The following is a 54,447-nucleotide window of genomic DNA, read 5'->3' as shown; positions in this document are numbered from 1 at the left end:
GCACCGCGGCGCGCCGCTGGTTCCGGGCCGCCGCCGAACAGGGCGATCCGACGGCGCAGCTCGCTTTGGCGCGGTCCCTCAGCCGTTATCAGCTGAGGGCGCCGCCGGACTACGCCGAAGCGGCTCGCTGGTATCGGGCCGCGGCCGAGCAGGGCAACCCTGAAGCCCAGATGGCACTCGGCCACGCCTATCGGGACGGCAAGGGGGTGAGGGCGAACGCGTCCGAGACACATCGCTGGTATGCGGCGGCCAGGAGGGCCCGGGCGGGCGTGGATCGGCTCGCCGGATTCTCCTGCGCCTCCGCTGCGGACTCGAAGACGCTCGCGCCCGTCTATGCCGCCTGCCGTCAGGGCGACTCTCGAACGGCGCTGAAGGCCCTGAAGACCCTGGCGCGTCGGGGCGACGCCGCGGCGCAGGCATGGCTGGGCTTCGCCCATTACACGGGTTGGGAGATTCCCGCGGAAAGGAATTTCCACGAAGGCGCCGCCTTGTATCGCGCGGCGGCGGACCGCGGTAACGCGACCGCCCTCTACAATCTCGGCGTCATTTACGAACATGGCATGGGCGTGGCCCCGAGCCGGGATACGGCGCGCCGATGGTATCAGGCCGCGGCCGGCCGGGGCGATCCCCGAGCCGCCGCCATGAGCTTGCTCCTCGCCGATCCATCGGGCTTCGCCGACCCGGAGGTTCGCGCCGCGCTTGCCGCCCTGGACAACGGCAATGTGGAGAAGGGGACCGCCGAACTGGCCGCTCTGGCCAATCAGGGCAACTCCGAGGCTCTGACCGTGATCGGGGCGATGTCCATGGCCGGCCGGTATGTTCCGCAGGACTTCGGTCGGGCGGCAGCCGCCTTCCGCGTCGCCGCCGAGCAGGGGCATGTCGAGGCCCAGTATTTCCTCGGTCTCATGAACGAGCAGGGCCTCGACGTCGAGCGGAATCCGACGGAGGCGCTCCGCTGGTACGAAGCCGCCGCCGATCAGGGATATGACGAGGCCGCCATCGCGCTCGAGCGGCTGGAGGAGTAGAGCGGCGCTCGGCTCACAAGTAGCGGTCGATAGACGGCCCTTTGACCGGGCAGACGCATTAACCCTCGGTGGTACCGGATTCTCAGGAAGAAATTCTATCGTTAAGCTTTACCGTCGGAATGGAGCAGGCGACGGTATCTCGACAGGTGGAACGCCGGAACTTCCAAGCCGGGATAGGGAGGTGCGGCGCCGGTGGCCGATCAGTGGATGCTGTCCGCCGTCCCCGGATAGGGCTTCTGCCAGTCGAGCAGGACGGTCACGACCTCGACCCAGAACGAGGCGGTGTCATCTTCCTTGTGAAGTCGCGTCCCGAGCTGTTGTCCAGGCACGAACGGTCGCCCCGGCTCCGTATCGCGCGACAAGGACCTTCGCGACATGCAGGGCCTCCGGTGTGATCTGATCCATAAAGCTTCACGGCCGGACGACCGCCGCTGCTTGGCCCGACGGAAGAAGATGACGGCGCCCAACGATGCGAACCGGTTTTCTCCGGTTCCTCGACGGGAGCGAAACCGTATGAGGCCCAGCCTATGCCGCCCGCGCCGCCGAGCGCCGTTTCTCGGAGTCCCTTCCGAGATCTCTGTGATTTTATTAACCGGAGTCTAGAGGGTTTTCAAGAGTATTTTATAGAATAAGGCAATCGTCGGGAATGACTGGCGATTGTTTCCCCGCCTGCAAAGTAAATTTCCCCATGATGTGATTTTATACTTATAGGGGGCGCAAAACAGGCGCGGTCGGTCGCCAGTAACGGAAGGTCGATCATGGAATGCCGTACCTTCGGCGTCGTACTGCGAAGGTGAATGCATCCTGTCGAAAAAATGCAGGAGCTGGAAAGCGTGCAATACAACGTACAGTTACTGTGCGCATGGATAAGGCAACTTATGGTAACGACGCTTGTTCTAGGCCCATGCGGTTTGCGACACCGTCTAAGGGAAACTGCCGATTGCCGCCGTCCGAACGATGTGCCGATTTTGTCACAAGCAATCGTAAATGATCATTAACTCTTCGCGTCATAGGTTCCGGGTGATTGGCGTCGAGGGAGGAGTGCCACGCAACGGCCTCGCCGGAGACGCGACAGTCCGGAGTTTCTCATACCGATGTCGCTGAAGATACGCGTCGTCCTAATCATGGCGGCGACGATCACGATCATGCTCGGGTTGAACGCCCTGGTCCTCCACCTGCTGGTGGCCCGCGGCTTCGAGGATCTCGAGCGGGCGGAAGCGCTGCGCAATGCCGATCGTGTCGTGGGCGCGCTCAAGAGCGAGATCGCGCATCTCGGAAACAGCGCGGAGGATTGGGCGAAATGGGATGACGCCTATGCCTTCGCCGCCGGCGAGAGTCCGAGTTTCGTCGAGCGGAACCTCGTCTTCGATACGTTGAGGGCGCTGGACGTCAACATGATGATCTTCACTGACAACTCCGGGCGGATTCTGTGGGGGAAGAGCTTCGATCTCGCGACGGGCGACGAGATCCGGCTCGACCAGTTCGCCGGCGAAGCGCTGGATCCCGACGCTCCGCTCCTTGCCGGCGCGCGCGACGAGGCGGCATTTGGCGGGCTGCGGCTCACCGAGCATGGCCCCCTGTTGGTGACGGCCCGTACCATCCAAAAGACGGGCGCCGTCGGCCGGCCCAACGGCACGCTCATTCTCGGCCGGTTCCTCGATCCGGCGAAGATCGAAAGCTTGCGCAGGCAGGTCAATGTCGCCTTCGACCTGCGTCCCCTCGGTAACGGTCCGGCGCCGGAGGCCCGTTCCGACATCGCCGTCCGCCCGGGGCCCGACATCCTGATAGCTTCCGTCATCCTGCCGGACATCGACGGCGCGGGCGGTCTCGCGATCGAGGCGCACACACCGCGCGATATTACCCGATTCGGCGATAAGACGGTCGATCTGTCGCTTTTCTCGCTCCTGGCGATCGGGCTGGTCGACATGACGCTGATGTGGTTCCTGCTTCAGCGTCTGGTTCTGAAGCCTATCTGGGAGCTGAATCGGCACATCGTGAAGATCGGCAGCACCGGTGCGCTTGACGACCGTGTGCCCGACACGCAGCGCGGCGAGTTCGGCGTGCTCGCGAAGCGTTTCAACGGCATGCTGAGGTCCCTGGCCGATCGCACGGCCGAACTGGCTGAAGCCAAGCTCGCCGCGGAACGCGCCAACAAGATGAAGTCGCGGTTCCTCGCCAATATGAGCCACGAGCTGCGCACGCCGTTGAACGCCGTCATTGGCTTCTCCGACCTCATGCTGAGTCTCGGCCACAAGGTGGATGAGGACCGGAGGCAGAGTTACCTGGCCGCCATCCGCGACAGCGGCACGCACCTGCTCGACCTCATCAATTCGATCCTCGACCTGTCGAAGGCGGAAGCCGGCAAGATGCAGCTGATCGAGCGGCCCTTCGATCCGGTGGGTGCCATCGACGCCGCCCTGCGCCTCGTTACGCCCCAGGCCGAGGCCGGGAGCGTCCGACTCCTTCGGGAGCTCCCGGACGCGCTTCCGCCGATGCTCGGCGACGAACTCAAGGTCCGGCAGATTCTGATCAACCTGCTGTCGAATGCGGTCAAGTTCACGGCCTGTGGCGGCGAGGTCGGCATCGCCGCAGCGATCGGCCCCGACGGCGGCCTGCGCATCGAGGTGAGCGACACCGGGGTCGGCATGCATCCCGAGGAGCTCGAGAAGGTCCTCGAGCCCTTCTATCAGGTCGTCGACGCCGACGGCAGGCGGCGGCCGGGGACGGGGCTCGGGCTTCCGCTCACCGCCTCGCTTGTGCAGTTGCATGGCGGACGACTCATGCTGGACAGCGTGCTCGGCCAGGGCACCAAGGCGACGATTCTGTTCCCGAGGGAGCGGATCATCTTCGACCAGGAGCCCTTGCGCATCGCCGGCTGACGGGGGCGCTCCGGACGATAAAGTTATCGCTGCGAAACCGCGCTCGGGACGCTTGGCCCCCGTGCGAGGGCGACTCCCCCCACGCACAGCGCGAAGCCGGCGACCGCCGCCAGCGCGAGCGGTTCCCCGAACATCGCCCACGCCCACAACATGGTGACGGGCGGCGTCAGATAGATCAGACTTCCGACGCGGGTGGCCGTGCTCCGTCTCAGGCACAGCCAGTAGAGGCCATAGCCGCCGACCGTGGAGAACAGAATGAACCAGGCGACGGCGGCAAGAAAATGCGCATCCGCTGGCGGCATGATGCCGCCCTCCAGCAGCGCAAGCGGCGCAAAGAGGAGGGCGGTGACCGCGCTCTGAATGCCGAGCGCGGGCAGCAGCTTCATCATGGGTGCTGCTGCCTTTGCCAGCAGCGTCGCGACGACGAGGCTCGCCATCCCGACGAAGCAGAGCCCGTAAGCCCAGAGCGGCGCATCGCCCAGGGCTCCTCCGACGGCGACGAGGACGCCGGCGAAGCCGACGCCCAGCCCGAGCCACTGTCGAGGTCGCACGATCTCGCCCAGCCACGGGCCGACAAGCGCCGCCGTCGCGAGCGGCTGCAACGCGGAGATCAGCGCGGCGGTTCCGGCCGGAACACCGAGATCGATCGCTTTGATGCCCGTGGCCAGATAAGCGAACATCGCGAGCGCACCGAGAAGCGCCTGCAAGGCGATCTGTTTCCGCCCAAACCCCTGTCGGCAGGCCTGCAACACAAACGGGGCAAGCAGCGCCGCCACGATCACGAAGCGCCAGAAGAGCACGAGGAAGACAGAGGGCGTGTCGGCGGCGAGCTTGGCCCCGATGAAGCCCGAGCTCCAGGCGACAACGAGGCCGGCTTCGAGCAGGAGAACCGGTATCGGCGACCGCGTCATGACTTCGGGCGATCCGCCCGAAGCAGCAACGCCGCGATTTCCCGCGCTTCGGTGATCGCGGCCTCGTCACCGAGCGTGAACGCGGCCGCCACCGCGCCTTCGAGAAGAAGGAATAGGGCCGGCGCAAGCCGCGTCGCCTGCGCCTCGTTCCACCCGCCATCCCTGAGCCGCCGCCGCACGAGCGCGAGATAGGCCTTCTTGTGAGCCAGGGCCGCCGTGCGCATTGCGGCATCCTGCGGGTGATCGGACACGGCGCGCAGGAAGAAGCATCCGTTTCCGCCCTTCTCCGTACTCCATGCCCCCAGCGCATCGAACAGCCCGAGCACGCAGTCCGGCCCACCGCGCCCGCCGGTCGCCTGCTCGAGCGCCGCCAGGAACGCGGCGTGGCGGTGCTCCATGGCGCCGACCACGACCTCCGACCGGCCCTTGAAGTGGCGATAAAGGGTTCCGAGCGCGACCGCCGCCTCGTCGACCACCCGGTCGATGCCGACCTCCGCGAAGCCCTCGCGATAGAAGAGCCGATCCGCCGCCGCCGCGATGTCCTGCCGCTTGTCCCTCATGACCCGCAAAATAGAGCGATCGTTCTATTTTGCAAGTGGCTTTCTATCTATGTCCTGTTGGCGCCGGGGTGGGGGCCTAATCGTTGCCGCCGATGCTCGACTGCGAACACATGGCTGTAGAGGGTCGCGATCCACTGCTTGCCCTCCACGGTCCTCTCCAGGTGGCAAAGCCCATCGCCGATATAGGGCTCGACCCGGCTCCAGAAGAAGCGCGGATAGGCGTCGACCAGGTCGGCCGGGCTGGCGAGGCCAAGGGCCGCTGCAGTTCCGGTTTCCGTAAATTCGTGGAACAGGGCGTTCAACCTACGGAGATAGAACGGATCGCCGAGTTGACCGATCAGATCCGCGGCGCGCACGAGGCCCGCCTCGGTATCGGTTTCGGCATAGTCCCCGTCGTCGGGGACCGGAAATCGGGTTAGTTCGATGGCCCGCGCAACCCGGTCCGCATCGATGAAAGGAACCTCGGCGAAGCGCTGCAGCACCACCAGTTTCGACCGTTCGACGTGATGGGGCGCGAGATAGGCGTCGGACGCGCCGCGCGGCCAAGGCAAGCGCGTGCCGGCGGCGTCGATGACGAAGCTGTCCGACCGATCCTCCCGGCAGATGCCGCGCACATAGCCGATATCGTGGGCCAGCAGGGCGATCAGGAAGTGAAGCCAATCCTCCGGGCTGACGACTTCGGTCAGGCGTCTGCCGCGGAGGATGTCCTGGCCGACGAGCGTGACCAGGGCCGTGTGATCGGCGTCGTGATAGAGGGCGTCGCTATTGGCGATGCACTCGATGACAAGCCGCGCCGCACCGTCGAGAACGGCTGCATATTGCGGCTCGCGCTCAGCGAAGGTGCGCCGATAGGTATCCGCCAGATTGCGTCCCAGAGCGTCCGCAAGAAGACTTGTCGAGGTGAGCAGGAGAACCCTCCCGCGACGGGATCTGCCGTCGTCTCCTCAGTTCGCCTCTCCGGTTTCCGACGCCCGATCCGATCTTACCGCAAAGTGCCGCGAAAGAGCGACTCCGATGCAGGATCACCTGGCGCCGGGTACAGGAGCAGCCGTTGATCGGACGCGCTACAACGCGACGGGCTCGAACGCCCCTTCGGACCCGAGCCGCATCAGGTTTCCCGTTTCCAGGTCGAAGTGCCAGCCATGGAGGGAAAGATCGCCGCGCTCGACGCGCTCGCGGATCCAGGGGAAGGTCATCAGGTTGCCGAGCGAGACCTTGATCGTCTCGTGCTCGCAGGTGCGCTGGGCGTCTTCCGGCCGGTCTTGCGTGGCGGCCAGTGCCCGCTCCCGTGCCGGCTGGGCGATGGACATCCAATTGGAAATGAAATCGCTGCCCGGGGTTTCCGACTGCTTCAGCAACGCGTTGACGCCGCCGCAATGGGTGTGGCCCATCACGATGATATGCTCGACCGAGAGCGCGCGGACGGCGAACTCGAGGGCGGCGCTCGTGCCGTGATAGTCGGCATTGGGGGCGTAGGGCGGAACCAGGTTCGCGACGTTGCGCACGACGAAGATCTCGCCCGGCGGCGAGCCGAAGATCAGTTGCGGGTCGGCGCGCGAGTCGGAGCAGGCGATCACCAAGGCCCTGGGCGATTGCCCGTTCGAGGCCAGGGCGTCGAACACCTCGCGATGATCCTGGTAGTAGGTCCTGTGAAATCGACGGAACCCGTTGATCAAGCGTTCCATTGTCTAATCCATCAACTCCTCTGGCTATCTCGGCCTTCCGGTTGCACTCCTGATTCTCGCGGTCCGGCGTGGCAGGTTGCGAAACGTGTAATGGGCGAGGATGGTTAAAAAGCTCGTAAAGCCCTTTATACACCGAGATCCATGAACATGCGTGCCCCTGGTGGCTGTAGCGGGCGAGTCGCATCGTCGGCTCCGTGCGCCGGTCCTGCCGGCACCGCTTTACTGGGGCAGCAGCATACGTCATTGTATACAATCATGAATGCGACGGCCGGCTGCTGAAAGGCCGTCGAGGCGCGAAGAACAGGAGGCGAGGATGAAGTTTGCAATAACGGGACTTGCGGCATTGGCCTGTTCGGCCCTACTGGCCGTATCGTCGGCCGGAGCGGAGCTGCCGGCCGAGATCACGATCGGCACCGAGGGGGCCTACCCGCCCTTCAACTATCTCGACCAGGACGGAACGGTGAAGGGGTTCGAGATCGATCTCGCCGACGCTCTGTGCGAACGGATGAACGTCGAATGCACTTACGTCGTTCAGGACTGGGACGGCATCATTCCGGGGCTGATGGCGGACAAGTATGACGCGATCATCGCCTCGCTCTACATCACCGAGGAGCGAAAGGAGAAGATCGACTTCTCCCAAAAATACTACCAGGTCCCGGCGCGCTTCGTCGTGCCGAAGGAGAGCGATATCGAGATCACGGCTGAAGGCTTGGCCGATATCGTCGTCGGCACGCAGCGGGCCACCAGCTTCGAGCGCTTCATGCGCGACAATTTCCCGGATGTCGAGCTGCGCGTCTACGGGACCTTCGACGAAGCCTATCTCGACCTTGCCTCCGGCCGGCTCGACGCGGTGATGGGCGATGTCGTGGCGCTTTCGGACGGGTTCCTGAAGACGCCCGACGGCGCCGAGTTCGAGTTCCGCGGCCCCAGCTTCACCGGCGAGGAATGGTTCGGCGCCGGCGCCGGCGTCGGCGTGCGCAAGGGCGAGACGGAGCTGCGGGACGCCTTCAACAAAGCGATCCAGGAGGTCCGGGCCGACGGCACCTACGACCGGATCAGCGACAAGTGGTTCGGCTTCGACGTGTACGGAGACTGACGGGGCAGGGACCGGTGCCGTGCCGGTTCCGTCTCGTTTTCCCGCCGAGATTGCTTGATGTTTGATCTCCAAGGCTATGGCTGGATGATCCTCGACGGCGCGCGGCTCACCGTGCTCGTTGGTCTGGCGTCGATGGTTTGTGCGATCGTCGTCGGACTCGTCGTCGCGCTGGCGAAGCTCTTCGGGACATGGTTCGTCCGCGGCGCCGTCGAGGTTTATACGACGATCGTCCGCGGCGTTCCGGAGCTCGTGCTTCTCCTCCTCGTCTATTACGGCGTCCCGACCCTGATTCAGGACCTCGGCGCGGCGATGGGGCTCGAGCTCAAGATCGCGATCAACCCCTTCCTGGCGGGCGTCGGGACAATCACCTTCATCTATGGCGCCTTCGCCAGCGAGGTCTTCCGGGCCTCCTATCTCGCCGTGTCGAAAGGGCAGGTCGAGGCGGCGAGGGCGCTCGGCTTCAACGGCTTTCTCGTCTTTCGGCTGGTCGTCCTGCCGCAGATGCTGCGCTATGCCCTGCCGGGACTCGGCAATGTCTGGATGGTTCTGATCAAGGCGACCGCCCTGATCTCCGTGATCCAGCTTCCCGAGCTGATGCGCAGCGCCGACGTGGCGGCGCGGACGACGCGGATGCCGTTCACCTTCTTCTTCGTGGCTTGCCTGATCTATCTCGCGATCACGCTGGTCTCGATGTGGCTCCAGTCACGAGCGGAGGCCTGGGCCAACCGGGGCGTGGAAGGGGCGCGGCTATGAATTTCGACCTGATCGTCGAAAACATTCCGCGGTTCCTGTCGGGTCTCGTCGTCACGCTCGAGCTCACGGTGGCGAGCTGTGTCCTCGGTTTTGCGCTCGCGGTTCCGCTCGCGCTGATGCGCCTGTCGCCCCATCGGCGCTGGCGCTGGCCGGCGACGGCCTATGTCCTCTTCGTCCGGGGAACGCCGCTGCTGGCGCAGATATTCCTGATCTATTACGGCAGCGGCCAGTTCGTCCCGGCGCTCAAGGCCGTCGGCCTCTGGACCTTTTTCCGCGAGCCGTGGTTCTGCGCGCTTCTGACGCTCACGCTGAACACGGCGGCTTATACGGGCGAGATCCTGCGCGGCGCCATCGCCGGCGTCCCGAAGGGGGAGATCGAGGCCGCGCGGGCCTGCGGCATGCCGCGCCGGCTCCGCTTCCGGCGGATCGTCCTGCCGCGCGCCCTCGGCCTTGCCTGGCCCGCCTATACGAACGAGATCGTCTATCAGCTTCAGGCGACGTCGCTCGTGTCGATCATCACGCTGATGGACATCACCGGCGTCGCACGGGTCATCGCTTCCCGCGATTTCGCCTTCTACGAGGCGTTCCTGACGGCGGCGGCTTTCTACCTCGTCCTGGTCTATGGCGTCCTCTTCGTCGCCAGGCGGGTGGAGCGTCGACTGCTCGCCCACCTCCGGCCGCGAGAGGCGCAGCCGACGCAGCGCGGCTTCGGCTTCGGGTTCGGGCGATGACCGCGGTTAGCGCCGAACCGTTGCGTCCGCTGCAGACCGGGACTCAGGAGGCCGGCTCCGGCACGCTGCGGTCAAAGGCCTACAGCTCGTTGAAGGCGCTGATCCTGCGCGGCAGCCTCAAGCCGGGCGAGCGTCTTGCCGAGGCGGATCTGGCCCGGCGTCTCGGCGTCAGCCGAACGCCCCTGCGGGAGGCGCTGACGCGGCTGGAGCAGGACGGTCTCGTCATCGGCAAGCCGCATCACGGCTATGTCGTCATCGATCTCGACGCCACGGCGCTCCTCGACCTCCTGAACGTCCGCGAGGTTCTCGACGTGCATGCCGCGATGGAGGCGGTGCGCCATGCCTCGAACCGCGATCTCGCCCGACTCCGCACGGTGATGGAGCGGATCGAGCGGCTGAACGAGCGTGACTCGCGGTCCGTCCAGGACATCGCCGAGGAGCTGGAGCTGGGGCTGAGGATCCACGAGGTGATCGCGGAAGCGACCGGCAACCGCTATCTCGTCGAGACGCTGACGCGGATCTATGAGCGGCTCCAGCTCGCGCTCTGGCTGGAGATTCTGTGGATCGACAAGTGGGACAACACCGTGGAGGAGCACCGCGCCATCGTCGACGCCGTCTGTCGGCGCGACGAAGCCGCAGTGGTCGCGGCCGCGAAGGCCCACGTCCAGACATCGCGAGACAACATTCGCCGGCTTGCCGAAGCGAAGGCGCTGCAGATGGCCGTGCGCGGTTAGGCGGAACACCAGTCACTACGAAAGGGAAGAAGACTTTGATGCGCGATTTTCAGGCTCCCGGGCGCTCGCCGGTCCACGCGACGAACGGCATGGTGGCGACCTCGCACCCGCTGGCGACGGGCGCGGCCCTCGATATTCTCAAATCCGGCGGCAACGCCATCGACGCGGCGATCACGGCCGCCGCGGTGCTCGCCGTCGTCGAGCCGCAATCGACCGGCATCGGCGGCGATTGCTTCGCCCTTTACTGCCCGAAGGGGGGCGATCAGGTGATCGCCCTCAATGGCTCCGGACGGTCGCCGAAAGCGGCGACGCTGGAGTGGTTCCAGGAGCAGGGCATCCGCGAGATCACGACCGACTCCGTGCATTCGGCCACCCTTCCCGGCGCGATCGACGGCTGGACGGTGCTCAATCGCGATTACGGGACGAAGGACCTCGCGGAACTGCTGGCCCCGGCCATCCGCTATGCCGAGGAGGGCTATCCGATCCATGCGCGGGTCCGGTTCGACTGGCTGTCCTCGGTCGAACTCCTGAGCAAGGATACGAACGCAAAGGCCCTGTTCCTGCCCAACGGCGCCGTTCCGGCGGAAGGCGATATCCATCGGCAGCCGCAACTCGCCGCCACCCTGCGCGCCATCGGCAAGGATGGCCGCGCTGCCTTCTATGAGGGCGCGATCGCCGAGGCCATGGTGGCCTATCTCCGCGGCAAGGGCGGCCTTCACACCGTCGAGGACTTTGCCGCGACGAAGAGCGACTATGTCCGCCCGATCGCGACCCGCTATCGCGGTTTCGACGTGCATCAGGTCCCGCCGAACAACCAGGGCCTGACCGCCCTTATCATGCTCAACATCCTCGAGGGCTTCGATCTCGCCGGGCTCGACCCGATGGGGGCGGACCGGTTGCATCTCGAGGTCGAGGCGGGCCGGCTCGCCTATTGGGACCGCGATGCCCTGTTCGCCGACGAGTCGGCGATGACGGTCACAGTCGCGGATCTCCTGTCCAAGGGCCATGCGGCATCCCGGCGGGGCCTCATCCGCCACGATGCGGCGATGACGAGCCTGCCCGATCCGGGACTGGCGAAGTCCGACACGGTCTATCTCTGCGTCGTCGACCGGGATCTGAACGCCGTCAGCTTCATCAACTCGATCTATCACTCCTTCGGCAGCGGGCTGCTCTGTCCGCAAACCGGTGTCATGTTCCAGAACCGCGGCGCCTCGTTCCGGATCGATCCGTCGCACCCGAACCGGATCGAGCCGGCGAAGCGCCCCCTGCACACGATCATGCCGGGCATGGTGGTGAAGGACGGCCGGGCCATGATGCCCTACGGCGTGATGGGCGGCGATTACCAGCCCTTCGGCCATGTGCATCTGCTGACCGGCATCGTCGATTACGGCCTGGACGTTCAGGCCGCGCTCGACGCGCCGCGGGCCTTTTATACGGATGGCGCGATCGAGGCCGAGCGCGGCATCCCCGGCGCGAGCATCGCCGGATTGCTCGAAAAGCAGCACCAGGTTCGCATCACCGCGAGCCCGCATGGCGGCGGGCAGGCGATCCGGATCGACCATGATCGCGGCGTCCTGACGGGCGGTTCAGATCCGCGGAAGGATGGGTGCGCGCTCGGTTACTAGATGTGGAGCCTGATCCGATCACGTCGAGCCGGTGTGATCGCTGCATCAGCCTCTAATTGTTTGAAATAGAGGGCAGTCGCATCGCAACGATGTGATTGCCCTCGCCTCACCCTCGCATGGCGCTTTGCAGCACCTTGAAGACGCGCGGGTCCAGGGATTGCGCCACGTTGAAGCGCAGAAAACCGCTGGCCGATTGTGAGAGGCTGAACACATTGCCGGGAGCAAGGACGACATTGTCGGCAAGCGCGAATCGGGCGATGTCGGCGGCGTCCAACCCGTCGGGCAAGCTGCACCAAAGGAACATGCCGGCGCGCGGTTCGATCAGTGGAGTCAGGCCAATCTCTTTCAAACGGCCGGTTGCTTCCCCCATGGCGCGGGCAAGACGCTCGCGCAGGCCGTCGAGATGTCTTCGATAGGTGCCGTCTTTCAGGATGCTGAGAACCAACTCGGCAGAGAAATGACCGCCGCCGAAGGACGTGGCGATTTTCAGATCGACCAGACCTTCGATCCAGTCCTTGCGGGCGGTGATGAAGCCGCAACGCACGGCGGCCGAAAGGGTTTTGGAGAAGCTGCCGATGTGAATGACGCGATCGAGCCCGTCGAATGCGGCCAGACGCGGCGCGGCTTCGTGCTCGAAATCCGCGAAGATGTCATCCTCGATGATCGTCAGGTCATGCAGTTCGGCGAGCTTGAGCAGCCGATGCGCGACGACGGACGCAAGGGTTGCTCCGGTCGGGTTATGCAGGGCCGAATTGGTGATGTACAGACGCGGCCGATGTTCGGCGAGAGCCTGCGCGAACCGGTCTATATCCGGACCGGTCGGTGTATAGGGGACGCCGACGACCTTCGCCCGATGGGCGCGCAGCATGGCGTGAAAGTTGAAGTAGCACGGGTCGTCGACCATCACGGTATCGCCCGGCTCGATCAGGAAGCGGCAGAGCAGGTCGATGGCCTGCGTGCCGGATTCCGTCAGCATGATCTGGTGGGGTGAAGCCTCGATACCATGCTCGGCCATACGCCGGGATAGAAGTTGACGCAGCGGGGCCAGCCCAAGCGGCGTTCCGTAGTCGGTGAGATTGGCCTGATCGGCGCGCGCCAGCGCACGCAGTGCCCGCCGGATGCCGGCGTCGGGCATCCAGGACGCGGGTAGCCAGCCGCAGCCGGGTTTTAGAACATCGCCTCCCGCTTCGAGCGATTGGCGCGACACCCAGAAGGGATCGACCGCGCGGTCCAGTCGCGGGCCGATCTCGGCCAGAGACAAAGGCGGCATATGTCCTGCCACATAGAAGCCTGATCCACGCCGGGATTGGATGACGCCTTCGGCGGCAAGCCGGTCATAGGCTTCGACGACGGTCGATTTGGAAACCTGCATCCGCGCGGCAAGTCCCCGAATGGATGGCAGCCTCGTCCCCGGCGCGAGCGTGCGGCCGGCAATCCGCTTGCGGATCGCCTGCATGACCTGTTCGACCAGCGTGCCGCTGTCGATGCGGGAGATTTCCTCAATATCCATCCGTACTGTACCGGTGAGCAATACAGTTCATCTCAACTGTAATGAATTGTCTCTGGAAAAGCCACGCGCCGCAACCGATACCGTTCGCAACGGGAGTGTGCAGATGGACAAGACGGCAAGCGGCTGGATCAACGGGCTTCTGGGGGTGCTGATCTTCAGCGGATCGCTGCCGGCGACACGGGTTGCCGTCGCTGACTTCGATCCGGTGTTTCTGACCGTCGCCCGTGCGTCCATCGCAGCCGTGCTGGCCCTCGCGCTTCTGCTCGCCTTTCGGGAGAAGAGGCCGAAACGTGGCAATATCCGCTCCCTGATCGTCGTGGCGCTTGGCGTCGTCGTCGGCTTCCCTTTGCTGACGGCGTTTGCCCTCCAGTATATGACTTCGGCACGTTCCATCGTGTTCATTGGCCTCTTGCCGCTGGCGACGGCGATCTTCGGTGTGGTGCGCGGCGGCGAGCGTCCCCGGGCGGCCTTCTGGCTGTTCTCGGGCCTCGGCAGTGCACTGGTTGCCGGCTTCGCGCTCGCGCAAGGCCCTGCCGCCTCTCCGGCCGGCGACATGTTGATGCTCGCAGCCATCATTGTGTGCGGACTCGGCTATGCCGAAGGGGCGAAGCTCTCCCGCAACCTCGGCGGCTGGCAGGTGATTTCCTGGGCGCTTGTCCTGTCTCTGCCCGTCATGGTGCCGCTCACCATCTACACCATGCCGCAATCATGGGCCGGGGTCGGCCAACCGGCCTGGATCGGGCTGGCCTATGTCTCCCTGTTCAGCATGCTCATAGGATTTGTGTTCTGGTATCGTGGCCTCGCCCAAGGTGGGATCGCTGCCGTCGGGCAGTTGCAGTTGCTTCAACCCTTCTTCGGTCTGGCCCTCGCGGCGACACTGCTGCACGAGGCCGTCGGCTGGTCCATGATGGCTGTAACCGCCGCTGTCGTGCTCTGCGTTTCCGGGGCCAAGCGGTTCGCCTCATAGCGACTTGCCGCAAATCGCGATCAGCCGGAATCACCTGACCCGCGTTTCGAAGCCGTAGCCTGAATAAATCGACTGTCGTCGAGTCTGAAATCAGTTGCGACATGACCACGCGGCGCTGCATCATGCGGCGCTGCGCTGGTCACGGAATTGCCACAGTCGTCGGCTAGAGCGACGCGTAGAATGCGGCCGTCGAAGCTGTCGACGCGAATCCCAGGGGGATTCTGTGGAGAGCGCCAGCCAGATATCCTGAATTTCCCGCAATTGCCTTTAAAGATTCTGCCTTGCAACAAGTCGAAGTGAAGAACAGCAGCGGACGGGCAGCGTCCGCCGTGATGCCCTTCCAGATCCGCGGTCGGTCGTTCACGGCCGTCGTCCTGCAGATGACCGGCGCTGCCGATGCGGAATTTTACCAGACGCTCGACGCCAAGCTGTCGCAGGCGCCGCATTTCTTCACGAATGCGCCGTTCGTCATCGATCTCGACAGGGCCGTCGGCCTCAACCGGTCCGGGGACTTCACGGGTCTCGTCCGGGAATTGCGGGCGCGCAAGCTATCGGTGATCGGCGTCCAGAACGGCACGATCGAGCAGAACGCGGGCGCACTCACCGCCGGCCTCATAACGCTGCAGGGCGGACGCGACCTGCCGCCGGATGGGGCGAAGGCCCGGTCGGGGGATGAGTCGTCGGGAGAGGAGGCGGAGGATCGGCCCAGGGAGCGGCCGATCGACCGAAACGACCGCGTCGCCGCGGCGACCGAAGCGGCGGAACCCGCGGAGATCGCGGCCGGCGGCACGGTGCTGATCACTGAGCCCGTGCGCTCTGGGCAGCGAATCTTCGCTGATCGCGGCGATCTCGTGGTCGTCGCGTCGGTCGGTTCCGGCGCAGAGCTTGTCGCGCATGGCAACGTCCATATCTATGGCAGCATGCGCGGTCGGGCGCTCGCCGGCGTGAACGGCGACACGAGCGCGCGAATCTTCTGTCAAAGCCTTGAGGCGGAGTTGATCGCGATCGCCGGCCTGTATAAGACCAGCGACGACATCGGGCCGGCGGCCTGGAAGCAGCGGGTCCAGGCGTTCCTCGATCAGGATGCGCTCTGCGTCGAACCCCTGAAGTAGTTTTGACCCATCAAGCGGGGAGACCATTTCATTGGCTAAAATCATCGTTGTGACATCGGGCAAGGGGGGAGTCGGCAAGACGACCTCGACGGCCGCCATCGGCGCCGGGTTGGCGATGCGCGGCAAGAAGACGGTCATCATCGATTTCGATGTCGGCCTGCGCAACCTCGATATGATCATGGGGTGCGAGCGGCGGGTGGTGTTCGACTTCATCAACGTCATCCAAGGTGACGCGAAGCTCAAACAGGCCCTGATCAAGGACCGGCGGCTGGACAATCTGTCGATCCTGCCGACCTCGCAGACCCGCGACAAGGATGCGCTGACGCGCGACGGCGTCGAGAAGGTGCTGAAGGAGCTGCGCGACGAGTACGATTACATCATTTGCGACAGCCCGGCCGGCATCGAGCGCGGTGCGCATATGGCGATGTATTTTGCCGACGAGGCGGTGGTCGTCACCAATCCCGAAGTGTCGTCGGTGCGCGACAGCGACCGCGTGCTCGGCCTGTTGAGCAGCAAGAGCCGACGCGCCGAGAAGGGGGAGGAGCCGGTCAAGCCGCACCTTCTGCTGACGCGTTACGATCCCGCCCGTGTGGCGAAGGGCGAGATGATGAAGGTCGAGGACATCCTCGAAATCCTCTCCATTCCGCTCCTCGGCATCGTTCCCGAGAGTCCGGCGGTCCTAAAGGCCTCGAATCTCGGCACGCCGGTCACGCTCGATGCGAACTCCAATGCCGGCAAGGCCTATGTCGATGCCGTCTCCCGGCTGATGGGCGAGCAGATCGAGGTGCGCGTCCTCCCGCCCGAGCGGCGCGGCCTGTTCCAGCGCCTCCTGGGGAGGCCGGCATGACGCTGTTCAGCTTTTTCCGCCGACCGCGACAGGTGCACTCCGCCGATATGGCCAAGGAGCGGTTGCAGATCCTCCTTGCCCATGAGCGCTCCGACCGCTCGTCCGGTCCCGATTACCTCCCGCTTCTCCAGAAGGAGATCCTCGAGGTCATCAAGAAATACGTCCAGATCGACAGTGAGAAGGTCGGGGTCAAGCTGGAGCGGGGCGCCGAGATGTCGACGCTCGAAGTGAATATCGAGCTTCCGGCGGCACAGGCGGCGAAGAGGAACCAGGCCGCTCAGCCGGCGAGGCACGCCTTCGCGCGATGATTTGAGGAAGTCGCTCGTCGAGCGCGACGCGCTCGGGGAGAGGCCGCCCGGTTCCGAGACAGCCGTTCAGTAGTCGGCGCTTCGCGCCCGACCATCTGCAGCATCCATGCGGCCGATATCGATATCGGCCGGGTTTGATCTGCGTCCGGTAGCCCGCCGGCAGCCCGAATGTATCGTGAAACATTCGAGGGCAAGCGGAACGTTTGGCATGGGTAGTGCGTTAGGGGTATGCTGTGCGTCCGTCGCGAGGGTCGGGGCGAGGCGCGTATTGGCGTGCAGGGCTGCGACCGGGTTCCTATCCGGTACGCTCGGCGAGCGTGCCAAGAGGAGAGTCATGAATCAGGTGGTTTCCTCTTTGTCTCCCGCGCTTGCTGAATATGCCAACGATGCGTCTCGCGTTCTCGATGCGCCGCCACGCTTCCTCGAATTGCTGCCCATCGCGATCTATGCCTGCGACGCAGATGGCAGAATACGCTGGTTCAATCGCCGTGCCGTCACCTTGTGGGGCCGCACGCCGCGCGTTGGTGATGACGAGGAACGTTTCTGCGGTTCGTACAAGTTGTATCACCTCAGCGGCCATCCGATGCCCCATGCGGAAACGCCGATGGCACATGTCCTGAAAACTGGAACTTCGGTTGACGGCAAGGAGGTGACGATCGAGCGCCCGGACGGCTCCCGCGCGACCGCGATGGTCCACATCGATCCGATTCATGACGCGGACGGTCATCTGCTCGGTGCTGTCAATTGCTTCCATGACATCACCGAGGTGAAGCGGGCGGAGGAGAAGCTGCGTGAGAGCGAGCGGCGGTTCCGCGGACTGCTGGAGGCGCTGCCCGCGGCCATCTACACGACCGATGCCGCTGGGCGGATCACATTCTACAACGAGGCTGCTGCCGAGCTTTGGGGGCATCGACCGGAGCTCGGAGAAAGCGAGTGGTGCGGCTCCTGGCGCCTCTATTCGCCGGACGGCAGGCCGATGCCGCATGACGAGTGTCCCATGGCGGTGGCGCTGAAGGAGAACCGATCCGTCAGGGGCGAGGAGGCCATCGCCGAGCGGCCCGATGGCGCGCGCGTTCCCTTCATCCCCTACCCGACGCCGCTGCGCGACGCCACGGGCATGCTCGTCGGCGCGGTGAACATGCTGGTCGACATCACCGATCGCAAGCGGGCGGAGGAGCGGCAGAAGGCGCTGCTGGACGAGCTAAATCATCGGGTCAAGAACACGCTCGCCACCGTGCAGTCGCTTGCCAGCCAAACCATCCGCGGGGCCGACGTGCCCAAGGGTGTGCGTGAGGCCTTCGAGCGACGGCTGCTCGCCCTCAGCAGGACGCACGATCACCTGACGCGCGCACGATGGGAGTCGGCTGATCTCGAAGCGATCCTCCACGACATCTTTGCGCCATATCAGGGAGATGCCGGCCGGAACGAAACTGAAGGCCGGATCCGACTGGAGGGCGAGCCCGTCAAGCTGAAGCCGAAGCCCGCGCTGACGCTCGCCATGGTGCTCCATGAACTCGCGACCAACGCCGCAAAATACGGCTCACTGTCCGCGTCGGGCGGCGTTCTCACCGTCTCATGGGTCGTTATAGATGGCGAAGCGGGCTGCGGCTTGCGGATCGAGTGGCAGGAATCCGGCGGTCCGGCCGTCAAGCAGCCGCAACGCCGCGGCTTCGGCAGCCGGCTCTTGGAGCGGGGCATCACGAAGGAACTGAAAGGCTCGGCACAGATCTCCTTCGACCCCGCTGGCGTTCGCTGCTGCATGGAGATGCCGGTATAATCCTTCAACGGCGCATGAGTGAGCCTCTGTCGGCCGACGGCCTCAAGATCCTCGTCGTCGAGGACGAGACCATCATTTCCTTCCTGATCGAGGATATGCTGCAGGAGCTTGGCTGCGCCGTCGTGTGGCATGCCGGCGACGTGCGCGAAGCACTGGCACTATTGCGCGACCGCCGGCCCGATGTCGCCGTGCTCGACGTCAATCTGGGGCGGGAACTGGCGTACCCCATCGCAGCGCAGTTGGACGCCGCGCGAATTCCCTTCATCTTCGCGACAGGATATGGGCGCGACGGCATTCCGGATGAGTGGGCCTCACGGCCGGTGATTCAGAAGCCCTTCGCGATCGAGACGCTCGCGGCGGCACTGGACTCGGTGCTTCGAACTTAGAGTGCTAAAACAGACCATGGATAGGGTCTGTTAGGCTCTCTGAGCGAACTGCCGGGCAATTACCGCCGGTCTGTCTCCGCGCCGATCCAGTCGAGATAGGCCGGATTGCCGCTCGCGATCGGCAGGACGATGGCGCAGGGGCAGTCGTAGGAATGCAGCGCCTTGACGTGCTCGACCACCTGCTCCGCCAGATCCCGGCGGGTCTTCAGGATCAGGATCGTCTCGGCGCCGGTTTCGAGCGCACCCTCCCACCAATAGAGCGAGCGCATGCCGGAAAGGATGTTGGCACAGGCGGCCAGCCTCTCCTCGACAATGGCGCGACCGACCCTCTCGGCCTCGGCATCATCCGATGCGGTCACATAGATTAGGCAGAATTCCATCGGGACCCTCAAAATTACCGATGCGATGACCGGCCCGCAAGAGCGACCGGTCTTCTCGCGGGACTTTGGACCAGAGTTCAGGGTAGGTCCAACGCGCCGGAAGCCTCTCCCTCGGACCGGCTCAATTCTGCGGGAGGGCTGCCGGGAAGCGCGGCAACCGATACGGTGGCGAGCCTTTCTTTCATAGTTCGGTCGCAACCGAATCATCGCCACTCAACAGTTCGATAGAGTGCGCGGATATTTTCCATAGACAGAGGGTGCACGACGCGATGATCACCTGCTTCATCCGCTATGAAATCGACCCTTTCAAGATCGCTGCCTTTGAAGATTATGCCCGCAACTGGGGGCAGGCGATTCCCCGCTGCGGCGCGGACCTGATCGGCTATTTCGCTCCGCATGAAGGGTCGAGCACCGTTGCTTACGGCGTCTATAGCATCGACAGCCTCGCCGCCTATGAGAGATACCGGGCGCGCCTGAGCGACGATCCGCTGGGCCGGTCGAACTACGAATTCGCCAGGAAGGAGCAGTTCATTCGCCGGGAGGACCGGCTCTTCCTCCGGCTGGCCTCGACACCCCACGCGGAGCTCGTTCGTCCATGATCGCCGTGATCTTCGAAGTTTGGCCCGCTGAGGGGCAGGCCGAACACTACCTCGATCTCGCCGCGGCTATCCGCGCCGACCTTTCGGCCATCGACGGGTTCATCTCGGTCGAGCGCTTTCAAAGCCTCAGCGAGCCCGGAAAGCTGCTATCGCTGTCGTTCTGGCGCGACGAGGCGGCGGTGGCGCAATGGCGGGCTCTTCCGTCCCATCGCGCGACGCAGGCCAAAGGACGCGCCGGTGTCTTCCGTGATTACCGTCTGCGCGTCGCGGATGTGATCCGCGATTATGGCCTGACCGACCGCAAGCAAGCCCCGGCCGACAGTCGGGCCGCGCATCCTCCGTCACGGGCCGTCGAGCTCTCCGCCGAGCAATCCTGATCGTCGCCGGCCTGATCGTCGCCGGCCTGATCATCGCCGGAACGAGGCGATCAGCTCGACATGGTGGGACCAGACGAACTGGTCGACGATGCGCAGTTCCGTGACGCTATAGCCTCCGTCCAGCAGCCGGCGCGCGTCGCGGGCGAACGTCGCCGGATTGCAGGAGACCGCGACGACGATGGGAACCCGCGACCCGGCGATCTCGCCGGCTTGAGCCTGCGCGCCGGCGCGCGGCGGATCGAACACGAGGCCGTCATAGGCCGCCAGCGCGGCGGCGGGCACGGGATCGCGAAACAGATTGCGCCGGACGGTGGATAGCCGGCCCGTCAGCTTGGCGGAGCGCGCCGCACGGTCGAGCGCGGCGAGGGCCGGCGGATCCGCGTCGAAGGCGTCCACGCCTGCGCCCTGCGCGGCAAGCGGCAGCGAGAAGGTCCCGCATCCACAGAAGAGGTCGGCGACACGGCGCGCCGCGCCCAATCCGGCGAGGACGTCATTGACCAGCGCGCGTTCTCCCGCCTCGCTCGGCTGGAGAAAGCTCCCGGGCGGCGGCGTCACGGGCACGCCGCCGAACAGCGCCGCGACCGTTCCCTTCTGGATCATCGGCTCGGGATCGGCCGTGGTCGTGCGACGCCACGAGACGCGCGCGACATCGGCGGTGGCGGCGAAGGCGGCGACCTGCTCGCGTGCCTCCAGGTCCGGATCGCGTCCGATCGTCAGGAGGAGATCCACGCCGCCGGTCAGCGCCGCCACCGCAAAGTCGGCCGTTTCCCCCTCGCGCAGCAGGGCGCCCGCCAAGTCCCGCAGGTCGGGCAGAAGGGCGACGAGACGTGGCACCAGGATCGGGCAATCGGAGATCGGTTCGATGGCCGCGCTCTCCCGCGCATTGAAGCCGAGCGTCACGGTGCCGCGGCGCTTGCGCGCGGCAAGCGTCGCCCGGCGCCGGCTCGCCGGCTCGACCGTCACCGCATCGCGCAGGGGCACATCGCGGATGCCGCGCCGCTCGAGCTCAACGAGCACCTTCCGCCGCTTCCAATCCGCGTTCTCGGCGGCCGACAGTTGCTGGGCCGCGCAGCCGCCGCAGCGGAGGAAATGCGGACAGGGCGCCGCCTCGCGGGCCGGTGAGGGCGCGAGGATCTCCACCAATTCGGCGGTCAAGCCGTCCTTGCGGCGCCCGCTCGGTCGAATCCGTACGCGCTCGCCCGGCAACGTGCCCGGCACGAACACACGCTCTCCGGCGAGCGAGGCCAGCCCGTCGCCGCGCCAGCCGAGCTCTTCGATCTCGACCTCGATGATCTGGTTCGATCTGCTCATTACTGGCCGGTCAGTCCGGCTCGTCCTCCAGCTCTTCGTCGAAGGCCGGCAGGTCGACAAGGTCGCGCGCGAACTCCTCATAGGCCGTCTCGGCCTCGCGGACGGCCGGCAGGCCGATCAGCACATTGAACTCGTCGAACGTCATCAGCCGATCCTCGACGGCGGCCGTCGTGCCGTCGCGTGCGAGGGCGCTATAGAGCCCGCGAAGGGCCTCGGCGACGGCATAGGTGGCCGCCACCGGAAAAGTCACGGCGGCAAAGCCCATCTCTTCGAGCGCTGCCGCCGGCAGCAGCGGCGTCCGGCCGCCCTCGATATTGTTGGCGAGGCAGGGGCCGGGAATCTCCGAGCAGACCCGGCGCAGCTCCTCCACCGAGACCGGCGCTTCGACGAACAGGAGATCGGCGCCCGCCTCGCAATAGAGCTGGGCCCGCTCGATCGCCTCGTCGAGCCCATGCACGGCGCGGGCGTCGGTGCGCGCCATGATCACGAGGTCGGCGTCAATCCGCGCATCCAGCGCCGCCTTGAGCTTCGCCACCATCTCCGCCGCCGGCACCACCCGCTTGCCGGCCATATGCCCGCACCGCTTCGGCGCCACTTGGTCCTCGATGAACAGGCCGGCGACGCCGGCGCGCTCGAAGGCGCGCACGGTGCGGGCGACGTTCGTCGTGTTGCCGTGCCCCGTATCGCCGTCGGCGAAGATCGGCAGGTCGGTGCAGTCGGCGAGGCGCGCATACATCTCCGCCATCTCGCTCATGCCGAGCTGCCCCACATCGGGCGCGCCGAGAAGGCTGGCTGCAGCGCTATAGCCGCCGCAGGTGACCGCGGCGAACCCGGCCTGCTCGGCCAGGCGAACCGACAGCGCGTCGTGGGCGCCGGGCAGGAGCAGGATCTCCGGCGCCTCGACGAGAAGGCGAAACCGCGTGGTGCGCCGCATTCCCCGATCCTTCCCTGTTCTATCCCGTTCAACCGGCCGCAAGCGCGATCGTCCCCGATCGGAACTGCCGGCGCCAGGAGAATATCCGACTCCGATCCGGCTGTGGTAATACAGGGAGTTCCCTTTGGGAACTTCCCTTTCCAAGAGGCGTTATTTCTCATGGATTTTGGCTAGAACAGGGAGATTAGTCGCAATGGATATCCGGAAAGGCCTGCTTCGCTCCATCCCCGCGGTGGGGCTGGCGGTCGCTATGACGGCAGGCGCCGCATCGCTTTCGAAGGCTCAGACCATGGGTGACGTGGGCTTCGCCGAGTATCATGGCGCGATCCGCGCATATGAGCTGTGCAACGACGTGACGTTCGATCAGGACGCCTACAATGCCCTGGAGCGAGCGATCAACGAGCGGACGAGCGACACCATGAGCGTCGGCGAGAGCCTGTCGACGATTGAGCAAGCACAGTCCGAAGCCTTTGACATGGTCTTCAAGTACCGGTGCGATAGCGAGCCGGTCGGCAGGCTGCTCGCGCTGTTCCAGTCGGATCTGGCGCCGGCGGTGATGTAGCGATATCGCCGGCCCCGCCTTCAGGGCCGGCACGATTTCCTCTATTTCCCTCTCCCCGCAGGGTGGGGAGAGGGCGGTCCTTCCGTACAAATTTGGTTATGCCGCGGCCGCGAACCGGTCGCGATCATGCGGCTCGGTGAAATCGATCGCCGGGCCTTTCGGCACGATTCCCGCCGGGTTGATCGTCCGGTGGCTTTCGTAATAGTGGCCCTTGATGTGGCGCATATCGACCGTCGAGGCCACGCCCGGGACCTGATACAGCGCGCGGGTGTAGTTCCAGAGATTCGGATAGTCGACGAGGCGCTGGCGGTTGCACTTGAAGTGCCCGACATAGACCGCGTCGAAGCGCACCAGCGTGGTGAACAGCCGCCAGTCCGCCTCGGTCAGCCGGTCGCCGGCGAGATAGCGCTGACGGGCAAGCCGGTCCTCGATCTCGTCGAGTGCGGCGAACAGCGCGTCGAAGGCCGTGTCATAAGCCTCCTGCGTGGTCGCGAAGCCGGTCTTGTAGACGCCGTTGTTGATGCCGTCATAGACGCGCGCGTTGACGGTATCGATCTCGCCGCGCAAGGCCTTCGGATAGAAGTCGAGCGAGGAATCGCCGAACGCGTCGAAGGCGCTGTTCAGCATGCGGATGATCTCCGCCGACTCGTTGCAGACGATGGTCTCCCGCTTCTTGTCCCACAGCACGGGCACGGTGACGCGGCCGGTATAGTCGGGCTGCGCCTTGGTGTAGACCTCATGCAGGAAGCGCGCGCCGTTCACATGGTCGGGGATGCAGCCCGGCCGTTCGCTGAACTGCCAGCCGTTCTCCGCCATCAGCCAGTCGACGACCGAGAGCGAGATCACGTCCTCCAGCCGCTTCAGCTTGCGGAAGATCAGCGTGCGATGCGCCCAGGGGCAGGCGAGGGAGACATAAAGGTGATAGCGTCCCGGCTCGGCCTTGAAGCCGCTTGACCCGTCGGCGGTGATCTCGTTTCGAAAGCTGCTCTCGCCGCGCACGAAGCGGCCGCCGGACTTCGCGGTGTCGTACCATTGGTCGTGCCAGACGCCGTCGATCAGAAGGCCCATGCAATATTCCCTCAAACATCCTTATCCGCTGAGTAGTGACGCGGAAGATAACCACAGAGACACAGAGATAATTTCTCTTTAGTACTCTGTGCCTCTGTGTCTGTGTGTCTCAATAACTTACCGCTCAGCCGGCCAGCTTGGCGGCGATCTCGGCGACGTGGCGGCCCTGATAGCGGGCGCCTTCCAGCTCGTTCTCGCTCGGCTGGCGCGAGCCGTCGCCGCCGGCGATGGTGGAGGCGCCGTAAGGGCTGCCGCCGGTGATCTCGTCCATCCGCATCTGGCCCTGCCAGGAATAGGGCAGGCCGACGATCACCAGGCCGAGATGCATCAGCACAGGGATGGTCGTCAGGATGGTGCTCTCCTGCCCGCCATGCTGGGTGGCGGTGGAGGTGAAGACGCTGCCGACCTTGCCGTTCAGCTTGCCTTGCGCCCACAGGCTGCCGGTCTGGTCGAGGAAATTCTTCATCTGTGCCGTCATGTTGCCATAGCGGGTCGGCGTCCCGATGATGATCGCGTCGTAATCCGGCAACTCGTCGACGGTCGCGATCGGCGCCGCCTGGTCCAGCTTGAAGCCGGATTTCTTCGTGATCTCCTCCGGCACCAGTTCCGGCACCCGCTTGACCGTCACCTCGGCGCCGCCCTCGCGCGCGCCCTCCGCCACCGCCTGGGCCATCCGCTCGATATGGCCATAGCTGCTGTAGTAAAGCACCAGAACCTTCGTCATCGATCGCTCTCCTGAAATCCCGAATTGCCGGGCGGGTCCCGCCGATCCGGCTTCATCCGCCACCCCATGAACGTAATGACGGCCGGCAATAGGAGGTAGAACGGTCCGCGGAACCAAATTGTTTCCGCGCATGGACAATCGGGGCGTCGCCCCGATGGCTCTAGCCCGATGGCTCTAGAGTGTGATTCGATCAGGTTGACCCGACCTGATCAGTTCATCCGCCAGATCGCGAAATTGAGCGCCGCCGCATAGCCGACCCAGAGCAGATAGGGCAGGAGGAGCCAGCCGGCGAGCGGGCGGACGCGGCCGAAGGTGACCATCGTGGCGAGGATGGCCGCCAGCAGCAAAATGATCTCGATCAACCCGAGGCCGGGGCTGCGCAGCCCGAAGAACAGGACGGACCAGGCGCAGTTGAGCGCGAGTTGAAGGCCGAACAGCGTCATCGGCAGGGCAATGGCCGTGTACATGTAGGTCCGCTCGCGCCAGACCAGCCAGGCCGCCACGGCCATGACGATGTAGAGGACGGTCCAGACAACGGGAAAGACCGCGTTCGGCGGCGTCCAGGACGGCTTGGCGAGCGCCGCGTACCAGTCGCCCAGCGCCGGTTCAGTTACCCGGCTGCCGATCCAGCCGATGGCGAGGCAGAGCCCGACGAATCCGATGAGGACGAACCCGCTGCGCAGCGGGCTGTGATGATGGCCCGGCAGGGCCGGCAGAATCCCCGCTTTGCCGCGCCGAACCTGGATCACCGTCCCTCCCGGCGCCAGGCCAGAAGCGTCGCGCCCAGGCCGAGCAGCAGAATCACCAGGGCCGGGAGCAGCGGCACCTGGCGGATTCCCGTTACCAGATAGTCCTGGTTCCGCTGCAGGCCGATCCAGCCGGGCCCGGCCGCATCCCGGTCGGGGCCGACTTGGCGCAGGGACGGAACATCCTCCTCGGCGAGCCGCCGGACGCTGCCGCCGGTCTGGTCCGCGATAGGCTGGAGCAGGTCGCCGCTGGCGCGCAGGTCGGCGAACTCCAGCGGGTTCAGGGCGCCGCTCGCGGCGAAGGCCATCCGGGTGCCGTCGCTGATTCGGTAGAGGCCCGGCTCCGCCGCCGGCAGGCTGCCGACGGCGCGACCGTCGCCGGCATCGCTCAGCGGCACGGTGAGTGTCTTCCCGGTCGGCGTGGTCACCTCGACCGTCTCCGGATGTTCGGTCAGGCTGCGCCGGGTGATCTCGATGCGCCCGTCGATCACCATCGCCTTCAGGTCCTCCTCCTCCAGCTCCGGCTCCTTCATCAGCCAGTGGGCGATGCGGCGCAGCAGCTCGCCCTGCGGGCCGCCGCCCTCGAACCCGCGCGACCAGAGCCAAATCTGATCGCTCAGGAGCTGTGCGACGCGCCCGTCACCGAACCGGTCGAGGATCAGCAGCGGCAGTCCGTTGGCGCCGTCCAACACCGTCTCGCCGCGCCGGGCGCTCGCCTCGATCTGCATGAACCAGCGGCCCCAGGAGGGGGACTCGTCCCCGCCGCTTGTTTCAGGGGCGCCCCCGGGGCTGCCGATACCGGGCAGGTCCGCGGTTACCGGGTGCCGGCGGCCGATCACGGTGACGCCGGGGCGGAATCCCTGCTCGACGACATCTCCCGACGGCTCCCCCGGCAGCACCCGCCCCAGCGGCGACTGGTAGAGGCCGAACGGCCCCGCAAGGGTGGATCCGGACGACACCAGCAGCGCTCCGCCCTCCTCGACATAGCGGGCGATATTCTCGAAATAGGCGCGCGGCAGGACGCCGCGGCGGCGGTAGCGGTCGAAAATAATCAGGTCGAACTCGTCGAGCTTGATCTCGAACAGCTCGCGGATCGGGAAGGCGATCAGCGACAGCTCGTCGATCGGCGTGCCGTCCTGCTTCTCCGGCGGCCGAAGAATCGTGAAATGCACCAGATCGACCGCCGGGTCGGATTTGAGAAGGTTGCGCCAGGTGCGCTCGCCGGCATGCGGCTCGCCCGAGACCAGCAGCACGCGCAGGCGGTCGCGTACGCCATTGACCATCACCACGGCGCTATTGTTGACGAGGCTCAGCTCGCGCGGGCCCTGCTCGACGGCGATCTCGAACACCGTCGGCCCGCCATGCTCCAGCTCGAGAAGGATCTCGTAATCGACCCCGATCGGAATCGACAGCGGGTCAAGCGGCTCTCCGTCTTGCGTCACCGTCACCTGCGCCAGGCCCGAGACCTCTGCATCCGGCAAGCCCTCGCCCCGAAGGTCGTCCACGCGGACGGTCATGGCGATCTCTTTGTTGACGATGCCATAACTCGGCGCCTCGGTGACCATCAGCCGCCGATCGCCCTCGTCGGCACGGCCGGACAGCAGCGCATGCACGGGCGCATCGAAGCCGAGTTCCTGCAGATCGGCCGGGACATCGTGCACTTGGCCGTCGGTGATGACGACGACACCCGCGACCCGTCGGCTCGGCACGTCGGCAAGAGCCCGGGTCAGCGCGTCAAAGAGCTGCGTCCCCTCGGCCGCAGCGCCGGCCGGCGTCTCGGGGCCGCCGGCGCGCACGATCCGCACCTCGACATTGTCGAAGGTGCGCAGTTGGCGCTCCACCTCGGCAAGCGCCGCCTCGGTCTCGGCCGTGCGCTCCTCGATCTCCTGGCTCGGAGACTCGTCGACGAGAACCACCGCGACGTCGTCCAAGGCTTCCCGTTGCTCCCGCACGAGCGAGGGATTCAGCAGTGCAACCATCAGCACCGCCACCGCCAGAAAGCGCCACGCGACGCCGCGCGCGCGGCGGAACAGCGCCAGCCCGAGCATGAGGAGCGCCGCGAGGCCCAAAACGCCGATTGCCGGCCACGGGAGCAGCGGCGCGAGATCGATGCTGAGAGAACCGAGATTCATTGCCCGAGGCGCTCCAGGATCGCCGGCACATGCACCTGGTCCGACTTGTAGTTCCCGGTCAGTGCATACATCACGAGATTGACGCCGAACCGATAGGCCATTTCCCGCTGCCGCTCGCCGCCGGGCACGACGGGAAACATCGGCCGGCCGGTGTCGTCCACCGCCCAGGCGCCCGCCCAATCGTTGCCGCCGATGATGACCGACGAGACGCCGTCATTGACGCTGTCGTCGCCGTCCTCGACCCACAGCCCGCCACCGGCCCAGCGGCCGGGAAACTCCTGCATCAGATAAAAGGCCTTGGTCAGCACATGCTCCGTCGGCACCGGGATCAGGGGCGGAATGTCGAGTCCTTGGACGAGGTCGCGCAGCTGGGCGGTCCCCGCGCCGACAACTCCCAGACTGCCTCCCGCATTCTGGTCGCGCGTGTCGAACAGGATGATGCCGCCGTTCTTCAGGTAACTATTGAGCCGGTGCATGGCGGTATCCGACAGCATGGCCTGTTCCGGCGCGATCGGCCAGTAGAGCAGGGGGAAAAAGGCGAGTTCGTCGGTCTCGATATCCACGCCGAGCGGCGGGCCCGTCTCGACCGCCGTCCTCTGCCGGAGGACCAGCGTCAGTCCTTCCAGCCCGGCCCGGCTGGTCGCGTCGACTTCCGGGCTCCCGGTTCGCACATAGGCGAGCCGCGTATCCGCGGTCGCGGCGATGGCGAAGGCATCCGTTCCCCGCTCCACCGACCCGTTCTGCGCAAGCGCCGTCATCGGCAGGATCAGGCAGAAGGCGATCGCCCCAAGATGGGCCGTCCCGAGGCGGGCGGTCCGTCCCGTCGGCAGGAGGCCGCGCAGCGCCAGCGCGATGCCGAGATCGACCAGCAGGAGCAACAGCCCGGCAGCCAGCAGCCAGGGCTTCAAGTCCACTTCCTGCGACTCCGCGAATGGGCTTGGCGAAACGCCGGCCGGCAGACGGCCGATCGGTCGGATCTCGGAGATGCCCGCGGACAGATTGAGGGCGCGTCGCGCCATGTCCTGGCCATAGAAGCCCGGCGGATGCCGCGGGTCGACGCGACCGCTGTCGAGGACCGCCGGCGTGGCCGGCACGGCCGTCGCCGGTGGGGCGCCGAGGCGGCCGAATCCGTCGAGCGTTTCGAACGGCGGCAGGGGCTCGCTCGATGCGGCGGTCACCGCGCCCTGGCTCAAATCGACGATCCGCTGCAGCATTTCGACGAACAGGCCGGACAGCGACAGGTTCGACCAGTCCGTGTTCGCCGTGGTGTGGACCAGGATCAGCCAGCCGTCGCCGCGGCGCTCGGCGGTAACGAGCGGCGTGCCGTCCTGCAGCCGCGCCCAGGTCTTGCGGCCGAGATCGACCTCCGGCTGGGCCAGCACCTGCCGGCGGATCACCAGGTCCTTCGGAATCGCCAGCCCGGCGAAGGGGCTGTCCGTGGGAAACGGCGCGAGCTGCGCCGGTTGCGACCAGGACAGCGCGCCGCCGAGGGTGCGGTCCCCGCCGCGCAGGCGCACCGGCAGCAGCGCGTCCGCGTTCTGCGCCAGCCGCGGGCCGGCGAAGCGAAGCAGCACGCCGCCCTGTTCGATCCACTCGGCGACCTCCGCCCTGTCGGAGTCCGGCAGGTTGCCGACATCGGCCAGCACCAGCACGGCCAGCTCGCGTTGCAGGAGTTCGAGGATGTTGCCCTTTCGAGTCTCGCTATGCGGCGTCAGCGCCCGCTCGATGTAGTAGAGGTCTCCCAGCAGCGGCTGCGCCTCGGCGTCCGGACCGCCGGAGACGACTCCGACCGGCCGCTGCCGCCACCGCTCGTCGAGCAGCACGACGGAGCCGCTCGAGTCCTCGCCCTCGATGGCGAGGCGCACGATCCGATTGCGCATTTCCAGCGGCAGCGTGACGGCGCGCTCGGCTTCGGTGGCACCGTCGCGGAAGACCACCTCCTCCCGGGAGATTAAGTGCCCGTCCTCGCCGCTGGCCAGGATCGCCACCGTCCGCTCGCCGGCGCCGGCCGCCCGTCGCAGACGAAGCGTCAACGCCGTCCGGTCGGCCGTCGGCGGCAATTGCAGTAGCGGCAGCGTCGCCGCAGGATCCTGCAGGACGCGAAGGCTCCCCATGCGCTGCAGATGCTCCGCCAGGGCGAAGCTCGCATCTTCCGCTGCCGTCGCGATTCCGTCGGACAGCCAGACGATGTTCGGTGCGGTCTCGAACTGGAGATCGCCGAGCGCGGCCAGCGCGGCAGCGCGATCGACCGGCCAGGGCTTCGGCGCCAGGGCCTGCGCCTGGCTGCGTGCCTCGGCCGCGGGCAGCAGGGAGGTCGCTGCGATCGGCTGCCCGTCCGCGCGCGGCGCGGTCGTCAGCAGCATGACCGGCTTCTGGGCGCGCTCGGCCTCGTCGATCAGATCGGTCATCGCCGTCCGCCGCGCCTCCCACTGTGGCGCGGCCGCCCAGCCGTCGTCGACGACCAGCAGCAGCGGGCCCTGCCCGGATAGGCGCGCGCCCGCATTGATCAGTGGATGCGCGAGCGCGAGAATGACCAGACTCGCGATCAGCAGCCGCAGGGCGATCAACCAGGGCGGCGTCCGGTGCGGCGTCTCTTCGCGCGGCTGCAGGCCGAGCAGCAGGCGGATAGCCGGAAAGCGGACGCGCCGCGGCACCGGTGGCGTCACTTTCAGAAGCCACCACAGGACCGGCAGCGCGCCCAGTGCCAGCAGGATCCAGGGCGCGGCGAAGCTGAGGCCCATCATCGATGTGGCCCCACCGGCTCGGACAGCAGCAGGAACAGCGTCAGCAGCGCCGATTGTGGCGGACGATCCGTTCGGTGGCTCGACAGCGTCCAGCCGGCGGCGCGCGCCAGCGCCGCCAGGCCGTCGTGATGCGCGTGCATGCGTCCGATATAGTCGTCGCGCACGGATTCGACGCGGCTCAGCAGCAGGTCGCCTTCGCCTTCGAGCCCTTCGAAGCGAACGCGGCCGGCGAAGGGCAGCGTCTCCTCCGCGGGATCCAGGACCTGCAGCATATGGCCGCGCACGCCATGTTCGGCGAATCGCCGGATCGTTGCGTCGATCTCCGGCAGCGGCGCCAGGAAATCGCCGATCAAGACGACCTGCGCATGGCGGGGCAGCGGTGCATGGGGCGGCAGGTCGGTCGCCGCCGAATCGGCGAGGCCGAGCTGCAGGGCCATCCGATTCAGCGCCGCGCGTCCAGTGCTCGGCAGCAGGCCGCTGCCGAGCAGCGCGATCCGCTCGCCGCCCCGGGTCAGCAGCGCCGCCAGCGCCAGCATCAGAAGCTCCGCCCGTTCCAGCTTCTCGGGCAAGTCGCCATCCGAGCGGTAGCGCATCGACGAGGAGCCGTCGCGCCAGAGCCAGACGCTCTGCGCGGCCGCCCACTCCATCTCCCGGATGAAGGTCGGGTCGGCCTTGGCCGATTGCCGCCAGTCGATCTTCTGGGTCGGGTCTCCGGGGTGATAGCGGCGGAACTGCCAGAACGTCTCGCCCTGGCCGACACGGCGGCGGCCATGCACGCCCTGTTCGACCGTCGAGGCGACGCGCTCGGCCGCGACCAGCAGCGGCGGCAACGTCGCCGCGAGCTGTTCTGCGCGCTGCCGCGTCTCGTCGGGGGTCGGGCTCATCGCTCGATCGCCGCTCCTTGATCAGCCTTGGGTCTGGGCAGCGCGGTCAAGCAAAGGGTTCGCACAACCGATCGATCACATGATCGAGTGTAACCCCGTCGGCGCGCGCCGCGAAATTCAGCGCCATGCGGTGGCGCAGGATCGGATGGGCGAGCGCCAGCACGTCGTCGATCGACGGCGCCAGCCGGCCGTCGAGAACGGCGCGGGCACGAGCCGCCAGCATCAGAGCCTGGCTGGCGCGCGGGCCGGGTCCCCACGCGACCTGACGCTGCACCTCGGGCATCTCGCTGCTCTCGGGTCGCCCGGCGCGGACAAGGCCCAGAATCGCCTCGACGACGCTCTCGCCGACCGGGATGCGGCGGACCAGCCGCTGCGCGGCCATCAGCTCCGCCGCTGACATCACGTCGATCGGCCGGTCCTCGGCAAGCCCGGTCGTCACGATCAGCATCTGCCGCTCGGCATCGACGTCCGGATAGGTGACGTCGATCTGCATCAGGAAGCGGTCGAGTTGCGCCTCGGGCAGCGGGTAGGTGCCCTCCTGCTCCAGCGGGTTCTGCGTCGCCAGCACATGGAACGGTTCCGGCAGCGGGTGCGGATGGCCGGCGACCGACACGCGGCGCTCCTGCATGGCCTGCAGCAGCGCGGATTGCGTGCGCGGGCTGGCGCGGTTGATCTCGTCGGCCATCAGAAGCTGGCAGAAGACCGGGCCGGGGATGAAGCGGAACGAGCGCCGGCCGGACTCGGATTCCTCGAGCACTTCCGAGCCCAGGATGTCGGCGGGCATCAGGTCGGGCGTGCACTGGACGCGCTTGTCCTCGAGCCCGAGAACGGTTCCCAGCGTCTCGACCAAGCGCGTCTTGGCGAGGCCGGGCACGCCGATCAGCAGCACATGGCCCCCGGCGAGCAGCGTGATCAGCGTCTGGTCGATCGTCGCATGCTGTCCGAAGATGACGCGGCCGATGCTTTGCCGCACCTGATTCATCCGATGGCCGAGCGCTTCGATTTCCGCGGCCAGCTTGTCGGCCGCATGCTTGTCGCCGGGGAAAGAGGAGGGCAGAATGTCGGTGGTGGTCACGCCGGTGATCTCCAGAGTTGCAGATGAGGGCGTATCAATGACCGGCAGGTCGGATCCGACCGATCTCCTGAAACAGATGGGGGCGGCTGCAGCCGCCGACCAGTCGCAATCCCATCCGCCGCAATCCGATGCGGAGGACGCCGGCTGCGGCGACTTCGACATCCGGATCGGGCGCGACGGGACTTGGTTTTACCATGGCTCGCCGATCGGCCGCAAACCATTGGTCCGGCTGTTTGCTTCGGTTCTCCGGCGGGAAGCCGACGGTGGCTATTATCTCGTCACGCCGGCGGAGCGCGGACGCATCGTCGTCGAGGATGCACCGTTCACGGCGGTCGAGCTCACTGTCCGCGGATCGGGGCACGACCGGACGCTCAGCTTCCGCACGAATCTCGACGACGAGGTGACGGCCGACACCGATCATCCGATCCGCGTCGCGCAGAATCCTGACACCGCGGAGCCCAGCCCCTATATCCTGGTGCGCGACGGGCTGGAGGCGCTGATTCTGCGCTCCGTCTATTATGAGCTCGTCGCCCTGGGCGAGCAGCGAGAGATTGCCGGCGAGGAGCAATACGGCGTATGGAGCAAGGGACGGTTTTTCCCGCTGGGCCGGCTGGAGGAGGAGGGCTGAACAGAAGACTCATCCTCGAGCGTTTCCGTTCGGTCGGGGCGCCGCAGCGGCGCCAGGCGCTGGACGGGCCCGCAATTGACACTCAAACGGGCTTGCCGCCGGACTGTCGCGGCGACCATGACCTCAATCCCGATATGTGTCCGGAGCAGCCATTGGTTCCGGCGGGGGTGCTGGTCCCGCTGCTGGACCGGCCGGAGGGGCTGACCGTGCTGCTGACGCGACGCACCGATCATTTGCATGTTCATGCCGGGCAGATCAGCTTTCCCGGCGGCCGCGTCGATCCCGGAGACGACGATTCCGTCGCGGCGGCGCTCCGCGAGGCGGAGGAGGAGATCGGCCTGCCGCGCGAGCGCGTCTCGCTGGTCGGCCGTCTCGACACCTATGTCACCCGCACCGGGTTCGAGGTGACGCCGGTCGTCGGGCTGATCGATCCGCCGGTCGCCCTCACCTCGGACCCGTTCGAGGTGGCGGAGATCTTCGAGGTTCCGCTCGCCTTCGTGATCGACCCCGCCAATCACCGGCGCGACAGCCGCATCTATGCCGGCGCCTTGCGGCATTTCTACGTGCTGCCATGGCGGCATTACTATATTTGGGGTGCGACCGCAGGCATGCTGGTCAATCTGTCCGAGGTGTTGCGACAACCGTCATGAGACAGTTCTTCTCGATCGTCGTTCCCCTGGTTCTGCCGACGGTTCTGTATTTCGTCTATATGACGATGGCGCGGCGGCGCGCGCAGACGGCGAGCGGGCGAAGCGGCTGGTGGCAGGAAGTGCCGTGGACCTGGCTCGGCATCGCCGGGGCCATTCTGATGATCGTCACGCTCAGCGCCTTCGCGCTGTTCGGCGGCGCCGAACCCGGTAGCGTCTACCAGCCTGCCAAGCTGATCGACGGCGAGATCAAGCCCGGCGGCTTCGTCGAGTAGCGGCCCCGTCCCAGGGATGCAGCCATCCGGTCACCTTCCGCCGCAACCTTGGATGACGGCGCCGGCGACCCGGAGCGTGGTCGCGGCGCTGACCGCGGCCGGGGCAGAGATCCGTTTCGTCGGCGGCTGCGTGCGCGACGCGGTTCTCGGGCGCCCGGTGAAGGATATCGACATCGCCACGCCCGACCCGCCCGACCGGGTGATGGCGCTGCTCGCCCAGGGCGGCGTCCGCGCGATCCCGACCGGCATCGCGCACGGCACCGTGACGGCGCTCGCCGACGGTACGGCGTTCGAGATCACGACTTTGCGCCATGACGTCGAAACCTTCGGCCGCCATGCACGCGTCGCCTTTACCGACGATTGGGCGGCCGACGCGGCGCGGCGCGATCTCACCGTCAACGCCTTGTCCTGCGCGCCGGACGGATCGCTCTACGATCCGTTCGGCGGCCTCGCCGATCTCAAGGCCGGCCGTATCCGGTTCGTCGGCGATCCGGAGGCGCGAATCCGCGAGGATGTTCTGCGCCTGCTCCGGTTCTTCCGCTTCTACGCCCATTACGGCGTGCCGCCGCCGGACGAAGCCGCGCTCGCCGCCGCCCGGGCGCTGGCGCCGCTCCTGCCGACTTTGTCCGGTGAGCGGATCCGTGACGAGCTTCTGAAGCTGCTGGCAGCACCCGACCCGGCAGCGGTGGTCGAGCTGATGCGCGACCAGGACGTGCTGCGCCATATCATGCCCGAGGCGGCGAATCCGGGGCGGCTGCGCGCGCTCGTCACGATCGAAGGTATCGTTCCGGCGCGGCTGGTCGCCGGCGCCGACCCCCTTCGCCGCCTGGCAGCGCTGCTGGAGGCGTCGGCCGCCGCGGCAGAGGTCGTGGCCAAGCGCCTGCGCCTGTCGAACGCAGAGCGGGAGCGGTTGGTCGACTTGGCGGAGCCGCCGCTGGTCTCGCCCGATCTCGATCGCCAGACCCGCCGACGTCTTCTCTATATGCTGGGTGCCGAGCGCTTCCGCGACGCCGCGCTCCTCGCCTGGGCCGCAAGCATCACCGAGCAACCGACGACCACGCGACATGAGGTCGAGGCCTGGACCGACCTGCTCGCCACCGCCGCCGACTGGACGCCGCCGGTCTTCCCGCTGAAGGGCCGCGACTTCCTGACTCTGGGCCTGAAGCCCGGCCCTGCGGTCGGCGGTCTCCTGGAAGAGATCGAGCGCTGGTGGATCGATAACGACTTCGCCCCCGACCGCGCCGCCTGCCTTGCGTATGCTCGCAAAGTGGTGGTGGAGTAGGGCGGCCTTACGTGGCCGCCCGATCTGCGCGATGGACCAGGGCGCCCACGCAGGGGCGCCCCTGTGTCGGATATGAACCAGAGGCGCAGGCCCTCACGGCCACATCGCCGTCGGCGGCAGGGACATCAGAATCGCGTCGATATTGCCGCCGGTCTTCAGCCCGAACAGCGTGCCGCGGTCATAGAGCAGGTTGAACTCGACATAGCGCCCGCGCCGGACCAGCTGGTGGCGGCGCTGCTCTTCGGTCCAGGGCTCGTTCATGTGGCGACGGACCAGCCGCGGATAGATGTCGAGAAAGGCGCGGCCGACATCCTGGGTGAAGGCGAAATCGGCCTCCCAGTCGCCGCTGTCGATATAGTCGAAGAAGATGCCACCGACGCCGCGCGGCTCGTTCCGGTGCTTCAGGAAGAAGTACTCGTCGCACCAGTCCTTGAAGCGCGGGTAATAGGCCAGGTCGTGGGCGTCGCAGGCCGCCTTCAGCGCCGCGTGGAACGCCTCCGTGTCGGCCGCGTCGGGCGTCATCGGGGTCAAGTCCGCGCCGCCGCCGAACCAGCTCTTGGCGGTGACGATGTGCCGTGTGTTCATATGCACGGCCGGAACCAGCGGCGACTGCATATGGGCGACGAGGCTGATGCCGCTCGCCCAGAACCGGCCGTCCGCGGCGGCGCCTGGGATCTGCTCCCGGAATTCCTCGGAGAACACGCCCTGGACGGTCGAGATGTTGACGCCGACCTTCTCGAAGACCCGGCCGCGCATCACTGACATCACCCCACCGCCGCCTTCCGCGCCCTCGGTCTCCGGCGACCGCGTCCAGGCGGTGCGTTCGAAGCGACCCGGCGGCTGGTCGCTCAGCGGGTTGTCCCGGGGGCCGCTCAGCGCATCCTCGATCGCCTCGAATTCGGCGCAAATGCGGTCCCGGAGTGTGGCGAACCAAGCGGCGGCGCGATCCTGCCGCCGCTCCTCCGCGTTTGTAACGGGTTGGCTCATACCGCGCTCCTCTCTACCGATTGCTCCGCGACATCCGGAAACCCGCCCGTTTGGCGAAGCGCCTCGCCCAGTACGAGTGCCGCCGCGAGGGCGACGTTCAATGACCGCAATCCGGGCCGCATCGGAATCACCAGCCGCGCATCCACGGCCGCATGAACCGAATCGGGCACGCCGCGGCTTTCGCTGCCGACCATCAGGCTGTCGCCTGGGCGGAAGGCGAAGTCGGTGTAAGGCCGGTCGCCGGCCGTCGTCAACAGCAGCAGCCGGCCGGCCGGACTCGTTCGCCGACCCTCGCAAAACGCGGACCAGGAGCTGTGGCGCCACAGGGTCACGGCTTCCAGGTAATCCATGCCCGCCCGGCGCAGCCGGCGGTCGTCCAGAATGAATCCGCAAGGCTCGATCAGGTCGACCGCGATGCCGAAGCAGGCGGCGAGGCGGAGCATCGCGCCCGTATTCTGGGGGATGTCCGGTTCATAGATTACAAGACGCATTGAATGCCGTTGAAATGCCGATTGGGACGTATTTTTGATTTCCGTCGGCCGGGATGCTGAACCCGCCGAGGAACCCTTTGCAAGATCGATCTTTTCCACTATACCGCTTGCCCAGCGAAGCTCTACCAGCTACGGCACTGCGGCGGTTTGTCGCAGTGACGTTGAAGATTCGCGAGCGAAGTCGGTGCTATAACCGGGCCGCTCGCGGCAGGCGCGATGGCCTTTCGGCATTGCAGGCTGACAGTCCCCGGGAGAGTTCTGGGGAACCTCTCGGGCGCTTCCCGGAGCGATCGAGATGTTCGGGCTGCTGCCGAGGGTATCGTCGCGTTGGCGATCGAAGGAGAGGAACGGAACAGATGGCGGAAAGCGTGCAGGTCGGCGGTGGTGTCGGCCGGGATGAGAAGCCAAAGAGCGACGAGCCGACGCGTCGTGACTTTCTGTATCTGGCGACGGCCGCGGTCGGGGCCTTTGGCGTCGCCTCGGTGGCCTGGCCGCTGATCGATCAGATGAATCCGGCGGCCGACGTGCTGGCCTTGTCGACGATCGAGGTCGATCTGTCGCAGATCGAGGTCGGCCAGCGGGTCACCGTGAGTTGGCGCGGCAATCCGGTGTTCATCGATCACCGGACGCCGGAGCAGATCGAGGAAGCGCGCGCGGTCGATGTCGCCGAGCTGCGCGACCCGCAGACGGACGCGGAGCGGGTGATCGAGCCGGAGTGGCTCGTGGTCGTCGGCATCTGCACGCATCTCGGTTGCGTGCCGCTCGGCCAGCGGCCTTCGGATGATCGCGGCGCGTTCGGCGGCTGGTTCTGCCCGTGCCACGGGTCGCATTACGACACGTCCGGCCGCGCCCGGCGGGGTCCCGCACCGCTCAATTTGGCGGTGCCGGACTACGAGTTCCTCGAGCCGACGCTGATTCGGATTGGATAGGGTACCGTCAGATGAGTTCGCCGATCTTTAAGAGCCCCGTGGTGCGATGGATCGACCATCGCCTGCCGATCTTCAGCTTCATGGACCATGAGCTGAACGAATATCCCACGCCGAAGAATCTCAGCTACTGGTGGAACTTCGGATCGCTGGCCGGGATGGTGCTGGTGATCATGATCATCACCGGCATCGTGCTGGCGATGCATTACACCGCGCATGTCGATCATGCCTTCGAAAGCGTCGAGCGGATCATGCGTGACGTGAACTATGGCTGGCTGATCCGCTACATCCATATGAACGGCGCGTCGATGTTCTTCATAGTCGTCTACATTCACACCTTCCGCGGCCTCTATTACGGCTCCTACAAGGCACCGCGCGAGCTTCTGTGGATACTGGGCGTCGTCATCCTGCTGCTGATGATGGCCACCGCCTTCATGGGGTACGTGCTGCCCTGGGGCCAGATGAGCTTCTGGGGCGCCACCGTCATCACCAACCTGTTCTCCGCCATCCCGCTGGTCGGCGAGAGCATCGTCACCTGGCTGTGGGGCGGCTTCTCGGTCGCCAATCCGACGCTGAACCGCTTCTATGCGCTGCATTACCTGCTGCCGTTCGTGATCGTCGGCGTGGTCGTGCTGCATCTGGTGGCGCTGCACCGCTTCGGCTCGAACAACCCGCTCGGCATCGACACCAAGGGGCCGCAGGACACGATTCCCTTCCACCCGTACTACACGGTGAAGGACATGTTCGGCATGGCCGTGTTCCTGATCGTCTTCGCGGGCTTCGTGTTCTTCGCGCCCAACTATCTCGGGCATCCCGATAACTACATCCCTGCGAACCCGCTGGTAACGCCGGCGCATATCGTGCCGGAATGGTACTTCCTGCCGTTCTACGCGATCCTTCGGGCGATTCCGGACAAGCTCGGTGGCGTGCTCGCGATGTTCGGCGCGATCTTCGTGCTGTTCCTGCTGCCCTGGCTCGATCGCTCGCCGGTGCGCAGCTCTCGGTTCCGGCCGATCTACAAGTGGTTCTTCTGGGTGCTGGTCGCCGACTGCGTTCTGTTGACCTGGGCCGGTGCCAAGCCGCCCGAGGGAATCTACGTAGTGCTCGCCCGGCTGGGGACTGCCTACTACTTCGCTCATTTCCTGCTCCTGCTGCCGTTGCTCAGCATCTTTGAAACGCCGCGACCGCGACCGACCAGCATCAGCCAGCCCGTCCTCCGCGGCGGCGGCGTGCCGGCGGGAGCCCGTGCCAAGCCGATGGAGAAGGCCTGATGCGCCGCATTGTTCTTGCAACCCTCGCCGCGGCGGCGCTCGGGCTCTCGGTGAACGCCGCCAACGCGGTGGAAGGCGTCACGGTACCCGAGCAGGATTGGTCTTTCGACGGCGCGTTCGGGACCTTCGACCGGGCGTCGCTGCAGCGCGGCTATCAGGTCTATCAGCAGGTCTGCGCCGCCTGTCACGGCCTGTCGCTCGTCGCCTATCGCGATCTCGAGGCGATCGGGTTCACCGAGGATCAGGTGAAGGCGATCGCCGCGCAGGCCATTGTGACCGATGGGCCGAACGACGAAGGCGAGATGTTCGAGCGGGAGGGAATCCCGGCCGACCGGTTCGTCTCACCTTTCCCGAACGAGCAGGCGGCGCGTGTTGCGAACGGCGGCGCCCTGCCGCCCGACCTGTCGCTGATCGCGCAGGCGCGGGCGGGCGGCGCGGACTATCTCTACGCGCTGCTGGTCGGCTATGTCGAGCCACCGGCCGACATGGAACTGCCCGCCGGCATGTATTACAACACCGCCTTCCCGGGCCATCAGATCGCCATGCCGCCGCCGCTCAGCGAGGGCGTGGTGGCGTATGACGACGGCACGACCGCCACGGTCGAGCAGATGGCGCATGATGTCTCCACCTTCATGACCTGGACGGCGGAGCCGAAGCTCGAGGAGCGGAAGCGGACGGGCGTGAAGACGATCCTGTTCCTGATCGTCCTGACCGGCCTGCTCTACGCCACCAAGCGGAAGGTCTGGCAGCACGTCCACTGAGGCGCTGCGCAGTACTGAGATTGAGGGCCGTCGCCGGAATGGTGGCGGCCCTTCTCGTTTGCCCCGCTCGTTTGATGGTCTTGCACGCAACCCCGCGGGAGTCTTGATCCCTCGCGGCGCTCATGCGAGTCTGTGGCATGATCGAGGGGCGGGTGACAAAGATGGGATAACTGGGCCGGGAGGCGCGTCTCAACCCGAAGACGGGGGGATCGTCGGGATCGACCACACCTTGGTAGGTGCGCGCGATCTCGAGGCCGCGTGCATCGCATGGCAGCGCCTCGGCTTCACAGTCAGTCCGCGCGGGCGCCATATCGGCTGGGGTACGGCGAACTACTGCATCATGCTGGAGCAGGGCTATATCGAGCTGCTCGGCATCGTCGATCCCAGCCAGTTCACCAACAATCTCGATCGCTTCCTCGAGCGGCGTGAAGGGCTGCTCGGCCTCGCCTTCGCCAGCGACGACGGTGCGGAGACGTATCGCCGGCTCACTGCCGCCGGGCTGCATCCGGACGGGCCGAAGGACCTGAAGCGCATTCTGGAACTGCCGGAAGGCGAGGCGTTGCCGGCCTTCAAGCTGGTCTTCCTGCCGCCGGCGGAGACACCGGGCCTCTCGGCCTTCATCTGCCATCATCTGACGCCGGAGGTCGTCCGACGCCCCGCCTGGCTGGCCCATGCCAATGGGGCGACACGTCTGGCTGAAGTGACCGTGGTCGTCGATCGGCCGGGCGAGACGGTGCTGGGCTATGCGCCCATGTTCGGCCCGGAGGCTCTCTGGATTACGGACGGCGCCGCCGAGATCGAGACGGGGCAGGGGCGGGTCCGCTTCGTGACGCCCGAGGGGCTGGCACGGTTCTATCCTGACGCCCGCCCGGCCGCCGAACCGCCGACGCCCTGGATGGCGGCCATGACCATTGAGGTCGCCGATATCGGCCATGCCGCGGAATGCCTGAGGCAGCGCGGCGTCCCAGCTGCCCAATCCGCGAACCGCCTTGTCGTGCTGCCCGAGGTGGCGACCGGCGCGCTCCTCGAATTCCGTCCCTGCTGAGCGGGCGTCATTCCATCCGACCTGTTATCATTTCCTTGCCACCGCTATAGCTCAAACCCCGTGATATAGAAGATGCTGCACTCATAGAAGCGAGGCATCGAGGGCGGGAAAGCCGACTGTCCTCAACAGCCGTCTTGCTCCTACCCACGTGACGATCAGCCCCTGCATTCAGCGTAGGAGGGTCGGATGCGTGATACTCGGATCTTGGCGGCTGCCGTGGCGCTTGTGATCATCGCGCCGGCAACGGCTTTCGCCGCTCCCATCATTCGGTCGGTCGGTGGATCGGCAGACCCGGTGTCGATCGAGGGGACCGTGAATCAGTTCCGGGCCGATCTCGGCATTCCCAATAACGGGAATGCCTTGGGGCCGCTCGCCGACGGTCGCCGCGAGATCAACTGGGACGGCGGCGGAGACGCCGCCCCGGCCACCCAGTTCCCGACGCCCATGGAGACGTTCAACACTGCTCCGGTGACGCGCGGCGGCGTCTTCACCACGTCGGGATCGGGCTTTGAGATCAGCGGCCAGCCTGCGCCCGAGTTCGGCGATATCAACCCGACCTATCCGGGCATCTTCAGCACTTTCAGCTCGCCGCGCCTCTTCACCCCGCTGGACAGCACCAGGACGGACGTCCTGTTCTTCATTCCCGGGACGGACACGCGGGCCCTATCCAGCGGATTCGGCGCCGTGTTCACCGATGTGGATCTCGCCGACAGTACGCTGATGCAGTTCTTCGACCAGAATGGCGGGCTGCTGGAAAGCCTGTTCGTCGAGGAGGGAACCGTCGCTGACGGAAGCCTATCGTTCCTCGGCGTCTCCTTCACGGAAGGCGCGATTCTCTCGCGCGTCCGGATCACCAGCGGCACGACGCCGCTTGGCGCGGCGACGAACGACGACCCCGCCAACGATATCGACCTCGTCGTGATGGATGATTTCCTGTATGGCGAGCCGCAGCTTGCCGCGCAGGGCGTCCCGGAGCCGTCGACGCTGGCGCTCCTCCTCGCCGGGCTCCTGCCGGCGGCGCTGATCCTCTGGCGCCGGCGCCTGCCACACCTTTCGACGGGGTAAGGACGGGTTACACGTTGAAGCGGAAGTGGAAGATGTCGCCGTCGCGGACGACGTACTCCTTCCCTTCCGCGCGCATCTTGCCCGCTTCCTTGGCGCCCTGCTCGCCGTTACAGGCGATGAAGTCGTCATAGGCGATCGTTTCGGCGCGGATGAAGCCGCGCTCGAAGTCGGTATGGATCACGCCGGCGGCTTCCGGCGCCTTCGCGCCGCGCCGCACGGTCCAGGCGCGCGCCTCCTTCGGCCCGACGGTGAAGAAGGTGATCAGGTCGAGCAGCCCATAGCCGGCGCGGATCACGCGGGCGAGGCCCGGCTCCTCGAGCCCGAGGCTCTCCAGGAACTCGCGCTTCTCCGCGGGATCGGTCAAGGTCGCCACCTCGGCCTCGATCGCCGCGGAAATGACCACGGAGGCGGCGCCTTCCGCGGCGGCCCACTCGGCGACCTTGGCCGATAGGGCGTTGCCCTCCGCCGCCGCGTCCTCCTCGACATTGCAGACATAGAGCACCGGCTTGCCCGTCATTAGCTGAAGCTGCCGGAACAGCGGCTGCCGATCCTCGGGGACGGTGACGGTCCGGGCCGGCCGGCCCTCGCGCAAGCTCGCCGCGGCGGGCTCCATCACCTCGAGCAGCAGCTTCGATTCCTTGTCGCCGCCGCGGGCGCGCTTGGTCGCCGCGTCGATCCGGCGCTCGAGGCTGTCGAGGTCGGCCAGCATCAGCTCGGTCTCGACGATCTCCGCGTCGCGCAGCGGGTCGACCGAGCCCTCGACATGCGTCACCTCGCCCGCGAAGCAGCGCAGCACATGGACGATCGCATCCACCTCGCGGATGTTGGCGAGGAACTGATTGCCCAACCCTTCGCCCTTACTCGCCCCGCGCACCAGGCCGGCGATGTCGACGAACTCGAGCTGCGTCGGGATGATCTTCGCCGACTTGCCGATCGCCGCGATCCGGTCGAGCCGCGGGTCGGGCACAGCCACCCGGCCGACATTCGGCTCGATCGTGCAGAAGGGATAGTTCGCCGCCTCCGCCGCCGCGGTGGAGGTCAGCGCGTTGAAGAGCGTCGACTTGCCGACGTTCGGCAGCCCGACGATACCGCAATTGAAGCCCATTCAGCCTCGCGTTGGAGCCAAGAGTGTGGAACCACAGAGGCACGGAGACACAGAGAAGAAATTCAATCCTCTGTGTCTCCGTGCCTCTGTGGTTCGGATTTTCCTGTTGCCTTTGGCTTCGGCGGGTTGGTCAGCACCGTCACCTTGTTCATGAAGCCGTTCCCGTCGCCGGCAACCAGCAAGGGGAAAGCCTCGGAGACCGCCTCGGTCAGCTTCGCCACCATCGGCCGCTCTTCCTTGGTGAAGCTCTGCAGCACATAGTGGCGGACCAGCTCCGGAATCCCGGGGTGGCCGACGCCCAGGCGGATGCGCCAATAGTCCGGGCCGAGATGCGCGTCGATGCTGCGGATGCCGTTATGGCCTCCGGCGCCGCCGCCGCGCTTGACGCGGACCTTGCCGGGCCGGAGGTCAATCTCGTCATAGACGACGATGACTTGCTCGGGCGCCAGCTTATAGAACTGGGCCGCGGCGCCGACCGCCCGGCCGGAGTCGTTCATATAGGTCTCGGGCTTGAGGGCGATCACCTTCTCGCCGCCGATCTCCCCCTCGCAGGTGAGGCCGTGGAAGCGCGCCCGCGCCGACCCGAAGCCATGGCGGCGGACGATCTCGTCCACCGCCATGAACCCGATATTGTGCCGATCCCCGGCATGGCGCGGACCGGGGTTGCCCAGCCCGACGAGCAGCCGCATGGCGTCGACCGGAAGCCCGGTCTAGCCCTTCTCGGGCGTCGCCGCCGCGCCGCTGGTGGCCGCTTCCTCCTCCGTCTCCGCTGGCTCCGCCTCGGCCACCGCAACGTTCGGCGGCGCGATCGTCACAATGGTGAAGTCGCGGTCGGTGATCGCCGGAGCCACGCCGGCCGGCAGCGTGATCGAGCTGATATGGACGCTGTCGCCGATGTCGAGCCCTGCCAGGTCGATGGTGACCGAGCCGGGGATGCTGTCGGCGGCGCAAATCATCTCGATCTCGTGCCGCACGACGTTCAGCACGCCGCCCCGCTTCAGGCCCGGCGACAGCTCCTCGTTCGTGAACAGAACCGGCACCTCGACATGCACCTGGGTGTCGGCGCTGACGCGCAGGAAGTCGACATGGATCGGGATGTCGGTGACGGGGTCGAACTGCACGTCGCGCGGCAGCACCCGATGGCGCTGGCCGTCGAGCTGCACGTCGAACAGGGTGGTGAAGAAGCCGGACCTATGGATCTCGCGCTCCAGCACGCGCGGCTCGACCGAGATCAGAACCGGCTCCTGCTTGTTGCCGTAGATCACGGCGGGCGTGCGTCCCGCGCGACGGGTCGAACGGGCGGCCCCCTTTCCGGCCCGGTCTCTCCGCTCTGCGGTGAGGTTGTGGACTTCGGACATCTTTCTCTCCTTTTCCGTCCTTCGGTCTCGCGCCGGCCTCCAGGGGTGCCGGCGCCCAGTAAATCAGCCTAACAATTAGGTCGCGCCGAACGGCTCAGTCGAACAGGCTCGAGACCGAGCGTTCCTCGCTGATGCGCTTGACCGCTTCGGCGATCAAAGGCGCGATGGTCAGTTGCCGCACCGTCTGCGAGACGCGCACCGCCTCGGTCGCCATGATGCTGTCGGTGATCACCAGCGACTCGATGGGCGAGGCCGAAACGCGCGCCACCGCGCCGCCGGACAGCACGCCGTGGGTGACGTAGGCGCTGACCGATTCGGCGCCGGCTTCCTTGAGCGCGATCGCGGCATTGCAGAGCGTGCCGGCGGAATCGACGATATCGTCGACCAGGATGCAGGTCCGCCCCGAAACCTCGCCGATGATGTTCATGACTTCCGATACGCCGGCGCGTTCGCGGCGCTTATCGATGATCGCGAGGTCGGCGTCAAGGCGCTTCGCCACGGCACGGGCGCGGACCACGCCGCCGACGTCCGGCGATACGATCGTCAGGTCCTTGCCGGCGAAGCGCTGCTCCATGTCGTGGGTCAGGACCGGGGCCGCGAACAGATTGTCGGTCGGGATATCGAAGAAGCCCTGGATCTGGCCGGCATGCAAATCGAGGGTCAGCACCCGGTCGGCGCCCGCCACGGTGATCAGATTGGCCACCAGCTTCGCCGAGATCGGCGTCCGGGGGCCGGATTTCCGATCCTGTCGGGCATAGCCGAAATAGGGGATGACCGCCGTCGTCCGCCGCGCCGAGCCTCGGCGCAGCGCGTCCAGCGTCACCAGGAGCTCCATCAGGTTGTCGTTCGCGGGGAACGAGGTCGACTGGACGACGAAGACGTCCTCGCCGCGGACGTTCTCGTGGATCTCCACGAAGACTTCCATGTCGGAGAAGCGCCGCACGCTGGCATGGGTCAGCGGCAGGTTCAGATAAGCCGAAATCGCTTCGGCCAGCGGCCGATTGCTGTTGCCGGTAAGAATTTTCATGTCAATGACCCCTCTCGAGGCGCGGGTCCCAATCTGCTGCCGCGGCGCCTCGTTCAGGGCAAGTTTCCGGGGCAAGTCGCGGCGGACTTTATCAAGCTGTCACCGGCCTGTAAACCAGCTTGCCGGATGATCGGCGACGGGGCTGCTTATTCGTCAAGCCGCTGAAATCACTATATAACCAGTTCCTCGACGGCCTCGAAATGCGGAAAGCGATCCTCAGCTTCGGCCAGGTCGGCCAGGCGCAGCACATCGGCGACCTCGGTGATGCTCGCCCAAATGGCCCGGACATGCTCGTTGGTATGCGCGCGCTCGGCGGCCTCCGGATCGATCCATTCGAAGATCTCTAGATAGCTGCCGTCGACGGTCGAGCGGAGCAGGAGGACGGGCCGGCTGGTCGCCAGGCCTTCCCGACGCAGGCTCGGCACATGATGCGCGAGAATGGACTCCAGCTCGCCGGATTGTCCGGGTTTCGGACGGTAGAGCGCAATGACGATCCCGCCTGTCATCTCCTGCCTCCTGTCGTTGCCGAACGCGTGCCCTGATCGGCGCCCCCAGGTGGACTTACAAAGTGGACTTACAAAATGGGGCCAACTTGCAAAAACAGGCAAATCTGCAAAATCGTTCAAGTCGAATTATAGCGCGGAAGTCGCTGCCTGTGGTCGCGAATCGGCGTGGAAGGCGGCTCCGGGCGCGCTCAAATATTCCCCTACATGTTGCTAGTATACGGTCAGATAAACTCTAGATCGAGTTGCGGCTTGACCACCGTTTTAACGGAGCATTCATATTTTACGTCGCGAATTTGTGATGTGCTGTTCGGGAAAGAAGCGGGAATCCGGAACCCGTTGTTTAAACAAATGGTCGAAGTTGGTAACTGTATCTTAATGTAAATTGCTTATTTGCGGAATTGTAGTGGCGATCACTAGCCGCTGCTTGCATGACTACTTGAGGAGTCAAGAATGGCTATCAAAGCGAAACCGACGCGCCGCAAGGTTGCGACGACTCGGAAGCGGGTGGCGGCGAAGAAGCCGGCAACGAAGCGGAAGGCTGTCGCCGCCCGCAAGCCCGTTGCGAGAAAGACTGCGAAGCGGAAGACGGCTGCCCGCAAGACCACGGCGCGCAAGACCGTCCGGAAGACGACCGCCCGGAAGACCACGGCCCGCAAGACCACGGCCCGGAAGACCACGGCCCGGAAGGCGACCGCCCGGAAGACCACGGCTCGGAAGGCGACCGCCCGGAAGACCACGGCTCGCAAGACCACGGCGCGCAAGACCGTCCGGAAGACCACGGCCCGGAAGACGACCGCCCGGAAGACCACGGCCCGGAAGACGGTGGCCAAGCGGGCAGCGGCGGCCCGCAAGTCCGTCGCCCGCAAGCGGATGACCAGCAAGCGGACGACCAGCAAGCGGACGACGCGCCGGTAAGTCAGCCTTGCTCTGTCGACGACGGCCGGCGTGGCATTCGACCCGCCGCGCCGATCATGGCCCGATGTTCCCCAAAGCCGGAGTTTCCGCGCCGGCTTTGGGGGCATCGCCCGCCTGTTCTGCAGTGCCGTGGGCCGCGCCTTGGGCTGCGCTGCCTTGGGCCTTGGCCCTGTTCGGGGCATAGGCCCGCAGGAAGACATCGACGGCCCCTTCGACGAAGCGCGTCGGATCGGGATCGGCCTTGCTTCGAACGTTCAGAAGCTGGCGCAGATGGCTTGCGCCGCGGATCATGCCGACAAGCTGTTCGGCCGCCAGCCGCGGCTCCGGCACGGCGATCAACCCGCGCTCCGTGGCCGCCTGGAGATAATTGGCCAGCCGCGTCAGTGCGGCATTCGGGCCCGACTCATAGAAGATGCGGCCAAGCTCCGGAAAGCGGGGCGCCTCGGCTATGACCACGCGATAGATCGCCAGCGTCGAGGGTGACAGCAGCAGCTCGGCGAAGGTGCCGCCGATCCGCAGCAGGTCCGCCCGAACGTCGCGCGGCTCGTCCTCGGCGCCGCAGAGCGTCGGCCCGAAGCGGCCGCACTCGCCGCTGATGATCGCGGCGAACAGCGCCTCCTTGCCGGAGAAATAGGCATAGAGCGTCGCCTTGGAAACGCCGGCCGCGCGGGCGATCGCGTCCATGCTGGCGGCGCCATATCCCCGCTCCGTGAAGACCTCTCGCGCCGCCGACAGAATCTGGGGAGCCTTGCCGCTTCGCGGGGCCTCTGCCGCAGTGGTCGCCGTCAGCATTCTTGCCGTCATTCTCTTTCTGCAAAATTACACTGAACCGTCCGGTCCAGTGTGCCGGTTACAATTCCATTGCACAAACTGATTGAAGAACGATGCAATGTGGGATTTTGGTGCCCAACGGTATTCGCACCGAAAATTCCTTGCTCGCTTAACGGCCTTTCTCACTCCTAAGCCCTGCCGGAAGCCGTAGCTGACAGAATTCTCTACCCCAAGTTTACCGTCGGTGTTCAAGTATAAGGTAGGCACACTGGGCTGACCTCCTCGCGCCTACTGATTAGAGCACCGCACGGTTCCGATATCTTCGAGGTGCGTTGAACAGTAGCCCCAGGCCAGATCTGTCATTGGCGTGAGTGAGGCGGCTGCTCACCCCATCTCCTCCAACATCTTCCGGCTCGCCCAGATCATCTCGCGAATCTCCCGCCGCTCTTCCTTTGCCTCAACCGTCGTAAACCCGTGCCTCAGCGCGTTCTGACTGTGTCTCGGCGCCCCGGAGCTCTCGGCGCCCCCATGCATCCTGCAGCGCCGCTTGCCCCTTACCGCCGGCGCCCGGCAGGGCAAACCGCCCCGCGTCCGCGCGCCGCAGCGCGGGCTCGCATGCATCGGCCCGGTCGCCGTCGGGGCTGACGCGCACACCGTCCCAGTCTCCCGCTCACGGCTGCTCCCGGCTCACCGTGCCGACGATCGCCTGCCCGCCGGACTCCACCCGCACATGCTCCACCGTCACCTTCTGCTGCCCCTTGCCGCGGTTGCGGTTCAGGGTTTCCACCTGTTTCGCGTAGAGCGCGAGCAGGCGGCCGGCCTGCGCCCCGTCTCCGTCAGTCCAGCATGGCCGGCATGGCCGTGCTGCGGCGCGCTACTGCTGCTCCGCCGTTTCCGGCGCGGGCCGCTCCGCCGTCGGGACCATGACATGCGCGTAGGGCGTGCCCTTCCACATCACATACGGGCCGGGGGCGCCGTGCGCGTCGGCCGAGAGGGCGTCCAGCTGGGCCGGATCCGGCAGCAGGAGCATGATGTGGGGGCCCTCGACCACCCACTCATTGTCGGGCGTCTGCCCCGTGGCGAAGGGGTCGATGTTGCTCGCGCCCGCATCGCCCGCCAGCATGTAGGCGACTCCGGCCTCGCTCGGCCGGTAGTCCTCCCTCTTTTCCTTATAGGCGTCGAGCCAGGCCATCCACGCCGCGTCCAGGCACATGGGGGCGACGCCCCTGCTCCGGGCAGGCGGCGGCGTCGGCAGGCAGGTGAAGTCCTCGCTGCCCTCCTTCAGGACCGTACCGTCCCAATCCATGATCTTCGCCGTCTCCGCGACCTGCGGCGGGGCGGCGCTCAACGCCTCCTCGATCAGGGCCTGCTTGTCCTGCTCGGCCGCGGCCGCTGAGCCGAGCGCGAGACCCAGGCTCAGCAGCAGGGCCGTGCCGCTTGCCGTGATGAAGAGAGATGGGCGGGGGGCCGCGTCTTCGCGCATTTGATGCGACGACATCGTCTCGTTCTCCCTGAACGTCGCACACCCCTGGCCCTGATAGGCCGATCCATTGTCCGCCGGAACGCGGAGGAAAGCGACCCCCCATTTGCGAAGACCCCGCGCCGCCTCCCTACACCAGAACGCAGCTCACCATGAGGCCGAGCAGGCAGAGCGCCAGGAAGATGATCAGATGCGGCATGACGGGGCCTCAGGCCGGCGCGCCGCCGCGCCTCACTTCACTACGAGATCCAGCGGCCGCTGCGACAGCGTCTCGGCGCCGGTCTCGCCGACCAGCACGGTCTGTCCGGTCGTCATCGCCAGGCCGGCGTCGCTGTCGAAGATGATGATGTGGATGAAGAACACCATTCCCGGCGCCGCCGGTTCCGGATTGCCGGCATAGAACATCGGCCAGTCCATCCAGTTCGGCGCGAAGGTGGCGCCGAGGCTGTAGCCGGTCGCGTTCATCCGGTGCGCGTGATAGCCGGCGTCGTCGAGCACGCGAGCATGGGCGTCGAACACCTCGCCGATCGGCCGGCCCGGCTTCAGCGCCTCCTTGCAGGCCTCGAGCGCGTCGACCGCCGCCTTGTGCATCTCGACCTGCCGCTCCGGCGCCTTGCCGATGCACAGCGTCCGCATCAGGCAGGAGTGATAGTGCCGATAGACCCCGGCGAACTCGATGGTGAGCTGGTCCTGCGGGTCGAGATGTCGCCGGCCGGTGAAATAGCGGCAGAGCAGGGCGTCGCGGCCGGAGCCGATGATGTATTCGTTGCTAGGGTCGTCGCCGCCGCCGCGGAACACGGCGCCCTGCATCGCCGCGATGATGTCGCCCTCGAACATGCCCGGCCCGGCCAGCCGGTTCGCCTCGTCGAGCGCGGCGTCGGCCAGCTCGGCGGCCTTGCGGACATAGGCGATCTCGGCCGGGCTCTTGATCACCCGCAGGCGGCTGACCAGGTCGGATGCGTCCATCAAGGTGCAGAACCCGTCGAGCGTCACCATCAGCCGAAGGCCGTTGCGCGCGGTCAGGCCGTAGGCCTCGAGCTCGACGCCCAGCTTCTTGCCGCGGCAGCCATGCTCGTCGAGGATCGCCATCAGGTCGCGGGTCGGCTCCGCGTCCGGCGCGTCGCGCCAGATCCGGATGTCGTCGATCACCGAGGTATGCTCCGCCTGCCGCAGGTCCGGCGCCCGCGTCAGCAGCGTCATCCGCCCGTCGGCGCCGAGATAGAGGCACTGAAAGAAGACATAGCCGAAGGTGTCGTAGCCCGTCAGGTAGTACATGCTCTCCTGACGGAAGATCAGCAGGCCGTGCAGCCCGCGCTTCTCCATAAGCCGGACCGCGCGGGCGCGGCGCTCGGCCAGTTCCTCGTTGCTGAAATGAAGGGCCATCTCTAACTGTCCTCCTCGACGAGACCGATCAATGAAAGCCCCCGGCCGTAATCGGGCTCGCCCCGCAGGGTCGCCCGTCGATAGCTGAAGAACCGCTCCGCCTCGGCGCAGGTGTCGTGGGGCAGCCGGCAGACGCGTCGCACATCGGCCGCGGCGAGTCTGGCGGCGACATAGCCGGGCAGGTCGAACATGAAATGCCCCTCGCGTCGGGAGGGGCAGAAGAAGGCGCCGTTCGCCGGGTCGTCGGCCAGGAACGGCTTCGGGAACTCCGGCCCGACCTCATAGGACCGCTGGGCGATGCAGGGGCCGATGCCGGCATGGATCCGTGCGCGCTCCGCGCCGAGCTCGACCATCGCCGCCACCGTCGCATCCAGCACCCCGCCCTGCGCGCCGCGCCAGCCCGCATGGGCGGCGCCGATCACGCCGGCCTCGGCGTCGGCGAACAGCACCGGGGCGCAGTCGGCGGTCAGGATGCCGAGCGTGACTCCCGGTCGGTCGGTCACCATCGCATCGACCTCCGGTGCCTCCTCGCGCGGCCAAGGTCGGTCGACCCGCACCACCCGGGCGCTGTGGACCTGATAGGCAGTGACCAGCGAGCCGGCGGGAAGACCGGCGCAGGCCAGCGCCCGGGCGCGGTTCTCCGTCACCCGGTCCGGATCGTCCTTCGCGCCATAGCCGCAGTTCAGCGAGGCGTAGATCCCTTCGCTGACTCCGCCGGCGCGGGTCAGGAAGGCGTGGCGCACGCCGGCAAGCTCGTTCAGGGCACCCGCGGTGATCATCGGGGAGAACTCATCCAGCATCTGCTCTTCAGGGTGATGTTGCGGTCCCGGGCGTTTCGAACCCGGCGGGAATCGGCAAGCCGGCGCTGGTGATCGCCAGCGCCTTGAACAGGGTGCCCATTTGCGTCGGCTCAAGCAAGCGTTCGACCGCCGCGTGAATGTCGCGGGCCTGCTCGGGCGTCGCCCGGTCGAGCAGCGTCGCGGCGCGCAGCCGCAGGCCCAGCCGGTCGAGGAACGGCCCCTGCGGCACTGGCCCGCGGACCACCGCGCCCACACTGCGGGCGGCGCGGCCCAGCGCCGCGAAGTCGACATGGGCGGTGATGTCGGCGCAGCCCGGCTCGACGAGTGGATCGTGGCGGCGATGCCGGCGCAGCGCTTGCAGGCTGTCGCCCATCACGCCGGCGCCATAGCCGTAATCGACGATCAGCGCCGCCCCGCCGAAGGTCGCCAGCCGGCGGCCGATCGCCTCGGCCAGCGCGATTCCGGCGGGCGAGACTTCGGCCACGCTGCCCACCGGCGCCGCCTGCCGTCCCGGTTCCAGCAGGTCCGGCCCCAGCAGGCCGATCGCCGGCCCCGGCGGTGCCAGTGCGAACCGGAACCGCCGGTCGCCTTCGGGGTCAGTCGCGACCACGCGTTCGTGCCAGCCTTCGGGCGTGCGCTCGAACTGATGCACCGGCAGGGCATCGAAGAATTCGTTGGCGATCAGCAGCAGCGGCCCGTTCGGCACCGTGGCGAAGTCGTCATGCCAAGTCGGCGCGGTGCCCAGCGGCGCCCCGCGCAGCGTCTCGGCCTGGCGGGCGCGGAGAGTCTCGCTGATCTCGACCAGATGCAGGTCGACCGCGGCGCCGAACTCCGGCCGCAGCCGCGCCGCGCGCAGGGCGTCGGCCATCAGCGTGCCGCGGCCCGGCCCCAGCTCGACCAGCCGCACCGGGCTCGGCGCGCCCATCCGCGACCAGACGTCGACGCACCACAGGCCGATCATCTCGCCGAACATTTGGCTGATCTCGGGCGCCGTCGTGAAGTCGCCGGCGACGCCGAGCGGGTCATCGCGCCGATAATAGCCCTGCTCCGGATCGGCCAGCGCCTCGCGCATATAGTCCGCCACCGTCATCGGTCCGGTCAGGCGGATGCGTCGCGTCAGCCGCTCGGCCAGCGTTGTCCCTGGTGGCGTCATTGGACCTGGACGCGCCGCGCGCGGAGGATGAAGACGAGGCCGACCAGCAGCATCGGCACCGAAAGCCACTGTCCCATGGTCGTGCCGCCGATCAGATAGCCGAGATGGGCGTCGGGCTCGCGGAACAGCTCGACGATGATGCGCGACAAGCTGTAGCCGACGAGGAAGACGCCGCTCAGCACGCCCAGCCGCCACCGCGCTTCCGTGAAGCGGGCGAGGGCGAACAGCACGACGAACAGGACGACGCCTTCGAGCGCCGCCTCATAGAGCTGGCTCGGATGGCGCGGCAGCGGGCCGCCGGCCGGGAACACCACCGCCCAGGGCACATCCGTCGGCCGGCCGTAGAGCTCCTGATTGATGAAGTTTGCGAGACGGCCGAAGAACAGACCGATCGGCGTCGCGCAGGCGACGATGTCGGCCAGCGCGAAGAACGGCAGGCGGCGCTGGCGGGTGAACAGGATCATCGCCAGGATCACGCCCAGCATGCCGCCGTGAAACGACATGCCGCCCTGCCAGACCATCACGATCTCCAGCGGGTTGTAGAGATAGTGCAGCGGCTTGTAGAACAGCACATAGCCGAGGCGCCCGCCGAGAATGACGCCCAGCACGGCCCAGACGACGAAGTCGCCGAACTGCGCCCGTGTCACGATCCGCGGCGGCCGCGCCGCGAGATAGAGGCAATAGCGCCAGCCGAGAACGATGCCGGCGATATAGGCGAGCGCATACCAGCGGATCGCGAATGGGCCGATCTCGATCAGCACCGGGTCGATGCTCGGAAAGGGAATGGCGAACATCATGGCCGGCGAAGAGGCGGCGTCGCGGCGCCTGACAGGATGATCACGAAACGCTCGAGATGAACATCAAGCCCTTATAGTGGCCGTCGCAGAAGCCTGCAAGGCGGGCGCCGGGTGTCTGTGCGGTTGCACAGAAGGAACGCTGGTGCCATATCAGCGAACGATTGCTCCAACGCCTCGGAAGGACCGGCAGACGATGCAGACGAACAACCGCTTTTTCGATGATCTGGCGCGCGTCGCCGCAGGCGCCGCAGGCAGCTTCGCCGGTGTGCGGCAAGAGGTCGAAGGCCGCTTGCGCGAACAGCTCGAGCGGATTCTCGCCGGCATGGATCTGGTGACCCGCGACGAGTTCGACGCGGTGAAGGCGATGGCCGCGCAGGCCCGCACCGAGCAGGAGGCGCTTGCGGCGCGGCTGGCCGAGCTGGAGAAGGCGCTCGCGGTAAAATCCGACTGATCGGAAAACTCAAAACGCATTCTTAACGAAGACCTGGAAACATTGGTTGCGTTGAGCGTACCGTTTTGGCACGCTACATTTCGTGGGCATTGCCCCGGCGGTGCCTACAACATATCGCGGGACGAGACTCCCGCGAGGCGGGCTTCGGTCCGCTGGCTCACGACTGGAGGGCGCGATCATGACCACACTCACGGTTGAGCAGTCCTCGCCCCAGACCAACCCCCTGGACATTCTCGAAGAGCTGGTGAACGCCAATGAGTGGCGGTTCGACCGCACGACCGACGAAGAGATGGTCGTCGAGATTTCGGGGCGCTGGTGCGAGTACCGCCTGTTCTTCGTCTGGCAGGAAGACCTCAGCGCGATGTACTTCTCCTGCCTCTTTGACCTTCGGGTCCCGTCGCAGAAGCGTCCTGCGGTTTCGGAGCTGCTCGCGCTCATCAACGAGAAGCTATGGCTCGGTCATTTCGATTTGTGCTCGGATGAGCTGGTGCCCATGTTCCGGCATACGATCCTGCTGCGCGGCGTCACCGGCGCGAGCGTCGAGCAGCTGGAGGATCTGGTGGATATCGCACTCGGCGAATGCGAGCGGTTCTTCCCGGCGTTTCAATATGTCGTCTGGGGCGGCCGCACGGCCGAGGAGGCGGTGGCCGCCGCAATGTTCGAAACGGTCGGAGAGGCCTAAACGTCGATGAATCTAAGCGGGCCGCTGCTGCTTGTCGGCAGCGGCAAGATGGGCGGTGCGATGCTGCGCGGCTGGCTCGACCGTGGCCTGCCGCCGTCCGACATCGCCGTCGTCGAACCCAATCCCGCGGCGCTCGGCGATCTTGCATCCGCCGGGCTCCGCATTCTGCCCGATGCGGCGGCGGTGCCGGCGGACCTAT

General features: G+C 66.4%; 60 protein-coding genes (2 of these 60 running past the window's edge). 30 read left to right on the top strand and 30 right to left on the bottom strand.

Annotated features, from left to right (window positions below):
- Positions 1–1,025: the 3' end of an SEL1-like repeat protein gene (locus DT069_RS05235; RefSeq protein ID WP_162912988.1), read on the top strand. The gene continues 1,204 nt to the left of window position 1, outside the view; the window shows 1,025 of its 2,229 coding nt (coding positions 1,205–2,229); its start codon lies beyond the left edge, outside the window; its stop codon occupies positions 1,023–1,025.
- A 200-nt stretch (positions 1,026–1,225) separates the two neighbouring features.
- Here DT069_RS05235 and DT069_RS24545 read toward each other — a convergent pair whose 3' ends face one another.
- Complete coding sequence (locus DT069_RS24545) at positions 1,226–1,402, bottom strand: hypothetical protein (protein ID WP_162912987.1); 177 nt, start codon at positions 1,400–1,402, stop codon at positions 1,226–1,228.
- A gap of 717 nt (positions 1,403–2,119) precedes the next feature.
- Between DT069_RS24545 and DT069_RS05230 the strand changes: the two genes are divergently transcribed.
- Positions 2,120–3,904, top strand: a complete 1,785-nt coding sequence (locus tag DT069_RS05230) for a sensor histidine kinase (RefSeq protein WP_119459214.1) — start codon at positions 2,120–2,122, stop codon at positions 3,902–3,904.
- 23 nt (positions 3,905–3,927) lie between these two features.
- Here DT069_RS05230 and DT069_RS05225 read toward each other — a convergent pair whose 3' ends face one another.
- Genes DT069_RS05225 through DT069_RS05215 form a run of 3 tightly spaced genes read right to left on the bottom strand, consistent with a single transcriptional unit; the run spans position 3,928 to position 5,989 of the window.
- On the bottom strand, positions 3,928–4,815 hold the full coding sequence (locus DT069_RS05225; protein ID WP_119459213.1) for a DMT family transporter: 888 nt from the start codon (positions 4,813–4,815) through the stop codon (positions 3,928–3,930).
- Positions 4,812–5,375: a TetR/AcrR family transcriptional regulator gene (locus DT069_RS05220; RefSeq protein ID WP_119459212.1), complete on the bottom strand. Its 564-nt coding sequence runs from the start codon at positions 5,373–5,375 to the stop codon at positions 4,812–4,814. The genes DT069_RS05225 and DT069_RS05220 overlap by 4 nt, the downstream gene beginning before the upstream one ends.
- Positions 5,376–5,422: 47 nt before the next feature.
- Positions 5,423–5,989 (bottom strand): hypothetical protein, encoded by a 567-nt coding sequence (locus tag DT069_RS05215; RefSeq protein WP_425450019.1) that lies wholly within the window; start codon positions 5,987–5,989, stop codon positions 5,423–5,425.
- Between the two features lie 12 nt (positions 5,990–6,001).
- On the opposite strand from DT069_RS05215, the gene DT069_RS24895 reads away from it, so the two are divergent.
- Complete coding sequence (locus DT069_RS24895) at positions 6,002–6,430, top strand: hypothetical protein (protein WP_425450018.1); 429 nt, start codon at positions 6,002–6,004, stop codon at positions 6,428–6,430.
- A gap of 9 nt (positions 6,431–6,439) precedes the next feature.
- On the opposite strand, the gene DT069_RS05210 is transcribed toward DT069_RS24895, so the two are convergent.
- The gene (locus tag DT069_RS05210; protein WP_119459210.1) at positions 6,440–7,060 is read right to left on the bottom strand and encodes a carbonic anhydrase; all 621 of its coding nucleotides are present in this window, start codon (positions 7,058–7,060) and stop codon (positions 6,440–6,442) included.
- 313 nt (positions 7,061–7,373) lie between these two features.
- On the opposite strand from DT069_RS05210, the gene DT069_RS05205 reads away from it, so the two are divergent.
- From DT069_RS05205 to ggt, 5 genes are read left to right on the top strand one after another with little or no spacing between them, the layout of a single operon-like run.
- Positions 7,374–8,156, top strand: a complete 783-nt coding sequence (locus tag DT069_RS05205; RefSeq protein WP_119459209.1) for an ABC transporter substrate-binding protein — start codon at positions 7,374–7,376, stop codon at positions 8,154–8,156.
- A 57-nt stretch (positions 8,157–8,213) separates the two neighbouring features.
- A complete protein-coding gene (locus DT069_RS05200; RefSeq protein ID WP_119459208.1) occupies positions 8,214–8,909 on the top strand; it encodes an ABC transporter permease in 696 nt (231 codons plus the stop codon).
- Positions 8,906–9,640, top strand: coding sequence for an ABC transporter permease (locus DT069_RS05195; RefSeq protein ID WP_119459207.1), 735 nt, complete (start codon positions 8,906–8,908; stop codon positions 9,638–9,640). The genes DT069_RS05200 and DT069_RS05195 overlap by 4 nt, the downstream gene beginning before the upstream one ends.
- Positions 9,637–10,374 carry a GntR family transcriptional regulator gene (locus DT069_RS05190; RefSeq protein ID WP_119459206.1) on the top strand — a complete coding sequence of 246 codons (738 nt, stop codon included), beginning with the start codon at positions 9,637–9,639 and terminating at the stop codon, positions 10,372–10,374. Before DT069_RS05195 ends, DT069_RS05190 begins: the two co-directional genes overlap by 4 nt.
- A gap of 38 nt (positions 10,375–10,412) precedes the next feature.
- Positions 10,413–11,999, top strand: coding sequence for a gamma-glutamyltransferase (ggt, locus tag DT069_RS05185; RefSeq protein ID WP_119459205.1), 1,587 nt, complete (start codon positions 10,413–10,415; stop codon positions 11,997–11,999).
- Positions 12,000–12,105: 106 nt separating this feature from the next.
- Here ggt and DT069_RS05180 read toward each other — a convergent pair whose 3' ends face one another.
- Positions 12,106–13,509, bottom strand: a complete 1,404-nt coding sequence (locus tag DT069_RS05180) for an aminotransferase-like domain-containing protein (RefSeq protein ID WP_119459204.1) — start codon at positions 13,507–13,509, stop codon at positions 12,106–12,108.
- Between the two features lie 103 nt (positions 13,510–13,612).
- On the opposite strand from DT069_RS05180, the gene DT069_RS05175 reads away from it, so the two are divergent.
- From DT069_RS05175 to DT069_RS05150, 6 genes are all read left to right on the top strand, one after another.
- Positions 13,613–14,476, top strand: coding sequence for a DMT family transporter (locus tag DT069_RS05175; protein ID WP_119459203.1), 864 nt, complete (start codon positions 13,613–13,615; stop codon positions 14,474–14,476).
- A 281-nt stretch (positions 14,477–14,757) separates the two neighbouring features.
- On the top strand, positions 14,758–15,588 hold the full coding sequence (gene minC / locus DT069_RS05170; RefSeq protein WP_425450017.1) for a septum site-determining protein MinC: 831 nt from the start codon (positions 14,758–14,760) through the stop codon (positions 15,586–15,588).
- Between the two features lie 31 nt (positions 15,589–15,619).
- Positions 15,620–16,435, top strand: a complete 816-nt coding sequence (gene minD, locus DT069_RS05165) for a septum site-determining protein MinD (protein WP_119459201.1) — start codon at positions 15,620–15,622, stop codon at positions 16,433–16,435.
- Positions 16,432–16,743 (top strand): cell division topological specificity factor MinE, encoded by a 312-nt coding sequence (gene minE / locus DT069_RS05160; protein WP_119459200.1) that lies wholly within the window; start codon positions 16,432–16,434, stop codon positions 16,741–16,743. Before minD ends, minE begins: the two co-directional genes overlap by 4 nt.
- 334 nt (positions 16,744–17,077) lie before the next feature.
- The gene (locus DT069_RS05155; protein WP_119459199.1) at positions 17,078–18,520 is read left to right on the top strand and encodes a sensor histidine kinase; all 1,443 of its coding nucleotides are present in this window, start codon (positions 17,078–17,080) and stop codon (positions 18,518–18,520) included.
- Between the two features lie 14 nt (positions 18,521–18,534).
- The gene (locus DT069_RS05150) at positions 18,535–18,906 is read left to right on the top strand and encodes a response regulator (RefSeq protein ID WP_119459198.1); all 372 of its coding nucleotides are present in this window, start codon (positions 18,535–18,537) and stop codon (positions 18,904–18,906) included.
- A 59-nt stretch (positions 18,907–18,965) separates the two neighbouring features.
- On the opposite strand, the gene cutA is transcribed toward DT069_RS05150, so the two are convergent.
- Positions 18,966–19,286: a divalent-cation tolerance protein CutA gene (gene cutA / locus DT069_RS05145; protein WP_119459197.1), complete on the bottom strand. Its 321-nt coding sequence runs from the start codon at positions 19,284–19,286 to the stop codon at positions 18,966–18,968.
- 257 nt (positions 19,287–19,543) lie between these two features.
- Here cutA and DT069_RS05140 point away from each other — a divergent pair, with 257 nt between their 5' ends.
- Complete coding sequence (locus tag DT069_RS05140) at positions 19,544–19,885, top strand: NIPSNAP family protein (protein WP_425450016.1); 342 nt, start codon at positions 19,544–19,546, stop codon at positions 19,883–19,885.
- Entirely contained in the window at positions 19,882–20,262 is a 381-nt protein-coding gene (locus tag DT069_RS05135; RefSeq protein WP_119459195.1) for an antibiotic biosynthesis monooxygenase family protein, read from the top strand. Before DT069_RS05140 ends, DT069_RS05135 begins: the two co-directional genes overlap by 4 nt.
- A gap of 30 nt (positions 20,263–20,292) precedes the next feature.
- Here the strand turns inward: DT069_RS05135 and DT069_RS05130 are convergent, their stop codons facing one another.
- The gene (locus DT069_RS05130) at positions 20,293–21,573 is read right to left on the bottom strand and encodes a class I SAM-dependent RNA methyltransferase (protein ID WP_162912986.1); all 1,281 of its coding nucleotides are present in this window, start codon (positions 21,571–21,573) and stop codon (positions 20,293–20,295) included.
- A gap of 10 nt (positions 21,574–21,583) precedes the next feature.
- A complete protein-coding gene (locus DT069_RS05125; protein ID WP_119459193.1) occupies positions 21,584–22,507 on the bottom strand; it encodes an isocitrate lyase/PEP mutase family protein in 924 nt (307 codons plus the stop codon).
- Positions 22,508–22,700: 193 nt separating this feature from the next.
- Between DT069_RS05125 and DT069_RS05120 the strand changes: the two genes are divergently transcribed.
- The gene (locus DT069_RS05120; protein ID WP_119459192.1) at positions 22,701–23,069 is read left to right on the top strand and encodes a hypothetical protein; all 369 of its coding nucleotides are present in this window, start codon (positions 22,701–22,703) and stop codon (positions 23,067–23,069) included.
- A gap of 96 nt (positions 23,070–23,165) precedes the next feature.
- Here DT069_RS05120 and DT069_RS05115 read toward each other — a convergent pair whose 3' ends face one another.
- The 7 genes from DT069_RS05115 to DT069_RS05085 form a co-directional block, all read right to left on the bottom strand.
- Positions 23,166–24,137: a glutathione S-transferase family protein gene (locus DT069_RS05115; protein ID WP_119459191.1), complete on the bottom strand. Its 972-nt coding sequence runs from the start codon at positions 24,135–24,137 to the stop codon at positions 23,166–23,168.
- Between the two features lie 124 nt (positions 24,138–24,261).
- Entirely contained in the window at positions 24,262–24,861 is a 600-nt protein-coding gene (gene wrbA, locus DT069_RS05110; RefSeq protein ID WP_119459190.1) for an NAD(P)H:quinone oxidoreductase, read from the bottom strand.
- Between the two features lie 209 nt (positions 24,862–25,070).
- Positions 25,071–25,610 (bottom strand): TspO/MBR family protein, encoded by a 540-nt coding sequence (locus DT069_RS05105; protein WP_425450015.1) that lies wholly within the window; start codon positions 25,608–25,610, stop codon positions 25,071–25,073.
- On the bottom strand, positions 25,607–27,739 hold the full coding sequence (locus DT069_RS05100; protein ID WP_119459189.1) for a hypothetical protein: 2,133 nt from the start codon (positions 27,737–27,739) through the stop codon (positions 25,607–25,609). Before DT069_RS05100 ends, DT069_RS05105 begins: the two co-directional genes overlap by 4 nt.
- A complete protein-coding gene (locus DT069_RS05095) occupies positions 27,736–30,483 on the bottom strand; it encodes a DUF4159 domain-containing protein (protein WP_119459188.1) in 2,748 nt (915 codons plus the stop codon). Before DT069_RS05095 ends, DT069_RS05100 begins: the two co-directional genes overlap by 4 nt.
- A complete protein-coding gene (locus tag DT069_RS05090) occupies positions 30,480–31,367 on the bottom strand; it encodes a DUF58 domain-containing protein (protein ID WP_119459187.1) in 888 nt (295 codons plus the stop codon). The genes DT069_RS05095 and DT069_RS05090 overlap by 4 nt, the downstream gene beginning before the upstream one ends.
- 46 nt (positions 31,368–31,413) lie before the next feature.
- Positions 31,414–32,349, bottom strand: a complete 936-nt coding sequence (locus DT069_RS05085; protein ID WP_119459305.1) for an AAA family ATPase — start codon at positions 32,347–32,349, stop codon at positions 31,414–31,416.
- Between the two features lie 76 nt (positions 32,350–32,425).
- On the opposite strand from DT069_RS05085, the gene DT069_RS05080 reads away from it, so the two are divergent.
- From DT069_RS05080 to DT069_RS05065, 4 genes are all read left to right on the top strand, one after another.
- The gene (locus DT069_RS05080) at positions 32,426–33,070 is read left to right on the top strand and encodes a DUF1285 domain-containing protein (RefSeq protein ID WP_425450014.1); all 645 of its coding nucleotides are present in this window, start codon (positions 32,426–32,428) and stop codon (positions 33,068–33,070) included.
- 152 nt (positions 33,071–33,222) lie between these two features.
- On the top strand, positions 33,223–33,720 hold the full coding sequence (locus DT069_RS05075) for a CoA pyrophosphatase (protein ID WP_425450013.1): 498 nt from the start codon (positions 33,223–33,225) through the stop codon (positions 33,718–33,720).
- Positions 33,717–33,992 (top strand): DUF6111 family protein, encoded by a 276-nt coding sequence (locus tag DT069_RS05070; RefSeq protein ID WP_119459185.1) that lies wholly within the window; start codon positions 33,717–33,719, stop codon positions 33,990–33,992. Before DT069_RS05075 ends, DT069_RS05070 begins: the two co-directional genes overlap by 4 nt.
- 52 nt (positions 33,993–34,044) lie before the next feature.
- A complete protein-coding gene (locus DT069_RS05065; protein ID WP_425450012.1) occupies positions 34,045–35,274 on the top strand; it encodes a CCA tRNA nucleotidyltransferase in 1,230 nt (409 codons plus the stop codon).
- A gap of 93 nt (positions 35,275–35,367) precedes the next feature.
- On the opposite strand, the gene hemF is transcribed toward DT069_RS05065, so the two are convergent.
- On the bottom strand, positions 35,368–36,261 hold the full coding sequence (gene hemF / locus DT069_RS05060) for an oxygen-dependent coproporphyrinogen oxidase (protein WP_119459183.1): 894 nt from the start codon (positions 36,259–36,261) through the stop codon (positions 35,368–35,370).
- On the bottom strand, positions 36,258–36,752 hold the full coding sequence (locus DT069_RS05055) for a tRNA (cytidine(34)-2'-O)-methyltransferase (protein WP_119459182.1): 495 nt from the start codon (positions 36,750–36,752) through the stop codon (positions 36,258–36,260). The genes hemF and DT069_RS05055 overlap by 4 nt, the downstream gene beginning before the upstream one ends.
- Before the next feature lie 356 nt (positions 36,753–37,108).
- Here DT069_RS05055 and petA point away from each other — a divergent pair, with 356 nt between their 5' ends.
- The 5 genes from petA to DT069_RS05030 all read left to right on the top strand — a co-directional run bounded on the left by petA (position 37,109) and on the right by DT069_RS05030 (position 41,820).
- On the top strand, positions 37,109–37,681 hold the full coding sequence (petA, locus tag DT069_RS05050; protein WP_119459181.1) for a ubiquinol-cytochrome c reductase iron-sulfur subunit: 573 nt from the start codon (positions 37,109–37,111) through the stop codon (positions 37,679–37,681).
- An 11-nt stretch (positions 37,682–37,692) separates the two neighbouring features.
- Positions 37,693–38,949 carry a cytochrome b gene (locus DT069_RS05045; protein ID WP_119459180.1) on the top strand — a complete coding sequence of 419 codons (1,257 nt, stop codon included), beginning with the start codon at positions 37,693–37,695 and terminating at the stop codon, positions 38,947–38,949.
- Entirely contained in the window at positions 38,949–39,710 is a 762-nt protein-coding gene (locus DT069_RS05040) for a cytochrome c1 (RefSeq protein ID WP_425450011.1), read from the top strand. The genes DT069_RS05045 and DT069_RS05040 overlap by 1 nt, the downstream gene beginning before the upstream one ends.
- 229 nt (positions 39,711–39,939) lie before the next feature.
- On the top strand, positions 39,940–40,755 hold the full coding sequence (locus tag DT069_RS05035; RefSeq protein WP_162912985.1) for a VOC family protein: 816 nt from the start codon (positions 39,940–39,942) through the stop codon (positions 40,753–40,755).
- Positions 40,756–40,941: 186 nt separating this feature from the next.
- Entirely contained in the window at positions 40,942–41,820 is an 879-nt protein-coding gene (locus DT069_RS05030; protein ID WP_119459177.1) for a PEP-CTERM sorting domain-containing protein, read from the top strand.
- Positions 41,821–41,827: 7 nt separating this feature from the next.
- Here the strand turns inward: DT069_RS05030 and ychF are convergent, their stop codons facing one another.
- From ychF to DT069_RS05005, 5 genes are all read right to left on the bottom strand, one after another.
- Positions 41,828–42,925 (bottom strand): redox-regulated ATPase YchF, encoded by a 1,098-nt coding sequence (gene ychF / locus DT069_RS05025; RefSeq protein WP_119459176.1) that lies wholly within the window; start codon positions 42,923–42,925, stop codon positions 41,828–41,830.
- 62 nt (positions 42,926–42,987) lie between these two features.
- On the bottom strand, positions 42,988–43,614 hold the full coding sequence (gene pth / locus DT069_RS05020) for an aminoacyl-tRNA hydrolase (protein ID WP_119459175.1): 627 nt from the start codon (positions 43,612–43,614) through the stop codon (positions 42,988–42,990).
- A gap of 21 nt (positions 43,615–43,635) precedes the next feature.
- Positions 43,636–44,283, bottom strand: a complete 648-nt coding sequence (locus tag DT069_RS05015; protein ID WP_119459174.1) for a 50S ribosomal protein L25/general stress protein Ctc — start codon at positions 44,281–44,283, stop codon at positions 43,636–43,638.
- Positions 44,284–44,377: 94 nt separating this feature from the next.
- On the bottom strand, positions 44,378–45,310 hold the full coding sequence (locus DT069_RS05010; protein ID WP_119459173.1) for a ribose-phosphate pyrophosphokinase: 933 nt from the start codon (positions 45,308–45,310) through the stop codon (positions 44,378–44,380).
- A 170-nt stretch (positions 45,311–45,480) separates the two neighbouring features.
- A complete protein-coding gene (locus DT069_RS05005) occupies positions 45,481–45,816 on the bottom strand; it encodes an antibiotic biosynthesis monooxygenase family protein (protein ID WP_119459172.1) in 336 nt (111 codons plus the stop codon).
- A 450-nt stretch (positions 45,817–46,266) separates the two neighbouring features.
- On the opposite strand from DT069_RS05005, the gene DT069_RS05000 reads away from it, so the two are divergent.
- Complete coding sequence (locus DT069_RS05000) at positions 46,267–46,731, top strand: histone H1-like repetitive region-containing protein (RefSeq protein ID WP_119459171.1); 465 nt, start codon at positions 46,267–46,269, stop codon at positions 46,729–46,731.
- Between the two features lie 54 nt (positions 46,732–46,785).
- On the opposite strand, the gene DT069_RS04995 is transcribed toward DT069_RS05000, so the two are convergent.
- From DT069_RS04995 to lgt, 7 genes are all read right to left on the bottom strand, one after another.
- Positions 46,786–47,535 carry a TetR/AcrR family transcriptional regulator gene (locus DT069_RS04995; protein WP_119459170.1) on the bottom strand — a complete coding sequence of 250 codons (750 nt, stop codon included), beginning with the start codon at positions 47,533–47,535 and terminating at the stop codon, positions 46,786–46,788.
- 351 nt (positions 47,536–47,886) lie between these two features.
- Complete coding sequence (locus tag DT069_RS24890; RefSeq protein ID WP_119459169.1) at positions 47,887–48,123, bottom strand: HGGxSTG domain-containing protein; 237 nt, start codon at positions 48,121–48,123, stop codon at positions 47,887–47,889.
- A gap of 253 nt (positions 48,124–48,376) precedes the next feature.
- On the bottom strand, positions 48,377–49,000 hold the full coding sequence (locus tag DT069_RS04985; RefSeq protein ID WP_425450010.1) for a hypothetical protein: 624 nt from the start codon (positions 48,998–49,000) through the stop codon (positions 48,377–48,379).
- A gap of 213 nt (positions 49,001–49,213) precedes the next feature.
- Entirely contained in the window at positions 49,214–50,365 is a 1,152-nt protein-coding gene (locus tag DT069_RS04980) for a M24 family metallopeptidase (RefSeq protein WP_119459168.1), read from the bottom strand.
- Between the two features lie 2 nt (positions 50,366–50,367).
- The gene (gene pgeF, locus DT069_RS04975; RefSeq protein ID WP_119459302.1) at positions 50,368–51,144 is read right to left on the bottom strand and encodes a peptidoglycan editing factor PgeF; all 777 of its coding nucleotides are present in this window, start codon (positions 51,142–51,144) and stop codon (positions 50,368–50,370) included.
- A gap of 28 nt (positions 51,145–51,172) precedes the next feature.
- On the bottom strand, positions 51,173–52,318 hold the full coding sequence (locus tag DT069_RS04970) for a class I SAM-dependent methyltransferase (protein WP_119459167.1): 1,146 nt from the start codon (positions 52,316–52,318) through the stop codon (positions 51,173–51,175).
- Positions 52,315–53,115 carry a prolipoprotein diacylglyceryl transferase gene (lgt, locus tag DT069_RS04965; RefSeq protein WP_119459166.1) on the bottom strand — a complete coding sequence of 267 codons (801 nt, stop codon included), beginning with the start codon at positions 53,113–53,115 and terminating at the stop codon, positions 52,315–52,317. The genes DT069_RS04970 and lgt overlap by 4 nt, the downstream gene beginning before the upstream one ends.
- Before the next feature lie 193 nt (positions 53,116–53,308).
- Here lgt and DT069_RS04960 point away from each other — a divergent pair, with 193 nt between their 5' ends.
- The 3 genes from DT069_RS04960 to proC all read left to right on the top strand — a co-directional run.
- Positions 53,309–53,566 carry an accessory factor UbiK family protein gene (locus tag DT069_RS04960; protein WP_119459165.1) on the top strand — a complete coding sequence of 86 codons (258 nt, stop codon included), beginning with the start codon at positions 53,309–53,311 and terminating at the stop codon, positions 53,564–53,566.
- 178 nt (positions 53,567–53,744) lie between these two features.
- Positions 53,745–54,248, top strand: a complete 504-nt coding sequence (locus tag DT069_RS04955) for a type III secretion system chaperone family protein (RefSeq protein WP_119459164.1) — start codon at positions 53,745–53,747, stop codon at positions 54,246–54,248.
- Between the two features lie 6 nt (positions 54,249–54,254).
- On the top strand, positions 54,255–54,447 hold the 5' end (the start) of the coding sequence (gene proC, locus DT069_RS04950) for a pyrroline-5-carboxylate reductase (RefSeq protein ID WP_119459163.1). The gene runs 626 nt beyond the window's last position; only the first 193 of its 819 coding nucleotides appear in the window; its start codon is at positions 54,255–54,257; its stop codon lies beyond the right edge, outside the window.

The sequence above is a fragment of the Virgifigura deserti genome (assembly GCA_003576685.1).
Lineage (GTDB): Bacteria > Pseudomonadota > Alphaproteobacteria > Dongiales > Dongiaceae > Virgifigura > Virgifigura deserti.
Note: the sequence above shows the minus strand (reverse complement) of the source record. Positions and strands in the feature narration are given on the sequence as shown.

Excerpts from the sequence above, each read along its gene's own strand:
- DT069_RS05080 (WP_425450014.1), top strand. The coding sequence starts at position 32,426 with ATGTCGGTGGTGGTCACGCCGGTGATCTCCAGAGTTGCAGATGAGGGC.
- DT069_RS05055 (WP_119459182.1), bottom strand. The coding sequence starts at position 36,752 with ATGCGTCTTGTAATCTATGAACCGGACATCCCCCAGAATACGGGCGCG.
- hemF (WP_119459183.1), bottom strand. The coding sequence starts at position 36,261 with ATGAGCCAACCCGTTACAAACGCGGAGGAGCGGCGGCAGGATCGCGCC.
- DT069_RS05095 (WP_119459188.1), bottom strand. The coding sequence starts at position 30,483 with ATGATGGGCCTCAGCTTCGCCGCGCCCTGGATCCTGCTGGCACTGGGC.
- lgt (WP_119459166.1), bottom strand. The coding sequence starts at position 53,115 with ATGATGTTCGCCATTCCCTTTCCGAGCATCGACCCGGTGCTGATCGAG.
- minE (WP_119459200.1), top strand. The coding sequence starts at position 16,432 with ATGACGCTGTTCAGCTTTTTCCGCCGACCGCGACAGGTGCACTCCGCC.
- DT069_RS04985 (WP_425450010.1), bottom strand. The coding sequence starts at position 49,000 with ATGTCGTCGCATCAAATGCGCGAAGACGCGGCCCCCCGCCCATCTCTC.
- DT069_RS04995 (WP_119459170.1), bottom strand. The coding sequence starts at position 47,535 with ATGACGGCAAGAATGCTGACGGCGACCACTGCGGCAGAGGCCCCGCGA.
- DT069_RS05115 (WP_119459191.1), bottom strand. The coding sequence starts at position 24,137 with ATGGGCCTTCTGATCGACGGCGTCTGGCACGACCAATGGTACGACACC.
- DT069_RS05120 (WP_119459192.1), top strand. The coding sequence starts at position 22,701 with ATGGATATCCGGAAAGGCCTGCTTCGCTCCATCCCCGCGGTGGGGCTG.
- DT069_RS05180 (WP_119459204.1), bottom strand. The coding sequence starts at position 13,509 with ATGGATATTGAGGAAATCTCCCGCATCGACAGCGGCACGCTGGTCGAA.
- DT069_RS05135 (WP_119459195.1), top strand. The coding sequence starts at position 19,882 with ATGATCGCCGTGATCTTCGAAGTTTGGCCCGCTGAGGGGCAGGCCGAA.
- wrbA (WP_119459190.1), bottom strand. The coding sequence starts at position 24,861 with ATGACGAAGGTTCTGGTGCTTTACTACAGCAGCTATGGCCATATCGAG.
- pgeF (WP_119459302.1), bottom strand. The coding sequence starts at position 51,144 with ATGATCACCGCGGGTGCCCTGAACGAGCTTGCCGGCGTGCGCCACGCC.
- DT069_RS05205 (WP_119459209.1), top strand. The coding sequence starts at position 7,374 with ATGAAGTTTGCAATAACGGGACTTGCGGCATTGGCCTGTTCGGCCCTA.
- DT069_RS05040 (WP_425450011.1), top strand. The coding sequence starts at position 38,949 with ATGCGCCGCATTGTTCTTGCAACCCTCGCCGCGGCGGCGCTCGGGCTC.
- ggt (WP_119459205.1), top strand. The coding sequence starts at position 10,413 with ATGCGCGATTTTCAGGCTCCCGGGCGCTCGCCGGTCCACGCGACGAAC.
- DT069_RS04980 (WP_119459168.1), bottom strand. The coding sequence starts at position 50,365 with ATGGCCCTTCATTTCAGCAACGAGGAACTGGCCGAGCGCCGCGCCCGC.
- pth (WP_119459175.1), bottom strand. The coding sequence starts at position 43,614 with ATGCGGCTGCTCGTCGGGCTGGGCAACCCCGGTCCGCGCCATGCCGGG.
- DT069_RS05010 (WP_119459173.1), bottom strand. The coding sequence starts at position 45,310 with ATGAAAATTCTTACCGGCAACAGCAATCGGCCGCTGGCCGAAGCGATT.
- DT069_RS05220 (WP_119459212.1), bottom strand. The coding sequence starts at position 5,375 with ATGAGGGACAAGCGGCAGGACATCGCGGCGGCGGCGGATCGGCTCTTC.
- DT069_RS05225 (WP_119459213.1), bottom strand. The coding sequence starts at position 4,815 with ATGACGCGGTCGCCGATACCGGTTCTCCTGCTCGAAGCCGGCCTCGTT.
- DT069_RS24890 (WP_119459169.1), bottom strand. The coding sequence starts at position 48,123 with ATGCATGCGAGCCCGCGCTGCGGCGCGCGGACGCGGGGCGGTTTGCCC.
- DT069_RS05030 (WP_119459177.1), top strand. The coding sequence starts at position 40,942 with ATGCGTGATACTCGGATCTTGGCGGCTGCCGTGGCGCTTGTGATCATC.
- DT069_RS05130 (WP_162912986.1), bottom strand. The coding sequence starts at position 21,573 with ATGAGCAGATCGAACCAGATCATCGAGGTCGAGATCGAAGAGCTCGGC.
- ychF (WP_119459176.1), bottom strand. The coding sequence starts at position 42,925 with ATGGGCTTCAATTGCGGTATCGTCGGGCTGCCGAACGTCGGCAAGTCG.
- DT069_RS05005 (WP_119459172.1), bottom strand. The coding sequence starts at position 45,816 with ATGACAGGCGGGATCGTCATTGCGCTCTACCGTCCGAAACCCGGACAA.
- DT069_RS05015 (WP_119459174.1), bottom strand. The coding sequence starts at position 44,283 with ATGTCCGAAGTCCACAACCTCACCGCAGAGCGGAGAGACCGGGCCGGA.
- DT069_RS04955 (WP_119459164.1), top strand. The coding sequence starts at position 53,745 with ATGACCACACTCACGGTTGAGCAGTCCTCGCCCCAGACCAACCCCCTG.
- DT069_RS05150 (WP_119459198.1), top strand. The coding sequence starts at position 18,535 with ATGAGTGAGCCTCTGTCGGCCGACGGCCTCAAGATCCTCGTCGTCGAG.
- DT069_RS05230 (WP_119459214.1), top strand. The coding sequence starts at position 2,120 with ATGTCGCTGAAGATACGCGTCGTCCTAATCATGGCGGCGACGATCACG.
- DT069_RS05100 (WP_119459189.1), bottom strand. The coding sequence starts at position 27,739 with ATGAATCTCGGTTCTCTCAGCATCGATCTCGCGCCGCTGCTCCCGTGG.
- DT069_RS05000 (WP_119459171.1), top strand. The coding sequence starts at position 46,267 with ATGGCTATCAAAGCGAAACCGACGCGCCGCAAGGTTGCGACGACTCGG.
- DT069_RS05070 (WP_119459185.1), top strand. The coding sequence starts at position 33,717 with ATGAGACAGTTCTTCTCGATCGTCGTTCCCCTGGTTCTGCCGACGGTT.
- DT069_RS05045 (WP_119459180.1), top strand. The coding sequence starts at position 37,693 with ATGAGTTCGCCGATCTTTAAGAGCCCCGTGGTGCGATGGATCGACCAT.
- DT069_RS05155 (WP_119459199.1), top strand. The coding sequence starts at position 17,078 with ATGAATCAGGTGGTTTCCTCTTTGTCTCCCGCGCTTGCTGAATATGCC.
- DT069_RS05195 (WP_119459207.1), top strand. The coding sequence starts at position 8,906 with ATGAATTTCGACCTGATCGTCGAAAACATTCCGCGGTTCCTGTCGGGT.
- DT069_RS05210 (WP_119459210.1), bottom strand. The coding sequence starts at position 7,060 with ATGGAACGCTTGATCAACGGGTTCCGTCGATTTCACAGGACCTACTAC.
- DT069_RS04960 (WP_119459165.1), top strand. The coding sequence starts at position 53,309 with ATGCAGACGAACAACCGCTTTTTCGATGATCTGGCGCGCGTCGCCGCA.
- DT069_RS04970 (WP_119459167.1), bottom strand. The coding sequence starts at position 52,318 with ATGACGCCACCAGGGACAACGCTGGCCGAGCGGCTGACGCGACGCATC.
- DT069_RS24545 (WP_162912987.1), bottom strand. The coding sequence starts at position 1,402 with ATGTCGCGAAGGTCCTTGTCGCGCGATACGGAGCCGGGGCGACCGTTC.
- petA (WP_119459181.1), top strand. The coding sequence starts at position 37,109 with ATGGCGGAAAGCGTGCAGGTCGGCGGTGGTGTCGGCCGGGATGAGAAG.
- DT069_RS05085 (WP_119459305.1), bottom strand. The coding sequence starts at position 32,349 with ATGAATCAGGTGCGGCAAAGCATCGGCCGCGTCATCTTCGGACAGCAT.
- cutA (WP_119459197.1), bottom strand. The coding sequence starts at position 19,286 with ATGGAATTCTGCCTAATCTATGTGACCGCATCGGATGATGCCGAGGCC.
- DT069_RS05090 (WP_119459187.1), bottom strand. The coding sequence starts at position 31,367 with ATGAGCCCGACCCCCGACGAGACGCGGCAGCGCGCAGAACAGCTCGCG.
- DT069_RS05190 (WP_119459206.1), top strand. The coding sequence starts at position 9,637 with ATGACCGCGGTTAGCGCCGAACCGTTGCGTCCGCTGCAGACCGGGACT.
- DT069_RS05125 (WP_119459193.1), bottom strand. The coding sequence starts at position 22,507 with ATGCGGCGCACCACGCGGTTTCGCCTTCTCGTCGAGGCGCCGGAGATC.
- DT069_RS05200 (WP_119459208.1), top strand. The coding sequence starts at position 8,214 with ATGTTTGATCTCCAAGGCTATGGCTGGATGATCCTCGACGGCGCGCGG.
- DT069_RS05065 (WP_425450012.1), top strand. The coding sequence starts at position 34,045 with ATGACGGCGCCGGCGACCCGGAGCGTGGTCGCGGCGCTGACCGCGGCC.
- DT069_RS05175 (WP_119459203.1), top strand. The coding sequence starts at position 13,613 with ATGGACAAGACGGCAAGCGGCTGGATCAACGGGCTTCTGGGGGTGCTG.